The following is a 56473-nucleotide window of genomic DNA, read 5'->3' as shown; positions in this document are numbered from 1 at the left end:
TCAACGTCAACCAGTTTGACGGCAATGTAACCTTCAACGGGCAAATTCGGCCCGAGGCCAAAACGCTGGCCATGCCCACGCTCAATGGCCTCATCAACGTGCGAAACGCAGACTATAAAGACCCCAAAAGCGGCGTACCGCTCACCGACATTAAAGGCGTCTTGCGGCTGGCCGGAAACTGGATTCAAATTGAAAACTTCCGAGCCTTATTGGGAGGGTCTACTTTTCAGGCCAACGGCAAACTGGCCACCAACCTCCAAAATTATCAGGTACGGCTCACCGGCAAGCAGATTGATTTGCCTCGCCTGAAGCGGGAGGTGTTGAACAAACTGCCGGATTTTCAAGCCGTAGCCGCCCAAATTGATCCCTATCAGGGCTTGGCCAATCTGGATTTAACGGTCAGTACCGGCCTCAATCTGGCCGGTCGGCTGGATGTGAACGACCTGGCCCTGCGCACCGAAACGGCGGAAAACCCGTTACGCATCCCGCACCTGTCTTTATTGTTTGACCGGCAAACCATTACCTTGCCGGATGCCGCTGTTTTATACGGCCCTGTGGCTGCCACGGTGGGTGGAAACTTCACCACGCAGGGCGCTTATAACGTTCGGCTGGATTCTGGCACGGTACCCATGGACTTTGTGCGAGACAATCAGGACTTGCTGGCCTCTCTGGCCGGGGCCAAACTGCCGGAAATCTGGAATACGGCGGGTGATTTGAACCTGCGGGGAACCCTCAGCAATCAACGCACTGATATGACCATGGCCTTCAACCACGCGGGCCTGTCCTGGGCCGGTGGAGATTTCCCCCTGTATGACCTGAACGGCCAACTGCTTTATCAGCAGGCCAACCCCGGCCAGCCGGTGGTGCAAAGCCAAAACCTGACGCTGGTGTATGGGGACTCTCCCATGACCATCAACCTGCAACAAAATCAGGCCCTGCAAGGAGAGATTCAAGGCACCTTATCCGATTTAACGGTTAATCACTTTTTGGTGAGCCACCACAGCAACGCCACCCCTTACCGGGCCATTCCTTTCAAAACGGAATTGAGCGGCACGTTCGCCGCCCTGCCGGGCCAACCGGGTTTTGAAAAAAACGATTTAAACGCCGACTTGTTTTTCAGCCTGAATCAAAATTTCCGCCAAGCCTACAGCGATGTAGCCCCTGCCACCCAACCGCCAAAAAGCAATGAGCAACTGAAGACAGAAGCCATCTCTTCCGCCGATTTTTCAGCCGAGGCCCCCGATATTTTAGAGCCCAACGGCAAAAAAAACCGGGAAGTACTTAAAAACATTAACGCCATTAACGCCGCCAATACCGCTTTGGGAGCGGCCAACACCACGGTTGGCATTTTCAGGCAAACCGTTGGCAAAGGGCTGGGGCTGGGACTGGACACCCTGAAAAGACCCGGCCAGTTCATTGCCCAAAAGGTGCTGGACAAACCCCACGAATCCGTGGAAACCAAGGCCATCGATCCCAACGCGCTTCCCGACAAGCTGCAACTGGATAAACTGGCAGCAGACAAGGGACAAGCCTTTTTTCAGGCCAACCTGCATTTGCTGGGCAATGACCTGTTGCTGGAAAGGGCCAATCTGCACCTGTTTGGGGGCGGCGATATTGTGGCCGAAGGCAAGGCCAGCCATCTGGATGACCCGGAAAAACTGAGCTATCAAGCGCATGTGGTCACCGTGCCGGAACTCAATCTGGAAGCGCTGAATCAGGGGGCCGTGCAAAATACCTTTTTCAACGGGGCTACCGGCACCTTGGGGGCCGATGTGCAAATCGCTGGCACCAGTGCCAAACCGAATCAGTTAAACGGGTGGGTGGCCACCAACCGGCTGGCCATTCCCTATCTTACGTTGCAGGACATTACGGGCCGGGTGGACCTGAACGGGGAAACCGCCGTGGCGGACGTACCCAGCTTCAAGATTCCGGGGGTCACCGCGCGGGTCAGCGGGCGTTCCGACACCATTTTTGAAGTACCCATTCCCCTGGAAGACGTGGTGATTGACGCCAGCTTCGCCAGCATTGACAGCCTAGCCATTTTCAACAATGAAGTGGTGAAGCCCAAATTAATCGATCAGGTGGTGCATAACTACCTGCGCCCGTGGCAACAGGGCGATCCCACCTCTGCCGTGCAGTTCCGCAACGCCAAGCTGCATGCGGATGAAGTGATTTACCAAAACATTATTTTAAGCAACTTGCAAAGTCTGTTTTCGCTGAATGCCAACAGCTTTTTTGAATTAACCAACACCACCCTGCAAGCCGCCGGGGGCAACGTGAGTGGATATTTATCCATGAGCCCCAACCAGAACAGTTTTACCACCCTGGAATTAAACGCCAATGGGGTTAAGGCCAACGCCCTGACCAAGGCCCTGCTGGATGTCACCAACGAGATTTTTGGCGATCTGGATGGCACGGTGCGATTCACCACGTTTGGACAAAGCGATCAGGAACTGCAAAAAAACGCCAACGGCACGGTGAGCATGAAGATTACAGATGGCCGCCTGCCCGCCATTGCCAAGGTAGAAACCTTGCTGGCCACCGCCAATGTGTTTCGGGGCGGGGTTTTGGGCCTGAACCTGAACAACCTGTTTCGCTCCCTCACCATTTACGACACCAACTACTTTGCGGAACTATCGGGGGACATGCTGATTAATGATCAGATTTTGTACACCCAAAATCTGGTGAGCGACGGGGTGAATCTGGATTTACTCATTCAGGGCAGCCTACGCATGGATAACGGCAACGCCAACATGCTGATTAATGGCCGCATGAGCCAGGATATCACCGGCAAACTGGGCAAGCTGGGCAATTTAAGTTTAGGCAGACTGTTTCGATTCATTCCCGCTTTGGGAACTTTTGGGGAAAACCGGCCCGGATTGCTGGGCTATATTCCGGGGGTGGGCTATGTACCGGGGTTTGGTGGGCCTGCCGGGAAATACAACCGCTTTCAGGTGCGTTTGGTAGGTCAGCCCGATGACCCTGCCGCCATTCAGGACTTCCAGTGGGTGCGCCCTCAAAACCTGTAGACGGGTTTCAGCCATCGGCCCTTGCAAGCCCATTTGCCCCGCCTGTGAAATGTAACGTTTCTATAACCCATTGATCCAACCTTCTTCAGTTTTGCCTGAATCCGTCGAAGCATTTTTCAGAAAGATACTCGCAAGCGGCAGAGCGTGTTTGAGAGCAGGTAGCCAAACCCTTCTCATTCTCTGAACACCCATATCCTCCCGCCTCTTACCCCGCTGCTTGCCGGAGCCAGGAGTGCTTAATCATGTCAGGAAACAAAAAACCACACCCCCTCAAATCTCAACAGGCCAACCCGCAGCAGGCGGGAGCGGTGTTTCCGGGCAAAACCCATGCCAACCACCCGGCCGTTCAAAGTAATCTCGCCCTCAAACAATCTCTTGGCGAAATTTTCGACGAATTCACGGTGGTGATTTCGGGAGAATTAAAATCCATGAATCTGGAACAGTTTGAAGCGGAACACCCCCAGCGCCCCCTTTAACTGAAAGCGACCTGTATCACACGATGAAAATCCCCGACAAGCAACCCCGCCCATCCGCTGGCGCCAGAATTCCAGCGGCCCGCAGCGATCAAAAGGGCCTGTCTCTGGATAGTTTTAAACTGGAAACCGTTCGGCAAAGCGTGGAAAAAAATCCGCTGGCCGCTTTAAGCGCCTTGGGCCAATGGCGATCAAGCGAATCTAAAACCGAGGGGCAAGCCGTGCGATGGTCGCTGGCGCAAATGCCGCTTAAAATTTGGCTGGCGCCCTCTGGAGAAGCCGCCATGCCCAGCGAGCGCCTTTTATTCGCCACCCTTCGCCAATGGGAAGTGGCCAGTGAAGGACAGATCCGGTTTCGCCTCATGGACCCGGCCACCGAGCAGAGCGAGGACGGCGATATTGTGTTCCAGTGGAGCCGGGAAACCGTCAAAGGCAGAGACTATGAAGTGGGCCACGCCAACCGGGAGTTACAGGGCCAACGCATTCGCAAGGCCCACATTACCCTGATTCTGGAACCTGTCATTGACGGACATTTAACCCCGGAAAAGCGCCGGGATCGGCTCATGGCCACCGTGCTGCATGAAGTGGGCCATGCCTTGGGGCTGGAGCATTCCGAGCACAGCAAGGATGTGATGTATTACCGAGGCTGGCAGCAAACGGTTTTAAGCCCGCAAGACGCTCAACGATTGATGGCCTTGTATCGAGACGCCCAGCAATCGGCCTAGCCGCCGCGCGTGGCAGGCCAAGGCCCCACCCGGCTAGCGATAAATCCGGTGATGCGGATCGGGTTGGATAAAGGCCGGGGATTCTGGATCGCAAAACAGCTCAAACAGGGGGCTATCCGGCTCCAGCTCTTTCAGCGCCCAGCGGTTAAAACGGTACCGCTTGGGGGTCATGCCCACGGATTGAATGAGGTGGTGATCCTTCAGCACCCGCAGCTTTTTTTTAACCGTTTCCAGCCGGTAGTTTAGCTTGCGGGCCAAATCCGCCGCCGTGGGCAGCACGTCCTCAAAGGTTTCATCCGCCTGATACAGCGCTGTACCGGCCACAATTTCTGCGGCCAGTTTGCTCAGTATCTCGGGTTCGCTAGGACTTGGCATACCCCCATTATACCCACTCCCCTCAACGCCGCCTCACCCTCTATTCTGTTAATAAAAATAAAGAAAAGTACCGCCTATTAGTAGGGTATCGGAGGTTCATGACATAGTATGGAATAATATGAAAAAAATAATGGAAACTCTTTTCGGCATGCTAGGAATAGGCATCTTTGTGCAATTCGGGCTTCGGGTACTAGATTGGTTTGGGCGCTATCAAGATTTAACATCCCTTACCCAGTTATGGCAGGGGTGGATTAAAGAGCCAACAATTCCAAGTTGGATTTGGCTCATGTTTATTTTTATGGGAACACTTTTATTAGTTAATAATTTCTGGGGAATCAAATCCATTTGGGCAATTTTTTTTGAATCTAACAAGAGGATTTCGATACTAACAGCGAAAACAGAGGCATCGAAATACGGCTGGAATTTATGGGGTACTACAACAGCAAATCAAAACGAAGCCTTTGACTTTATTAATGCCCTCAAACAAGCAGCTGTAGACGGTGATATTAAATTTTTCGGGCGTAAATATATCTACGATTTTCCAGAAGCTGGGAAAGGGCAAGAACCACTAATTGAAATTTCACCAAAGTACCTTCAACAATATTTTATAGACTGTTTGGATTTTTCAAGGGTGTCTACCAACTACAATATTTTTATAAAAGAGTTCAACAAGCCTGCTGAAAAGGGTACAAGTTACAGGGATATTTATATGAACAGCGGAGAGTTTATTAAATGGTTAGCAAAGAACAAGAAGTAGTCTTTCAGAAAGTGATGGTAACCAACTAATCCAACGAGCTTCGCAGCCGCTGGAATCAGCACCGAAAAAAGACACTCTTGGGAATTCCGATGCTTATATCGGAACGCAAATTCATCCACATAGCGTTGAAGATACTGTAGAACTAACCGAGTGGCAAGCTCCATTTACAGAGCGCTTTAACTGGCTCCCAAAGCCATCAATTGTGTTTTTTTTGACGACTCTAGCCATGTATTCACCGGCTTCATATTGTACTGAAACCATTAAGTGAAACAGCGCCAATCACAGGGGTTTAATCGTCGTCGTCCGGGGTGCGGTGGTCGAAGATTTTGATGACTTTTAAATTCTCGGGGGCCGCTTCCGGGGCTGCTTCCGCTTTGGGGGGAAGGGCGGGTGGGGCGGTTTTTTCCAGCTTGGGGGATGTTTTTTCGGGCAAAGGCGATTGCTTTTGTTTATCCGTTTCCTGCTTCAGTATTTTTTCCAGCTTGCGCAGGTTGGCCGAAGGGGGCTTGGGGGCAGGGCGCTCGGTGGGGCGCTCAAATTTTCTCACGTTTTCCTGATCAGAAACCCGTGAAGGCCCCGTTTTACGCCGAGGCCGGGTGGGCTTGGTTTTAACAGTTTTAGGGCCACCCCACATGGTGGCTTTCACCTTACCCGTTTTGGGCGATGGCGTCCGCCCCGCTCCCCCACTGCTGGCGGGGGACGTCTTCCGGGAACGTCGGGCAGCCGATCCCGAGCCAGAGGGCTTAGAGAACCCGGCAAACGAAAACAGCTGATCCAGCCCGAACTGCTGACCCGCCTTGCCCCAGAACAGCACCAAAGAAATCAGGGTTAGCAACAGGCTCAAACCCAGAATCTCCGGGCTGGTATGCTGGGCGGCCAGCCAAAAATTGACACTCAACACAATGGCCACTGCCGCCCCCAAAGGCACCAGAAAGCCACTGACATAACTCACCCCCACCAAAATCTTCAGATCCGTTACCCAGTTGGCCACCTGATGGGCGTGAGGGAGCATGCCTTTTAGCATCCAGGCTTTGTAAAGCGGAAAGGGGTTACTAACCGCCCAAGCCTTCAACTGGCCCAACCATTGGGCTTCCCATCCGGGATCGGTTAGCCGGTGCTGGCCCTCCAGCAAAAAAAACAGGCCGGTGGCAATTCGCAACAAAGCCATGGCCTGCCGCTCTCGGGGGCCGCTGGAAATTCGTCGCCAAAATGCCTGAAAAATCGCAATCATGGGGAAGCGGAGGGAACTCATGATTAACTCAATGTGTCTATTATACCGTTGACGGCTCGCTTTCCCAAACCCATAGGCCAACGGCTCTAGCTGAGGCGTTTAGCGGGCAAGGCGGGCAATCGCCCTGAGACGAGAGGGAGCGTCTGTATTAGAATAGAGAGGTTCCTGTTTTGATGCGGCCCAACGGATCCCCCCTATGCCTTTTTCTCACAAACGTGTTTATCTCATCCCCCTGGACAGCCGCCCGGTGTGTTACGATATGCCCCGCCAACTGGCTGAAATCGCCGGGCTAGAACTGGGAATGCCTTCCCCCAACCTGCTGGGGCAGCTCAAAGCGCCCGCTAACTTTAAAACCCTGTCTCGCTGGATTAAAAACCATTTGTTTGAAAACGATCCGCTGATTGTGGCTCTGGATACCATTGCCTACGGCGGGCTGATTTCCTCTCGGGTGAATGAAGAACCGCTAGACACCTTGCAAGAGCGAGTGGCTGCGTTTTTTAAGCAAATCAAGGTGGTTTCCTGCTTTGGGTTTTCCTCCATTTTGCGCATTCCCAACTATAATTTTGATGAAGAAGAGCCCGAATACTGGAACCAGTACGGCCAAAAACTATACCAGTATTCCGCCGCATTGCACGAACACGGCCACGCTTCCGCCGAAGACATTCCCGATTGGGTGTTAAGCGATTTTATGACCCGCCGGGAAAAGAATTTTACGCTCAACACCCACTACTTAAGCTTGCTGGCTGTCCAGCAACTCAATTACCTCACCTACTGTCAGGATGACACCGGCCCGCATGGGCTGAACGTGCAGGAAGCCCAAACCCTGAGCGGGCAAATTAAAAAGCAAAAGCTGGAAAACGCCCATATTCAAACCGGGGCCGATGAAGTGGCCGCCTGCATGCTGGCCCGCTGGATGGTGCTACAACAGCCAGAGCCGGTTAAAGTCTACGCCTTTTACAGTTCAGATACCGGGCGCAAACTGATTGCCAAATTTGACGGGCTGCCCATTGAAACCGTGGTGGAAAAAGCCATCCGGGCCTGCGGGGCGCAGGTGGTTAAAAAATCCTCGGAGGCCGACTTGTGGCTGATGGTGCATACCCCCGACGATCGCCAGGGCGATCACTGTGGCAACGAGCAGGCCAGGGTCAACCCCGATCAGCTTGAGGAAGTGTTAAAGGTAATGGACAAGGCCCTGAAGCTGGGCAAGCCTTTGGCCATTACCGATGTGGCCTATGCCAACGGAGCGGATCCCCGCTTAATGGAAAAGCTGGTATCCCGCTTTGATGATTTAACCGGCTTATACGGATACGCCGCCTGGAACACCCCCGGAAACGCCATTGGCACCAGTATTTCCATGGGTTTAATTCGCCTGATGGCCGAGCGGCAACAGTGCTTTAACGCCCAGGCCTTTTGCAAGCTCATGCTGATTCGGCTGGCCGATGACTGGCTGTACCAAGCTGATGTGCGGCAAACGGTGCGACAAACCATGAACGGCGCGGCCAAAAACGGCCTTCCCGATGAACAGTTGCTGAATGTGCTGATGGCCGATGGGCTGTTTTTGCTCAAAAACCGGCTGGGGCTGGAGAAGCAGTCCGTGCATTGCCGCTACCCCTGCCAACGCACCTTTGAGATTGAAGTAGGCTTGAAATGACCCCCATCAACCCGCAACCCGTCAACCAGCAACTGATGAAAGACACCGCCGCCCTGAAGCAGAAAAAATTTAGGGATCAAAGCGGATTGATACTGGTGGAAGGCCGCCACCCCATTGAAGAGGCGTGGCGAGCGGGGCTGAAGCTGCATCACTGGTTTACGCTTGAAGACAGCTTCACCGACAGCTTACCCAACGCCAACTTGCAGCCGCAGGCCCTGCTTGTGGACGATGCCGCCATGGCCAAAATGGCCAGCACCCATTCCCCCCCGCCCTGCTTGGCCGTATTTGAAGCCCCACCGGTTCAAAGCCAACTCAGCGGCCATTTAGTGCTGGTGCTGGATGACCTTCAGGACCCCGGCAATCTGGGAACGCTGATTCGCTCCGCCATGGCCTTTGGGGTGGATACCGTGGCCCTGACCGCTGATAGCGTGGAAGTCTGGAACCCCAAGGTGATTCGGGCCTCCGCCGGGATGGTGTTCGCCCTCAAGCTGATCACCCTGAGCCGAGAGAGCTTGCACAACCAGCTTAGCGCCAACGGATACACCATTTACGCCACCACCGGCCAGCCCAACGCCCTGAACTACCGGCAGGCCAATTACAAAGGCCAATGCGCCATTGTGCTGGGCAACGAGGGGCGAGGCGTTTCCGCCGACCTGTTAAAGCACCCCCAGGCCCACGCCCTCACCATCCCCATGCAAGCTCAGGTGGAATCGTTGAACGTGGGCATTTCCGGCTCCATTATTCTGGCCGAAGCGGCGGCCCAAAGGGCTGGCTCCTGATGGATGATCCGGCCAATCGCCCCCAGTATTTTGAAAAATCCGGCACCGATCCCGGTACTCAAATTTCCGCCTCATTGCAGGCCAACCCCAAAGACCCTGCCTCCCCCGACTTTGTGACACTGGCCATGCCCATGGTGGATCACATTACGGAGCTGCGAAACCGGATTTTAATTTCAGTGGGAACCCTGGCCCTGGGCCTGACGCTGGGCTTTACCTACGCCTTGCCCTGTATTCAGGTACTGCAAGCCATGGCCCCCGGTAGCATTCAATTTGTGCAGCTGGCCCCCGGCGAAGTGCTGATTGCCAGCCTGCGGGTGGCTTTTTACATTGGGCTGGCCTTTTCATTGCCGGTGATTCTTTACCACCTGCTGCGCTTTGTGCTGCCCGGCCTGCTGGCACGGGAAAAAAACATGGTGACTGGCTCCGTGATTGGGGGCACCCTGCTGTTTTTAGCCGGGGTGGTGTTCGCCTATTTTTTTGTAGTGCCTTCCGCTCTGGTTTTTTTGGTGGATTACGGGCAAAGCGTTGCCCGCACCCAATTAAGCATTGAAAATTATATTGGCTTTTGTTCCGGGCTATTGCTAGTAACCGGCCTGATGTTTGAATTGCCCATGGTGCTGTTTCTGCTTTCATTTACCGGACTGGTCACCTCTCAAAAACTGATTCAGGAGTGGCGCTGGGCCATTGTGATTATTTTTATCGCCGCCGCCGTGGTCACCCCCACTCAGGACCCGTTCTCCCTCTCTCTGGTGGGCTTTGCCATGACCGCCCTCTACGCCCTGAGCATCATTCCCATTAAACTAGTAGGCCGATAAGTAGCCCTTCCCATCATCCTCATGCCCTGCACCACATCATGGCAACACCGATCCAATGCTTTCCTCCCTCAGCCCCAGCGCCTGATTTCAAACCCATTGAATCACCCCATTTAATAACCGGGAGATTACTCCACCAGCGCATCCCGGTTAATAGCCTCAGATGAGGACATTAGCCCTTCCGCTAATTGAGAACGGCTCAGATTTTATTTACTGTTGGGGCTATGGCAGATACATCGGTTATCCAACTTTAGAAGCCTTCCAGAGGAAGTGTTTTTAGAGTCAGCCCGTCTAAGGAGCAGCGTTTCAAAGCATTCTAGCCGCAACCAGCGGTGTATGCCCCGAAACGACACAGACCCCATATGACACATTTCATAAACAAAGGAGCACTACTATTATGATGAACCGTCCTTACAACTACGATCGTGAAAAAATTGAGCACGTCTCTGGTATTTTTAACGCCACCACCCAGCTGAATCAGGCCATGGACAGCCTGGATCGCCTCGGGATGGGAAACGATGTCAGCTTGCTGATGAGCGAGGAAACCCGCTCTTACTATGGCGATACCTGGCAGGATGAAATTCGGGGCACCGAAGGGTTTGAACATACCAACAAAATGCCGGAAGGCACCGCTACAGGCGGCTTGGCCGGGGGCATTCTGGGGGCCATTATCGGGGGGTTAACCCTGGTGGGCAGTATTATCATTCCCGGTTCCGGCTTGCTGGTAGCAGGGCCTTTGGTGGGCGCTATCACAGGCGGGGCCATTGGGGTGGCCACCGGCGGCTTGCTGGGCGCTCTGGTGGGGGCCGGTATTCCAGAAACCGAAGCCAAGTTCTATGAAGAATCTTTGAAAAAACAGGGCAACGCCTTGCTGGTGGCCCATGTCCCCAAGGACATGGTGAACGAAGTCAAAGAAGTCTTCAAACGCTGCGGCGCGGAATCGGTCAAAGTGGTTTAAGCGCCACGCATTACCCTAATATTCAGGCACTCTAAAACCTGACCAACGGCAACCGGGTGGAATTTAACGTTCCGCCCGGTTGTCATTTATAGTCATATCAATGACAACCCTGAATCACCCAGCTTCTTTTTCAGGGCAAATCTTAATTCCTGGGCCAGCAATTTTCGGTGCAAATCGTTTGACTGAATGGGCCCTAATAAATCACTCGGCATTTTGCCCTGATTGTTTTTGGCGGTGACATCCGCACCACGGGCCAATAACGTTCTGGCCGCAATTAAACGGTCAAAATCCTGGCAAACCCATTCAAATAACACGGGTTGCTTCTGGCGCAAATAGTCAGTGGCCTCCGTTGAATAAGGACTGCTGGGCAAATGATGGGCGATGGCACGATGCAAGGGGGTGTTTCCGCTTTTATCCGGCAAGTTCACATCAGCACCCTGATCAATGGCCTCGTTGATTAAAAAATTGACCGTATCGCTATCCATGGCCTGATAAAAGGCCTCCTCCTCATTCACCGGGCAATCAGCCAGTTGATGCAGCAGCGCTTTACCGCTTTTTTTGCTTTTCAAGTCAGGATCAACCCCTGCTTCCAATTGCTTCAAAACATGAGAGGCGTTTCCTTTTTTAACGGAGCGGTGCAAGTTGTGGGTGGTAATTCTTTGTTGAATACAGTCCAACATCAATCCTAGTCCTCGGTAAAATTCATCCCCTATATTGAATCATGCACGTTGATTGAAAACTTGCGTTTGGCTGGCCATCAAAAAAACTGTTACAGGGCTCCAAACCCAGCTTGCTAAAAGCAAGAAAGACTAATTCTGGTTAAAAGCTAAACTACCAGCTGAACCAAGGCGGATCGAGGGTCGGATTATCAATGCTAACGCCAATAGTGGTCAATCTTCCATTGTAAAAAAGGATAAATTGAACGGCTTTACCTGGCCCATTGGTAGTCCCATCTGTGACCTGACCATCGGGGTCCACATCAAACCAAACGCCGCCAGCTGTTGAGCCAAACGGGACACCATTATGTCTCATGATGGCGCCGTTATGTAAGCGAAGGCAGGTCCAGCCTCCACAAGAACGTGTTGTATTGGTTTGATAGGTATCTACAGCGCTGGTGGTGTCTACACTCAGGTAATTGATATATTGGCTCAAGCTCATCATGGTTGAGCCAGTGGTTAACCCGCCAGCTAGCTGATGCTGCTGATAAGCTGCGGAAACCATGGCGGCCACTTCTTTTGCTTTAGCATTATAAGTTTGATCCTGTTGCACGGAGAGAATTTTGGGAATGGTAAAGGTTACAATTACCCCTAAAATGGATAGAGCGATCAATAACTCTACCAAAGTAAAGCCTTTAAAAAACCTTATGGGGTTTCGGGGGGGGGGACATTAAACCCTTCCTTCGTCAAAAAACCTATTCCTATTATTATCGCCCAGATCCTGCAAAACTTTAGGTTTGGCTGGCCGTCAAAAAAATGGCTTCCTGCTCAACGGTTGGGAGCAATTTTAAACATTGGGAAGGTTTTATTTGTATATCAGTTTTATACCAACATGACGTCTTCCTGGACGTTCCCGGTTGAACCCAAAGAGGTGCTTTTTTATGCGCGGCAAGCAGTCTTGTTTTTTCGGATCTTATTCTTTCCTGTTAGGTCTATTGGGCTTATGGGTCGCTACCTGCCTCCCGGCGTTCTCTCAGCAAGCAGAAAGCGGATTTTTCTTTCCCCGGGACGAATTTACCCAAATCAACCCCACCTTGCCCAACGAACGCCTGAATTTTGAGGATGACAGTCAGGAATCTTGCTGCGCCAAGGATTACGGGGCCTCCGGCCAGCCAATAGGCAGTTCCAGCGATAGAGCCGCTGCCAGCGAAGCCTCCACCAACCGGATATTAGGGCGCTCCGAATTTGAGCGGGCCAACCCTCGCTATCTGCAAAACTCTACCCCGGCGCACATGGTTTCCTGTGAACGGCTTGCCGATTTTCCAGAACAAGCTGCCAACATGACCCCTTCCGCCAATTTTAACGATCGATCCGGCAAAAACACCTTGCCCATCGTTTCCTACAGCACCAATGTTTCCCAACGCAGGGGCGCCGATTACTTTTCGGACCCCAAAATGAAAAACACCAGTGATTTCCACGTGCAAACCATCGGCGGCGACAGCCAGGTACGGTTGCAGGACGTTCGCAGCTATTCCATTTGTATGGCCCGTGGCAATAACGTGGCCATGCTGGCCAACACCGAAGATGCCTCCATTATGACCTACAACGGCAGCGATCACCTGTACCTCTCTGGCAACAATATCAACATGTTCGTCCGCACCGGCTCCGGGGAAGATTTGATTGAACTGTATCAAGCCAGCCCTTCGGCAACCGGCGTAGGCTACACCGCTTTCAATATCTACAAAACGGCCATCAGCGGTGGCTCTGATACCGACACTCTGGTGATTAAAGGCACCCCCCAAGGAACCAAGTGGTGCCATATCGGCGGCTACCGGCTGCACGGTGAATATTTTTACGTGGTGGAGTTTGCCTTACCGCCCAGTGTCACCGAAGGGCCACGCCGCCAGCGGGTCAACATTGGTGAATCGATGGAAAACATTACCATTAAGGGTAAAACCTACCGCCTGAATGACTTTCTGGTACACGGAGAGCCGGTAGACACCGTGGCCTCAAGCATTCCCATTGGGGATGCGCTACCCAGAGTGGCCATCCGGTTCCCCAACCGCTAGCGCATCAAAAATCGTTAATTTCCATCGCTGGTGGCACACTTTCAATTTATGCTAAAAAGCTTGTAGATATCTTGCAAAAGATGGCTATGAGCTTTTTAGCATAAAGGCGTTTGATAAAACGGCGCACATACGGATAAAACCCTCTCCCCTCGTCCATCCCGCAGGGGATTTAGCCCCCACCGTGAGGCTCCAAAAATCCGAAGAGGAAGAAGAGAAAAATGACTCGGCTTAAAGGGTGTGAAGTCGGCTGCGAGCCTGAATGGCCCAGTCGGCGGCTTGCTCGGCAGTCTGGCCCAAGGCGGTAAGGTGGCCCATTTTTCGGGCGGGGCGGGCTTCCTTTTTGCCGTATAAATGCAAATAAATGCCCGAGCGCTCCAACGCACTGACCCAATCCGGCTCACCGGCCTCCCACAGGTCACCCAGCAGGTTTACCATGGCCGCTGGCTGGCGCAGGGTGGGATCGCCCAAGGGCAAGCCGCACACCACCCGCAGCTGTTGCTCAAACTGATCGCAAATGGCGGCCTCAATACTATAATGCCCGGAATTATGGGGCCGGGGGGCCAGCTCATTCACCAGCAGTTGGCCATTAGCGGTTATAAAAAACTCCACGCACAGCAGACCACGCATGTTGAAAGCATCCATAATGGTGCGGGTGTATTCAATGGCTTGGACTTCCAGCACCGCCGGTAAAGCAGCCGGGGCCAGCGTTACATCCAGAATATGATTTTGATGCCGGTTTTCCACCGGACGATAAGCCTGAAACTGGCCAGTATCCGAGCGGGCGGCAATTACTGAAATCTCACGCTGCAACTCAATAAAGCGCTCTAGCACACAGGGTTGGCCCGCAAACCCCTGATAAGCCTGCAACGCCTGGGCCTCAGAATCCACTCGGGTTTGCCCTTTGCCATCGTAGCCAAAGCCCGCTGTTTTTAAAACGGCAGGGCAACCAATGGTCTTCAGGGCCGCTTGCAAATCCTGCGGAGAGGTAATGGCATGAAACGGCACCACCGGAATGCCCAAGGCGGACAAAAACTGTTTTTCCCGCAAGCGGTGCTGGGTGGTTTCCAGCACGGCAGGCTGCGGATAAACCGGCACGTCCGCCTGTAAGGCACGTAAGGTTTCCACCGGGATATTCTCAAACTCAATGGTCACCACATCCACGCCCTGGGCAAAGCGTTTCAATGCCTCAAAATCGGTATAGGATGCGGTTATTTCCAGATCCGCCACTGGTCCGGCGGGGGTGTGTTGATCGGGCGAAAAAACATGCACCCTATAGCCCAGCCGCTTGGCGGTCAGGGCCAGCATTCGGCCCAGTTGGCCGCTGCCCAAAATGCCTAAGGTACTGCCGGGTAAATGGATCATACCGGCAAATGACGCCCCTGCAATACGGTTTCGGTTTGCTCTTGCCGGTAAAGCCTTAAGTTTTCCCGAACATCGGGCCGGGTATTGCCCAGAATGGCAACGGCCATGAGCGCCGCGTTGGTAGCGCCCGCCTTACCAATGGCCATGGTGCCTACCGGAATACCCGCTGGCATTTGCACAATGGATAACAAAGAATCCATGCCTTGCAGGGCCTTGCTTTCCACCGGCACCCCAAACACCGGCACCAGGGTTTGGGCGGCGGTCATTCCCGGCAAATGGGCGGCCCCGCCCGCACCGGCAATAATGGCCTGAATGTTCCGCTCCTCCGCCTGAGCCGCAAATTCGGCCAGCCACTGGGGAGTCCGATGGGCAGAAACCACCAGGCACTCATGCGGCACCTCAAAACGGTTTAAGGTTTCGTGGGCGTGACGCATGGTTTCCCAGTCGGATTGACTGCCCATAATAATGGACACCAACGGCTTGTCGTGATGCTTTTCACTGGAAGGAGCGGATTCATTCATGGCAATAGGCAACCTATTTTGCGGTTTGCAGCAACTTAGCGTTCAGCTTGATGGCAGGGCCAGCCAACGCCTTGGAAATAGGGCAGCCGACTTTGGCGGCTTCAGCTTGCTGGGCGAAAGCGGCTTCATCGATACCGGGGATTTCAGCTTCGGTTTCCAGCTCGATGGTGGTGATTTCAAAGCCTTCGCCTACTTTTTCCAGGTGGACGTTAGCCACAGTATGCACACGGGTGGGGTTGAACCCGGCTTTACTCAAACCAGCGGACAGAGCCATGGAATAGCAGCCAGCGTGAGCGGCGGCAATCAACTCTTCCGGGTTGGTTCCAGTACCGTCTTCAAAACGGGAAGGGAAGGAGTAGCTGCCTTTGAAAGCGCCACTGCCCAGTTCCACACTGCCTTTGCCTTCGCGTAAATTGCCTTGCCATTCGGCTTTAGAAGATCTCATAACCATCAGTTGTCTCTCCTCTCAACTTTGATAACGGCCTGATCTTATTACGAACCGGCTGACTTTAACAGGCCGCCCTCTTCAAACCCTGCTTTTTTCAACAATAAAAAGGCCCGCACAATGCGAGCCGGAACCCAATTACAATGATGAATAAAAAAGAGCGATGAATAAAGAGCGAATCAATAAAAGATGAGTCAATTAAATCCATAGCATCTGAAAAATCCTGAAGGAACTGATTGAATTCAATCGTTCAGGGCGCAGCGCCTGGTAAACTTTTTTAAACTCGCCTAGTGTTTCAATCCATACAGTGGGGGCGAATTGAGTTAATCTTAACAAAAACAATCATTTACCAGCCATTGCCAGGATGGACAGATTTTTCAAAGCCTCTTGTCCATCTGTTTAGCCTCACTCTACCCATATGGGGCATTGTCGCCGGATTCTCATATCCCCTTTATACATGGGGTTACGTTTTTCCCCTATTCGCAAACATCCATTGTGTAGTTGGGGACTGATTGGGTTTCTGTTATACTCAGCACATGACAAAAGCAGTAATTAGTGGCATTGGCCCAGACCAACCCGGCATTGTAGCCGCTATCGCAGACATCCTCTATCAACGGGGATGCAATATCATTGACTCTACCATGACCCGGCTTGCCCAGGAATTCGCGGTCATTCTGGTCATTTCAGCCCCCGAAGGCGTGGGCTTTCCCGAGCTTCAGAAAGAGTTCTCCCGGCTGGAAGAGAGCCATAACATGACTTTGGTCATCAAACCGGTTCCCGATAGCATCGAAATCGACTCTCATCGGCCCGAAAACCCCTACATGATTTCGGTGGCCGGACACGATCGGGTGGGCATCACCTTCCACATTTCCCGCAAGCTGGCCGAAATGGATATCAACATCACCGATTTGAACGCCCAGTGCATTCAGGGAGAAGATGGCCCGGTTTATATCATGATGGTTGAAATCGATATACCCGGCTCCATGGCCATTAGCACCGTACAAGATGAATTGCGAACCGTCGCCGAGCAAATTGACATGGAAATCCAGTTACGACCTCTGGAAGCGGTAGCCCTATAATCCGTCGGTGCCTATGAGCGTTTTGAAAGTATTAAAGTACCCTCATCCCATCCTGCGGGAAAAGTGTGAGCCGGTTACCTCCTGGGATAATCAGCTGCAAACGCTGATTGATAACATGACGGAAACCATGTACCACGCCTTTGGCTCGGTGGGTCTGGCCGCCTCACAGGTGGGGGAAACCACCCGGCTGATTGTGATGGACACCAGTAGCAAAACCACCCGAGCCGACTACAAGGTGCTGATTAACCCCACCATTGTGGAAGCCTCCCGCAATAAAACCATGCGAGAAGGCTGCTTGAGCTTTCCTGAGTATCTGGCCAATATTAAACGGGCCACCAAGCTTACCTTTACCGCCTTTGACCGGCATGGTGAACTGAAAACTTACACCGTACAAGGACTCGAGGCCATTGCCGTTCAACATGAAATTGATCACCTGGATGGGGTACTGATGATTGACCGCATTAACTCGCTGAAAACAGACTGGATTCGTCGGCAACCCAAGGGGGAAACCGCCGGAGAATTTACCGACAATGCCCCCACTGGCAATCTGTTTGAAGGGTTTCAGGAACCATCGGGAATACTGTCCCCGCCCATTGCGCCTGTCGCCTCGGGTGTGGCAGGGGCCTTAACCATTGAAACCCCCACGCCATGAGTGCTTCTTCTTTGATGATGCCCAACACCATGAATCTGGCCCACTGCATTTTTAAAGCCGCCCACATGGACCCCGACAAACCGGCCCTGATTTGCCGGGAAGGGGTCACCAGTTACGAAACCCTGATTGATAAGGTCACCCGGCTGGCGGGCGCCCTGGAGCAACTGGGCCTGGGTACAGGCGATCGGGTGGGCTTGCTGGCTTATAATACGCAGGCCTTTGTGGTTTCTTACTTTGCCCTGCTGGGGCTGGGGGTGGCTGTCATTCCGCTGAATACCCGGCTGACCGCCCCTGAAATTGACACTATTTTAGAAGATGCCCAAGCCAAGCTGCTAATTAGCTCGCTGGAGTTTTACGAAACCGTGACCCAACTGCAAGCCGATTGCCTGCGGGGCATTGTGCTGGATACCGATCTGCTGGCCTCAGAAAACGAGCTGGACCCCCTACTGGATGCCTTTCCGCTCAGTTGCGCCCTGTATCGCATGGATGAACTGCTGGATCGCGAGCTGGTGCCAGAGCATCCCTTGCCTTATCAACTGAGCCACGATACGCCAGCGGCGGTGATTTACACCTCTGGCACCACTGGCAAGCCCAAAGGCGTTATTTTAAGCCATAAAAACATTTACACCGACGCCATTGCCAACGTGCAGGTGATTGAAGCCGTCCCTCAGGATCGCTTTATTACCATTTCTCCGCTGTTTCACGTGTTTGGGCAAACCAACATTCTGGTTTCCGCCATGCTGGTGGGGGCCACCGTGGTGCTGGTTCGCAAGTTCAGCCCCAAAACGGTGCTGGATAGCATTGAACGCTATAAAGTGACCTTTATGGCCGCTGTACCCACCATGTATTTAATGATGCTCACCCATTTACGGGAAAAAACCTTTGATTTGTCCTCGTTGCGGGTTTGCCACTCCGGGGCAGCGCCCATGGCGGTGGAAACATTCCATGAAGTGGAGCAATACTTCGGCGCCCCGGTGCAGGAGGGTTACGGACTCTCGGAAGCGTCTTCTATTGTCTGCTCCAATCCCATGCAAGGGGTGCGGAAACCGGGGTCGGTGGGCTTGCCTTTACCCGGTGTGAAAGTGAAAATTTTGCTAGAAGACGGGCAAGAAGCGGCCCCCAATGAGATTGGCGAGCTGTATGTGCAAGGCGATATTGTAATGCTGGGCTATCACCAGCGGCCCGAGGAAACCGAAAAGACCCTGCTCAATTTTGCGGACGGGGTTTGGCTTAAAACCAGAGATTTGGGATTCAAGGACCCGGACGGCTATATTCACATTGTGGATCGCACGGATGACCTGATTAACATTGGTGGGGTCAAGGTGTATCCCCGTGAAATTGAAGAGGTGTTTTACAAACACCCCGCCGTTCAGGCGGTGGCGGTTACCGGGGTGCCTTCCACCTTGCACCATGAGGCCATTAAAGCCTTTGTGGTGGTGAAAGCCGGTTTAACTTGCAGCAAAGAGAGCCTGCTGGAATTTTGCCGCCCCTTACTGGCCGATTTTAAAATTCCCAAGTACTACGAGTTTGTGGACAGCATTCCTCAGGGCGCTACCGGCAAAATTTTGCGTAAAGACCTGCCCCGAGACATCTGTCAAGACATTTAAAATTAAAACAGGAGCCTCACCCCTATGGCCATTGCCCCCGCTTTATCCCCCGATTTTGGCCCTATGCAGGAGGAGCTGTTTCAGATCATCAAACGGCTGTCCATCAAGCGGGGAGATTTTGTGCTGGCTTCCGGTCAACGCTCTAACTACTATGTGGATTGCCGCCTGAGTACCCTGGATGGTCGGGGGGCTTATTTAATGGGGCATTTGCTGCATGAGCTGCTCGCCCCCTTGCACGTGGACGCGGTAGGCGGCATGACTCTGGGGGCAGACCCCATTGTCAGCAGCGTGATTTACCGCAGCGCTGAGGTGGGAAATCCAATGGCGGGCTTTATTGTACGCAAGGCAGCCAAAGGTCATGGCGCTGGCAACCAGATAGAAGGGCATTTGGCCCCCTGGATGCGGATTGCGCTGGTGGAAGATGTGGTCACCACCGGCGGATCGACCTTAAAAGCCATTGAAGCCATTCGCAAAGCACACCCCACGGTGGAAATCGCGCAAATATTCTCCATCATAGACCGCAACGCCGGTGGCAAGGAAGCCTTTAGTCGTCTTGGGATTCCGTTTCAGTCTCTGTACAACGTGCAAGCATTTCTTGAGGAATAAACCGCTGCCAGCCGCCATCCAGCTGGTTGATAAACTGATGAGCCGATAGCACGTCATCATCGGTGATGGGGTCAAACTCGGCCAGCCGGGTCAGTTCCTCTTCGGTGAGTTCAGGATCGGGGAATGGGTGCGCGTGTTGCGGCACTTCAACCCCTACCATGGCCACCCCGTTTTGCGTGTCGCACTGGTTGCAGTAGACATTAACGATATAGATACCCTCTTCCTGCCTTAAAAGTTGAATGTCATCGGGCGAGAAGGTATGCGAACAGAAGTTGCAGCGCATACGGGTAAAAAAGCTTTGGATCAGCTGGAATGCATCCATTATGCACCTCTCGATCTTCCATAGGACAAGTGCGGATTGTCTATTGATTATAGACCTTATTATGGGAATATAAAGGTGCTTTCACAAAAAAATAAGATTTGAGCCGATGTCCACCCCTACCGATTCTCCAAAACCCCTACAATTGCTGCATACGCTTGAACTGGATGTGAATATCTTTGACACGGACTGCTATGGCGTGATGTGGCATGGCGCTTACACCAAGTGGCTGGAGATGGGCCGGGTCAAACTGCTGGAAGCTCAGGGCTATCGGTTTTCCAAACCCGGTGAGGTGGATGGGTTTGTGTTTCCGGTGGTTGAACAGAACCTGAAGTACAAACGCCCCGCCCCCTATGGGGATAAACTGACCCTCACCACCCGTGTGGCCCTGCAAGGGTACAAACTGATTTTTCTGCAAAGCTTTCTCAGCCATCAAAGCGATCAGATTACCGTGGAAGCCACCACCACCGTAGTCACCGTGGATGCCCAGTGGAAGCTTCAGCGCCGTTTGCCGCAAAGCCTCAAAGAAATACTGGGCTTATAGTCTTACATTGAAGTGGTATCATTTTTTGGGGTTTTATAATGCCCTGGGCAAGGCGGGGAAATGCCTAGGCAAGCGCTCTGGCCAACTAAAGAGCCTGCTTAATGCCATGATTTAGCGCAAACAGGGTTTCGCCTTATTAAATTCAAGTGATATTTCAAGGACAAAAGGATATTGATATGCAAGTACAGCCCAATGGCCATGCTCCTGTGGCCAGACCACAACCCAATTTGGAAATATCCAAACGGATTTTAAATCTTTCCAAACACTTCAATTTCCCGGCGGATTATTTTGTAGACAACACAGACCATTTTTTTCGACAACCGCAAGCCCGACAACTTGAATTACTGACTGCCAGCCCTTTGGCCAGCAAACTGGTGGCCCTGCTCACCAAAATTGGCAATCAGCCCACCAGCGCCAACCCCAACCAGGAATTGGAGCGCAAAGCGTACCGAAGACAACCACAAAAGGCTGAGGCATTGGCAACGGCGTTGATCGAAGCAGGGGCTCCGCTCCAGATTTCTGATGCAGAAGCCTCCCCGGATTTAGACACCATCGACAAACGATTGCGTGAGGACATTGCCGAGCAATGCGAGCGAACAAAACTGAACCCAGACTACTTACAAGCTTTGCTCGTCTACAGTCCGTATCTGGTAGACCACCTGAGGCAACATAGGGGCACCAATATTCCGGCCCGTCTGCTTGAGACAGCGCCCAGTCATCTTCAACAAACAGCCATTGCCATGGCTGAAGTGGCGGACGAGGCCAATCGACGATCGATGGCTCGATTTAAAATCAGCGCCAAGGAAATTAGCAACCAAAAAGCAGAGCGGCTTTTATTGAACGCCGTTACGAAGAAGCATTTACAACAGTTTGACCCACTGCTGAAAGCCGGGGCCAAGCCCACCTTTAAAAACCCTCAGGGCTGGACCTTAGCCACCATTGCCGCCAGTGAGGCAGACAGCAAAACCCGCCAACAAATGGAAGCGCACGGCATTGTGAACCACTACCCCCAACTGGCCGCTCGGTTTGCCGAAGCTCAACTGGAACCAACGCAGAACTTTGAGCAGAAAAAAGAACGGTTCAAAGCATTAGGAATGCTACTGGGTTTCCATCACGCCGATAGTTAGTGGAGCACCCACCCTGTTTTTGCCTAACCGGTTAGCTTGGCCGTAATAGAGGGAGCGCCCTTGTGCTGGGTTTTGCCCCAGCGGGTGCGGCGCTCCTTTTGCCACAGCACTTTGATCATAGTGCCAAACACCAGCGGAATCCATTAAATGGTTAAATAAATGGCGGTGACAGCTGTCCACTTTAGGGCTATCGGTTTTCCAAGTCCGGTGAGTCGGATGGGTTTGTCTTTCCGGTAATTGACAAACGCCCCGCACCGTATGGGGATAAGCTGACCCTCACCACCCGTGTGGCCCTGCAAGGGTACAAACTGATTTTTCTGCAAAGCTTTCGCAGCCATCAAAGCGATCAGATCACCGTGGAAGCCACCACCACCGTAGTCACCGTGGATGCCCAGTGGAAACTATAGCGCCGCTTGCCGCAAAGCCTTCAAAACATCCTAAACGCTTGACCAAACCGCAATAAAAAGGGGCCTCCGGGTTTTGTTTCTAAGCAACCAGCAGCACTCAGCCAATGCTTTCTTGTGCTGCCTGCTCTCTGTCGCATTCTTAGCCGCCCCCTGACCCCCTTCATTCCCCTAACGCACAAGGAATGTTTTTTATTATGCAAGCACTACCCAATAATCGTAATATCCCTGCCCCTTTGGCCAGACAACACCAAAATCTGGAAATCCCCAGACGGATTCTAAATCTTTCAAACCACTTTAGTTTTCCCGACGATTATTTTACGCCAAACGAAGAACAGCTTTCTCAAGAACCGCAAGACAAACAAATTGAATTACTGGCTGCCAATCCCTTGGCCAGCAAACTGGTGGCCCTGCTCACCAAAATTGGCAACCAGCCCACCAGCGCCAACCCCAACCATGAGCGAGAGCTCACAGCCTACCGAAAACAGCCTCACAAGGCTGAAGCCTTGGTAACGGCGTTACTCCAGGCAGGAGCTCCCCTCGAAATCTCTGAAGCGGAAGCCTCCCCGGATCTGGACACCATCGACAGGCTACTGATTGAAGATATTGCCGAGCAACACGGGAATAGACCACTAAATCTACAGTATGCGCAAATCCTACGCACCCACAGTCCAGATTTGGTAGATTACCTGAGACAACACAGGGGCGAGCCCATTCCGGCTCATCTCACTGAGGAAATCCCTCCTCACCTTGTGCAAGCCGCCTCTGCCCTGGCCGAAATGGGGGAAGAGGTCAATCGCCAATCGATGGCTCGATTCAAAATCAGCGCCAACGAAATTAGCAACCAAAAAGCGGAGCAGCTTTTAGCAACTGCCGCCGAAGAGAAACACTTACACCAATTTGAGCCACTGCTGAAAGCCGGTGCCAATCCTGCCTTTAAAACCCAACAGGGCTGGAATTTGGCCGCCATTGCCGCCAGTGAGGGAGACCTCAAGACTACCCAACAGATGGAAGCACACGGTATTGTGAACCACTATCCCCAACTGGTGGACCGGTTTGCCAAAGCCCAACTGGCACCAGCGCATAACTTTGAACAGAAAAAAGATCGGTTCCACGCATTAGGAAGGCTACTGGGCTTCCATCACGTGGATAGTAGTAGGGAGCAGACCCCTCTTTTTTGACCTAATCGGTTAGTTTGGCATCGCCGAGCTTGGCCAAAACAGAAGGGGCGCCCTTGTGCTGGGTTTTGTCCCAGCGGGTGCGGCGCTCCTTTTGCCACAGCACTTTGATCATAATGCCAAACACCAGCGGAATCCATAAAATGGTTAAATAAATGGAAGTTACAGCCGTCCACTTGAGGGCCTCCCCCAAGGGCGGGCGGTTAAAGCGAATGATGGCCACAATAATGGCAGAACCAATGCCCAAACAAAAAATAGGCACCACCAGCAACGAGGAAATAATACGGGTGGAGGTGGGATCGGCCATGAGGATGCCCCAGCCCAGCTGAATGAGATCCATAGCCAGCCACAAGGGCAGTAAAAACTCTAAAAAGTAAGCCACCATATCCAGAGTGGTTCGCAAAGAGGCTTTGCGAGATTTCAGCAACGGCCCTGCATATTCCAGATAGCGGAACAAGGTGCCTTCCGTCCAGCGGCGGCGTTGTTTAAGCAGCCCGTTAAACTCCACAATGCCTTCCTCAAAAACCGGCACCTTGTGGGCAAAGCGAATATCCCAGCCTTCAATATGCAGGCGGGTGGATAAATCCAAATCATCGGTGAGGGTGTTGTTATTCCAGCCATTTACCTCTTGCAGGGCTTCCCGCTTTACCAGCTGTCCGTTGCCCCGCAGCTCCACTGCCCCCCGCACGCTGTCGCGTCCGTACTGAAAGTGGGCATCCAGCGAATATTCATAGTTCTGGCACTTAGTCAGCCAGTTTTCATTGCCGTTGGCGATAATTTTGCGGGCCTGCACCGCCCCCACGTTCTCATCGGCCAAAAATGGCACAATTCGCCGCAGGAAATCAGGCTCTACATAAGCATCCGCGTCAAACACGCAAATAATATCACCATCCGTCAGCCCTAAAGCCTCGTTGAGTACGGCGGGCTTACCCGGAATGGCATCGGCGGGGCGCAGGTGATAACGAAAGGGCAAGGGCAGGGTTTGCCCCAACCGGGTGAGGATAGCGGGGGTTTGATCGCTGCTGCGATCGTCCATCACCAACAGCTCGTAATCGGGGTAATCCAGCTTCAGCAAGTTCTGAATGGTGTTTTCAATCACCACCTCTTCATTGTGGGCGGAAATCACCACCGACACCTTGGGCAGATAATTCATATTCAGCGGCCGGGGGCGTTTGGATTCCATGCGCTTGTGATGCACCATGGCCAAGGTCATCAGCCAAGTGTACATAATCATGAACACCAGCAACAAAATCACCGATGAATAACGGGGCATGACCTTGCCGGTCAAAAAAACCACCAGCCAAATCACGGCAATCATACTCAGGAGTAGGATTTTTTCTTTCAACGGATGTTCCTGCCTGCTTCTCAATCTCGGATAACTTTAACCAGACCACTTAATATGCGGATAACCGATGCGCGAATTCTTTCAAATGATTCGCCGCCCGCTGCGCCCCATGAATTTCGGCGGCCATGGTCGCAAATTCCAGATTGCGGGCCTCAAATTGCCGGGAATCCAGCAGATGTTGAATATTATCTCGCAAAGCACGTTGGGACGGATCACCCAGCTCATGATATGCCATTTTAAGCGATACGCCTAGCTCACACATGCGGCGGGCATTATTTTCCTGCTCAATTTGCTGGCTATCCGGCACAATTAATGAGGGCTTGCCCAGGGTCAACAATTCCATGGCCGTGCTGTGACCGGCTTGGGTAATCACCAAATCCGCCGCCTTGAAATAAGGGGCCGCCTCTTTCACAAACGGGTGAATCCGAACGTTATCGGGGGCATACGAGGTGGTAAAGCTGGAAATAATGGTGAAATCCAGATGACGCATTTGCCGGGCTACTTCAATAATGGAATCAAACAGGGGACGGCGATACTCATGCCCGCCCAGAGAGGCCACAATCAGCGGGTTGTTGCTGGGCTTGGGAATGGCAATGACCTCATCGGCCTGCCAAGCCACCAAAGGCCCCACAAAACGGGTGCGTTTTTTAACCTGATAATTATCCGACAAATTGGGCAGGCACACCGTATTGGGCGGGCTGAAATCCGGAATTAAAATTTCCTCGGCGCTGGAAAGCCACAGTTTCATCACCCACTCAAACGAGCGTCCAAAAAGCTTAACCAAGGCCGAATCCCGCTCAAAAAAGGGATAAAAGGCGCTTTGATTGGTGAGTACAATACAGGGAATATCCAGACGCTCAGCGGCCAGCACCGGGGCAATACGCCCATCGGCCACCACCAGGGTGACCCCGTGCCGCTTAATAATATCCATTTCCTGCTGCACAATTTGATTGAGGCCCAAGGCCCTTGCCGGATTGCTGAGAATGGTCTTTCCTACATCAAAATGGCCTTCAGAGCCCACAAACTTGACCTCTTGAGAGACTTCCACGCAGGGGTACTCATAAGATCGAATGCGTTCCAGGGCGTAACTGTAGGAGGCCAACAGAATTTCACTGGGCTTGAAGTGCCGGGCAATGGCCAGCGCACGACTGGAATGGCCATAGCCTTCGCTGCTGACTGAAAAGTAAACTTTGTCCCTCAACTGGGGAATGGTTTTTTTTCGTTTACCAATTTGCAGCAAAGACATGATTTTTATCGGCTCTTAATCGGTTATAAAGGCCCAATAGCCCCAATAATAGCATTGGTATGCCAATCAGCAAAAACATGGCGCTAACGCCCACCTGCTCCACCGCCAAACCGGCAATGAGAACCGGCAGGGTTGAAGAGGTACTTAGAATGGTGAACTGTACCCCAAACACCTTGCCCCGCTTGTCTTCCGGAATCAGCTCCTGCAGCAGGGCCTGCAACGGAATGGCGATAAAGGCGGCGCCCACCCCCATTAAAATGGACAGGGCGTAGGTATACAGCATTCGCACTGTAAAGCGGATGGGGGCCAAATCCACAAACCCGCTGACCACCCGAGGCATATTGAACACATGATCCGCCGGGGAAAACTGGCCCACCAGAGTAAGCAAGGCCAAACACAGCCCCACGCAGATAAAACCGCCAAACACCATCACCCCTCGGCGGGCATGATGGAAGGAATGCCCCACCCAAAAAGCGCCTAAAGCCATGCCCACACCGCTAAAGGCGATAATGTAGGCAAACTTCTGGGCAGCCACCTGAGGATCTTCGTACAGGTAGGTTTTGGCAAAGCTGATAAACAAAATACACAGGGCCACCATGGCCGAAAACAGGGTGGCCAGCTTGAGCATGGCGTTACGAACCATGGGGTTATCGCCAATGTATTTCAAGCCGTCCTGAATTTCTTCCCCAAAGCGGGCAAAGGCTTCCCATAGGGTGGCGGCAGGCGGGCGGCTGTCATCGGCCAGCATACAAAGGGGCGGGGTTTTGACAAAAGAGAGAGACAGACTGGCCGCCAGAAACAGGCCGGTAATGGCCCAATGCACATGATTGAGCGAAAACAGGTTAATCAGCGGATCGCCCAGCGCAAAGCCGAAGATGACCGCCACCATCATGGTGGTGGTAAACAGGGAATTGGCCGTCAGCAAGGAGGAACGGCTGACAATGGTGGGAATGGTGGCCGCTTCGGCAGGCACAAAAAACTGGGTGGCCGCCGAAATTAAAAAGGCCACGTAATAAATGGCCCATCCGCCGGTGGCTTTGGCCGCCCAGGGAATTAAAGCCACCAAGGCAGCCCGCATCAGGTTGGTGGTTACCAACACCGCCCGTCGGGGCCAGCGATCCACAAAAACACCGGCAATGGCGGTGAGCATAATGGCCGGGATGGTAAAGGCAATGTAGAGAAAACTGCTATAGCGATCGCTGGGGCCAAAGTGGCTGACAATCAGGCTGATAAACACCACAAAAATAATGCGATCCGCAATTTGAGAGAAAATTTGCCCAATCCACAGGGCCAGAAAATTGGGATTGGTGAGTACCACCCGGTAGCCTTCCCGAGGGGAAAGCGCCATATCAACCAGATGGGGCGGAATATCTTCGGTGGACGGTGTTTGTAAGGGCATGCCAACATTTCCTGTACAGGGTGCGCTTGAATGTCAACGCGCAGGGCCAGTTTGCTTTTCTATTGTACTTCAAGCCTAGTAGGAGACAAGCAGGAAGCGGGAAGGGAGCGAATGAGACAATTCCAGTTGCTAACCCGGCTCCTCCGGCAAGCCCGGTTCTGGCGGAGCGGCGGCCAGAGACATTTCTAACAGATTCAACACCAAATCATAAGCGTTCAGGTTCTTTTCCACCACTTTTTGAAAGTAGTAACGCACAAACTTTTGGGCTTTATAAAAGTGAGCGGTGGTCCAGCCCGGATGGTGTGGGTTTTGCAGCAGCTTAAGCGTCGTGGTGGAAACATTCACCCATTCCTCTTGCCTCACGCCTCCGGTTTCAGCGGTGCCAGCGGCTTCAGACTGATACCGGCGTTTCAGCTCAGAGGTAGTAACCCCGCCCAGCTGGGCCGAAAAACTGTAGAACGGGGCGTCCCAATCCAAAGGCTGATCGGTAAAAATACAGGCGTTCAACACCGGGTGATACCCTTCCGCCTGCAACAGATCCATTTGAAAGGCCATGCCCAGCGGCACGATGTGAGGCTCATCCGCTTGATCCAGACCGTGCAGGGCGTTTTTAAAGTCGGCGTAAATCAGGTGGCTGTCGGCCTCGCCGGCGGTCAGGTTCACCAGCTCGGCAAACAACAGGGCGTAGGCCAGCTTGAACAAGTCTGAGCGAATGCCGGAAAAACTTTCCCGAGGCTGATACTGCACCAGCAGATCCAGATTTTTGCCCTTGGAGAGCTGCACTTCACTGAGGTTCAGCAGTTCACAAGCCCCAGCCAGTTTGCTTTTGGGCTTTTTAACCCCCTTGGCAATGGCCGAAATCCGGCCATGTTCGGAGGAATACAGGTGCAAAATTTTATCCGCCTCCCCAAAATCGTAGGTGCGAAGGCAAATTACATCGGTGGTATAGGTTTTGGCGGCAATGGGCGACAAGGGCAAGCCTTTACGTTGGCAATGGTGTTTATTGCCATTTTAGCACCATTAGCCAGCCAGCAAGTGGCCTGAGGATTCAGCTCAAAAGCCCCGAACCGATCGGGGCTTTTAAAGCTTGAAAAAAGATTTGAAAAAGGAATCGGGCTAGGCGTTAAACACCTTGGAAAGATGCAAATCGGTTAGACGTTTGTACTCATACTGGCCCACAAAGCCATCACCGGTGACATCCATCTGATTAAACATGCTGCGGGAAAAGCCAGCCTCTTTAGAGCCTTTAAACCACTTCTCCGCTTCATCAAATGAAAGCTTGCCATCGCCTTTTTTGTTTTGGCCGCCTTGTTTCAGTTTACCGGCACCATACGCTTTATTTTCAGCTTCGGCAATGGTTTTGCGATGTTTGGCTAAACTAATTTGCCCCGGCTTGCTGTATTGGATGGGTCGATTTTTCTGATCCTGGGCATTCAGGTTCAAGCCACCCTGAATTTCAGAGGTATTCAGTTTGCCATCTCTGTTTTTATCCAAAATATCAAACGAAGCTCGGGTATCGTTCAGGGCTTTGCTGTTGACACCCTTTTTGTTTAAACGGCCTTGCGCTTTCTCAAGATCGGCCTTGGTCAAGTCTTTGTCTTTATGAACGCCTGCGTTTCTTTTCCAGTTTTTGGCAATATCTTTGGTTTGAGACAAAGAATAATTGCTGCGGTTTAGGCCATAGCTGGTCATAGGGTCAAGGCTCCTTATAGGTTCGTGCGATAGGTTGGCATCAGGGTGATTCAGCCGGATGATTGGAGGAAAATCATCCAGCGGATTTTTGATGGTTCCAGACTTCTCTCATAAAAATATAAAAACAATAAACAGAATGAAATTGTCTTTTTACCCAACCACCGGGCAAACCGCAGTCAAAACCACCCAAACCCCAACCCCGTGTTTTACAAACGCGCCAGCCACTCTGTAAGCAGCTTGGGCAAAGAAAGCAAACGATAAAACCCCACACGCTTTGCACCCCGCAACATCAGGGAGGAATCAAGCAATTAAACCACCCTCCCGCAGACATGTAGCCCCATCTAAGCGGCAAACCAAAGCAACGGGCTGTAGCCATCGCCTCCCGCAGGTGGATGATGGCCCCGCTTTTACCCTTCTTTTTAAACCCGTGTTAAAACCCGGTAAACCAAGGGGGGTCGGGGTAACTGGGATAAATAGCACCCCCAGTGTTAACAGACCCTGATATCTGCCCCCAGGATTTCAGCCGCCCATCGTAATATACCCAACCCACTATGCTTTTGCCGGGTCCATTGGTGGTGCTGTCGGTTTGTCGCCCATCGGGATCGACATAAAAGAATATAGCGTTGGTGGTTCCCGTCCCCCCAAAAGGCTGGAGATGATTGTAAAGCAAGATGGCCCCATTGTGCAATTTCAAACACCGGTATGTGGCACAACTATGAGCGGTAGCCCCATGCCGACTATCTATCACAGTGGTTGCATCGGTGGTTACATAATTCATGTACGGGGTTAAATTCCCAATCGTAGTGTCTGTGGTAACGCTTGGGTTGGCCAGCCGGTACTGCTCGTAAGCGCTGGATACCATAAAGGCGGTATCCCGTGCTATGGCGGTGTACTTGGCGCTTAAAGTGCCGTTGGGCGGGTTTATCAGCTTAGGAATGGTAAAGGTGGCAATAATGGCCAAAATGCCCAGGGTAATCAGCAGCTCCGCCAAGGTAAAGCCTGTTTGGCGCTTTTGGGGCGGTAAAAAAACACGCATACACCCATTTTTCCTATTCGTTCAATACCATCTCCTTCCATTATCGACCACAATCCCCAAAACTGAAGATACCGCAGCGCAAAAATTTTAAACGCCTTCCTCCACACTCAAAAGGCGGGGCGAGGGGTTCAGCCATGATTCGATTCGCCCGCACAGGCCATGCCGCTGGCATCTGGCCGGGGAAGGCCTCAACCCGTTTCCGCCGGATGACCCGCCAAGTTTATAAAAAATAGTGGCAAGTTTGGGGGCTTTGTGGTTTTCTTATAGGCATCATGTTGAACTTTGCCTTACATCATCAGCCCGTCCATTTCCATCATCATATGATGGTGGTTTACGGCATGATTGACGGCAGCGATTAGAAAATCTCACAGGCTTAGCCCACAAACGATTTTCAATCCGCACCCAAAATTACAAGAACCGTAAGCCACCGAGTTTACGGTTCTTTTTTCGATGGCATCAAATTTTATTCCAGAGGTTTTAACCACTACCATGCAACCCATTGCACAAACCCCAAAACCCTTAAAAGCTCCTGTCCGCTTCGGTTCCACCGGCGGTAGCGGCGGCATTGGCGGTGTTACCGGCGCACTGGACACCGCTTTCCAGCTTTTCCAAAACAGCCGGGGCAAAGAGATGATTATTGAGGACGTGGTGGGCTTTGGCGCGCTGCGAACCGGCATGGACCTGCACCGCAACAAAATGTACGGGGATGATTCCTGGAACGTTCCCGCCGCCGCAGAGCGCTTTGGCCGTGAAATCAGCTCCATTATTACCGATAGCGTGCTAGGCGGGGTGATGGCCTGGGGGATGAGCAAGGCCATTTTTGATCGCAAAAATCAGGCTTTCAGCAAGGAATTCATTCAATACCCCTCGCTGGAGCTGTTTCAGGATATCGTCAACGCTGAAACCTTAAAAAGCGCCAAAAACCCGGAGGCGGCCCAAAAAGCGTTTATTCAGGAACTAAGCAAACGCCTGCCAAGCAGCGGAGACTCCCAAGCCCGTCAAAACGTGCTGAAAGTGCTAAAAGCAGCGTGGCAATTCAAACCGGCAAAGCGCAGCGCTTTTGAAAAAGGCACTAGTTGGCTGCGGGCCAACCCCAACGCCGAAACATTCAATCAAAAAGCCAAAACGCTGGTGGAATCCTTCCAAAACGGCAGCAAAAACTTTGATTTGAACATCAACACAAACCTCAACCCCGCCATCAACGCCAAAGCAAAGGCAGGCGGCCTGCCCCAAGCCTTTCAGGCCAACGACTTGCTGGATGACGTGAACCGCTTTGGGCGTTTTATGGAAAAAGCAGGGGCCAACAAAGCCACAGACGCCCCACTATGGCAAGAAGTGGCCCACAAAGCCATCACCAGAACCCGCACCGCCAAAAACTGGAGCATTCCCATTGGGCTGGCCGCCGGAATGGGAACCACCTTTGTGATGCCCTTTGTCAGCAACTACATCACTAAAAAATGGTTTAACATCGATTACTTTCCCGGTGAAACCAGCCTGCGGAAAAACCAGCCCCAAATGGCCCCCACCGCCAACACCGAACCCAAAAGCAGGCTGGAGCGCTATTTTCCGTATGTGAAACAGGCCACCCAAAATGGCAATCCGCTGCCGCTGGCCTTGGCTTTAGCCCCACTGCTGGCCGCCTTTGGCTGTGTGGATACTTACAAGCTTAGCAGCAGCCCGCTGAACAGCTTGATTAACCCCATTAAAGGTTTAAAAAACGGCACTTTAAAAAAGTTATTTGATTTCAGCAAGGCCGCTCCTTTTACCTCTCAACAGCAAATGGCCGCCATGTTCGCCTTGCTGATTACCTCCCGTTTGCTCTCGTCCCGCAGTGACAACGAGTATAAAGAGCGGGTTCTGGATTCTGCCGTGGGCTGGGTCGCCTGGATTGTGGGCACCCCCCTCCTGAAAAAGGGCCTCTCCAAGCTCTCTCAGCACAAAGAACTGTTCAACGCCAACGGCAGCCTGCAAAGCAGAGAAGCCCTTCAGGCTTTTAGCAGCAAGGCCCTGCCTGCCCAAATTCGCATTGGCATGACCAGTACCGTGGCAACCATGGGCATTTTGGGGCTGGGCGCCCCTTATGCAGGCATTAAACTAACCCAGTGGAACGAAAAACGAAAACAGCTCAAAGCCGCAAACCTACCCCCCATGGCCGCCCCCCTGCAACGCAAAGGCCCCACCGCTTTTCCCACCCAAAGCCCTGCGGGTTTATTTACCCCTCCCAGCCCGTTGCCGGTTGCGCCCTTCGTGTTTGGTAGCCCCCAAGCGGCCACCTGGAGCAATTACAGCTGGCAGCAACCCCAAAGCCGTCCATAAAGGTCGCCCCTAAGAAAGAGGATCTTCTGCCTTCCTGCACACCCTCCATACTCTCTGCCCCAAACCGTTAAGCTGATTGACTTTGTCTCTCAAAATCTGTATCTGAAAAAAAGATGAACGCTATACGCTAAAAAGCCCCTCATTGCTGAGAGGCTTCTTAAATTTTGGAGAGAAAAGTGATGAGACGCCTTTGTTAGATGGCAGCTTTCACTTTGTCGGCCAGCAAGGCAAAGCCTTGGGCGTCACGGGCGGCCAAATCAGCCAAGAACTTACGGTTCAGGTTGATGCCCGCTTTTTGAACGCCGTTGATAAATTTACTGTAGGACATGCCATGCTGACGGGCAGCGGCATTGATCCGGGCGATCCACAAGCGGCGCAAATCACGCTTTTTGTTACGACGATCGCGGTAAGCATACTTCAGGGACTTCATGACCGCCTGATTAGCGACCTTGAAGAGCTTGCTCCGGGTGCCCCGGAAACCTTTGGCCAGCTTCAGAATTTTCTTATGGCGCTGGCGGGATACAAATCCTCTTTTAACACGCATGATTGAGCTTCCTTACGGTGTATGTGCTTTGATGAAAAGAACAGAGACTGGATAAGGGGCTGTTCGGGTCCCCCTGCCTCTCAACCAGAGAGACGGAATGGAATGAAACTAGCGAGAGTACTTGGGGTACGGCAGTTCCAAACGGATTTTCTTTTCGTTGGCGGTGCTGATCACCACGTCCGAATTGAGGCGACGCTTGCGCTTGGAGGATTTGGTCACGTTTAAGTGGCCTCGAAACGCTTGAGCCCGCATCACTTTACCGGTAGCGGTCACGCGGTAGCGCTTGGCACCCGATTTGTGGGTTTTCATTTTGGGCATGACTAACTGATCTCCTAATGGGTAAAACCAATTTCAGTAAGTGGGCTTCGATTGACTGGGAGGTGAAGTATCAAGAAACAGGCAAACTGGCGAAAGCCAGCGGACTCATTCTTGCTTACTTCTTTTTGGCAGGCCCGATAATGATGGTAATCGTACGGCCTTCCATGCGGATATCCCCTTCGGGAGAACCGAATTCTTGCAAGTCTACTACAAACTTTCGGCCCAGCGCAAATGCCAGATTGGCATGCTGCGTTTCCCGTCCCTTCAGACGGATGGTGCATTTCACCTTGTTTCCGGCTTCCAGAAACTTGGTGGCATGATCTTTTTTGGTGGCGTAATCGTGATCATCAATCCGCACGCTCATCTTGATCTCTTTGACCTCGACGACATGCTGCTTTTTCTTGGCTTCACGGGCTTTTTTGTCGTTTTCGAACTTGAACTTGCCAAAGTCCACCAGCCGAACCACCAATGGGGCTGAATCAAAGCTCATTACAACCAAATCGAGGCCACGTTCTCTCGCAAGGGCTTCAGCGTCTCTGCGGGGGATGACCTCGTTAATTTCGCCGTCAATTAAACGGACTTCCATAGCCCGAATATCGGGAGTGAGAATTTGCGGCCCTTTATTAACCTGCCGCTGGGGCGGAAACTTGGAAATGGAAAGTTCCTCCAACTTATAAGAATCGACTGACTTAAATGGTAAAAATATTTAGAAACCATTATAACGCCGAGCAAAAAAATTAGCGAATATGCGGAAGGGGGGACTTGAACCCCCACAGCTTGCGCCACATGCTCCTGAAACATGCGTGTCTACCATTCCACCACTTCCGCAAGGAGTAGATGACGGGGATGAGAAAAGTAATGTAGCCTAACGGAGCCTTCAGATCAAGGGGGCAAGGGCAGTTCAAAGCAATATTCATAAAATTGTTTATATTGGCTCATGTAAAAACCGCTCACCCGTAGCCATGCATAACATTAATCCATCGGTCTATGCGGGCTGGCCGATTCCTGAAGTTCCAGAATGAGGGATAACTAGATTGGATTTTACGAAGGGTATACCACCATTGTGTGGCCATAAAAAAACAAACAAAGGCCGCCCAGTAGGGTACAAAGTGGCTGAGGGAAAGCCCAGTGGCACAAAATTGGCCGCCATCGGTTTTATACCAATGCGGGGATCAAACCAAAATAGCAAACACACCCCATGGCCCGCCCCCCCCCTTTAAGAAATATGAAGACCGCATTTGATGAGCCTATTGAGCAAATCTTCAAAAACAGCAGCCGCAGCGCTCGCCCCTGAGGCGATGCAAGTGGCCGTGCGCGCCTCCAACCTGAGCGCCACGTTTCCCAGCCAATGCGCGGCGCCGTTGCTGGCCGAAATTCTGGGCGTTAATCAGGATGCCGCCAAGGGGCAAAGCATTGTAAGCGGCGATTGGGCCTTACAGGACAAGCACTGCAAGGCCGCCTTCGATTTTGAGCTAGCCGAAAGCCTGCCGGAAAGCGTGGATCAGGTTTACAGGGCCGTGCATCAGCTAACCGGCACCACCCAATGCGTTATTTTACTGGCCGATGAGCAAACCGGCCTGTATGCCTTGCTGGAAGACTTACAAACACCGGGTGGCAAGGTTCACGAGCTTTCCGGGGCCGATGACGAACTGCTGGCAGAGCGTTTGAATGGATCTCCTGTTTCACAGGCTTACTTTTTGCTGGAAAATGGGCAGGCAGGGCTGGTGGCCATAGGCGGCCCCCGTTTTTCCGCCCAGCAACAAACCCTGCTGGATTTGCTTTGCCCGCAACTGGCCGCCAAGTTAAGTCGCTTTATGCGATTGAGGCAGTCTCAGGCCCTGCCCTTTGTGCAGGGGGTGGTTTTGGAACTGGCCTCCAGGCTGGTGACTGCCGCCGATCGGGATGCCATTGTGACCGCCGTACTGGATATTTTAGCCCGCAGACTAGGCTTTGACGCATGCCAGTATGTGGGCTTCAACCCAGAAACAGGCTTGGGAGAAGTGCTTTATGACGCCCGGAACACCGGAAGCGCCTGTAAAGTAACCAGCTACAGCCATGCGGGGCTGGAAGGCAAGCGGCGTAAAATTAAAGAGTTTTCCAATCTGGTGGGGCTGCTGTCTTCGATGGCCCGCAACCGGTTTTACTTGCACCTGAACGGCAAGAAGCTGGGGGACAGAACCCTGGGCGATATTTTTGGCATTCGCAACATTCAATCGGCCCTACTGTTGCCGGTGGTGGACTTGGCCACCGGGGAAATTCAGGGCACCTTCAACCTGTTTCATACCAGCGATGCCCTGATTGGCAACGAAAGCCGGGAAGCCTCTCAGGAGGCGGCTCAGTTGGCCTCTCAAGCCATTAGCAGGGCCTTGGTGCTGGAAAAAGCCTTGGCCATGGCCTCCAGTGATGAACTGACCGGGCTGATCAACCGCCGGGGTTACTACCAGCGTTTTGAATCTGAAATAGAGCGGGCCAGACGCCATCAAACCCCCTTGTGCGTGGCATTGATGGATGTGGATCACTTTAAGCATTTTAACGATACCTACGGCCATTTAAGCGGCGATTTGGTGTTGAGGGCGCTGGCCGAACTGTTCACCCAGAATTTGCGACGCAGCGATGTGATTTGCCGCTTTGGCGGTGAGGAATTCGCCATTTTGCTGCCGGATACCAGCCTGAAATCGGCGGTGGAGTTAATGGATCGACTACGCCAGAACGTAGAAGCTTTAGAATTAAACGGTTTCAACGGGGAGCCTTTGAAAGTGACCATCAGCGTGGGGGTGGCCGCCGTTAACACCTTGCCCAAAGCCAGCCCACACCGCTCAGAAATTTCGGATACGCTGGCCTTGGCCGATGAACAGCTTTATGCCGCCAAAAACAACGGTCGTAACCGGGTTTGCTTTGTGTCAGAGCAACAGGAAGAACACGAAGCCAGCATGTCCCAAGCCGGGTAATCACAGCGCCTGACTGATTTCAGTTTTGAGCGCCTAGCTGATTCCGGTTTTAAGAATATCGTGCATATGCACCGCGCCAATGGGCTGCCCTTGGGGAGAACAGCTAATAAGGGCGGTAATTTTATGTTCTTCCATCAGGCGCAAGGCGGTCACTGCCAGTTCATCCGGCTCAATTTGCTTGGGGGCACGGGTCATCACCTCTGCAAGCGCAATGCTGCGGGGATCGCTGAAGCGGGTTAAGGCTCGCCGCACGTCTCCATCGGTCAACACCCCCTGCATCACGCCCTGTTCATCAAGCACAATGGCCATGCCCATTTGCTTGCGGCTGGCTTCCATCAAGGCTTCCAGAAACGGGGTTTGCAAGGAAACCAGTGGCAGGCGATCGCCGGTATGCATCACATCGGACACCCTTAACAACAACCGCTTGCCCAAATTGCCCGCGGGGTGGAACATGGCAAAGTCCTCTTCCGAGAAGCCACGGCGCTCCAGAAGCACCACGGCCAGAGTATCGCCCAAAGCCAAGGTGGCGGTGGTACTGGCGGTGGGGGCAAGGCCCAAGGGGCAAGCTTCCTGACGCACCGCAATGTTCAGGGTCACATCGCTTTGCTGGGCTAACGTGGACTGGAGATTGCCGGTCATGCCAATTAAAGGCACCCCAAAGCGCTTCACCAAGGGTAAAATCCCTAAAATTTCGGGTGTTTCCCCACTGTTGGAAATGGCAATGACCACATCCTGTTTCATCAACATGCCCAAATCGCCGTGGCTGCCTTCCGCCGGGTGCAGAAAATAGCTGGGGGTGCCGGTGCTGGACAGAGTGGCCGCGATTTTTTTACCAATCAGGCCGGATTTGCCCATGCCGGTAATGATTACCCGGCCCTGGCAGGCTTCCATCAGGGTAATGGCTTTTACAAACTGTTCATCCATCTGGGCTTTCAGGTCTTCCAGCGCCTGAATTTCAATATCCACAATGCCACGGGCTCTGGACAGCAATAAATCCCGCCCGGATGGCGGCAGCGGTTCAGCGCCTTGGGAGGCATCCAGCATTTCAGAAGATTCGGAAAGCGATGAAGCGGAAATATGAGACATGCAAGCGGCATCCTGTTGATGTACGGTAATTAAACCCAGTGTGATTCTATCATTGACCGGTGCAGTGGCCCAAGTCCATTTATTGGCCCTGAAAAATTGATTGGCCCTGAAAAAAAGAGGCGATCAACGCCTCTTTTTTAAAACATCAGCACCGAACCCGAATTCTAGAATTCCAAATCCCGTTTGCGTTCGTGCTTGTCTGTTTTTTGCAGAATTTTAATATGCTCAACATCTACCCAAGGCTCATCCAGGGCGGTGCTAAACTGGGTGCCTACCATCTGAATCTTGTCGCCCGTCTCCAACTCCATCACTTCGTTGCTTCTCTTGCGGGGGAAGAAGAGTTTTAACTCCGACAGCGGGATGGTGTGCTGGGTCACATCGGGGCGCAGAATGAAAAAGCTGACGTAATCCCGAGAATCCCGAAACGCTTTTTTGTAATCCAGACCGGTATCGGCAAAACGGTTAAAGGTGCCTGTAAAGGTCACTTTCTGGTTCAAATGCTTACCGGGGGTTTTCAGCAAATCCAGGGTTTCTACCTTGGTTGCGGTGGCCAAACTGGCTTCAATTTCTTTATCCAGAGCCGCCTTTTCTTTGGCCGCCTTGGCCTTGTCTTCTGCTTTAACAGCCTCATCCTTTTTAGCGGGGGCCGGTTTAGCAGGGGCGGACTTGGGGGCTTCTTTGGTTTGCGGAGTGGCTGCGGGTTTTGCAGCGGGCGCGGCCGCCATGGCCATGGTTGCCGAAAGCGCCAACAAGGCGGACAGCATCATGGGGAAAACTTTTTTGGTTATTAGGCTTTGCGTGAAATACGGTTTCTGCATTGGGGTTCCCATCCTATTTGGCTCTACGAACGAATGACGGTTTACGGCCCTGCGGCAACCGGACATTGAAAACCTACCTCCCGGTTGTGGACATGGCCCTATTCTACCTCTTATTCAACTGGATTGGTACAGCGGCCGGTAACTCCGTTTCCGGGTAAAGCACCTGCCGGGTGGGGGCGGTTGGAAAGGCCTGCGCCGGTGCTTGCGACTGAGGCTGAGCAGGTTGCACAGCAGAGGGATTTTGAATAATAGTACCCTGCACCTTCGTTTCCACTGCCAAGGCTTGATTCAGGCTATTGGCCAGTTCAGCGGCGGTGTTGGCGGTGTAAAACTGCCCCTTGGTGGCCAACGCCACGCATCGCAATTGCTTGACGGCGGCATAATCCTGAAGACCCAGCCCAATCACGTTAATTTTAACGTGAACGCCCATTTGCTGCATTTTTACAGCCACATCACAGGGATCTTCCCCGCAGGTTTCAATCCCATCGCTAATTAAAATAATGGATTGGTTGCCATTGACCGCATTAAAATCCTCGTGCAAGGATCGCAAAACCGCATAACTAATGGGGGTGGCCCCGGTGGGTTTGAGGGCAATCATTTTGCTGGCGATTAAATTGCGGTTATTTTCGCCCAAAGGCACCAGCAAACTGGTGGCCTTGCAAGCCGTAAACTGATTGGCCGAATTGCCATAAACACGCAACCCCACACGGGTAGAAGGCGCGATATTTCTAAGCACCTCCAGCACGGTTCGTTTGGCGGCCATCATTTTATCTTCGCCCCGCTGCTCAATGGGTTCCGACATGGAGTAGGAGGCATCCAGAATGATCATGACATTTTCAGGCCCCCCTTGCTGAGAGGCCCCTTGCCGGTTTTGTTGCACGTTGCCGGTAATGGGGGCTTGCTGAGCCTGAGCCGAAGCGTTGAACAGTTCTCCCAGGGCGGAAACGCAAAACCCGGCAGCCAAAACCAGCAACAGGCCATACAGCCCCGCTTTGTGTTGACGATGTCTGGTTTCTGATTGTTTCACTTGCAGTGTCACTCTGGCCCCAGCGCTTGGTAATGGATCACTATCATCCTGATTTTCCATGACGCAATTCTCCCCCTACAGGTTCCGGTTAGCCTCAAGCACAACAGTCCTGAGCCGTGGAACTCACACAATCACAATCCCGATTCTCCAACATCATCATAGCAGGCCGGGAAGCCCAGGGGTTTTAGCTCGGGCAAAAATAAGCAAAAAAAAATCTCTTGCTGTGAGGGGAAAAAAATCGCAAGAGATTGGATAGAGAGAGGCAGTATTATTGAATGAGATTAGGTTGTTTTGGTGTGTTTTTCTTTGCACTTTCATAAATCCTCCTGAACCTGAGAGATTGCCTAAACCTCAAAACATGTTACATAAATTTACTTTTATATGAACTAAAATATGAATCAACAAAATACAACCCGCCCCACAGCCGGTTATCCCCGCTTTTATCCGGTTTTTTATTTATTTTTTGAAGCCAAAGCTTCTCGAATGCGGATTACATCCTGAGAATTAGCCTCGCCCGGTCGGGCCAGCAAATAGGCATCCAGCGAGCTTCTGGCTTCCGCAAGGCGATTGAGCCTGGCCAGATACCAGGATTGCAGCATCAGGTATTCCGGCTCTTTTCGATCGTAAGTAATGGACTTTTGAATGTCCTGCAAGGCGGCATTGTAGTTTTCCAGTTCCTGATAGACCAAACTGCGCTTGTGGTAAGCCCGAGGGTCCTTGGGCTCCATTTTTACGGCCTGACTAACCGCCTGTAGCGCTTTATCAAACCAAACCCCGGCATTGCCGCCTTCCGCCTGTACCTGCTTTCCCTTTTGATAATAAGAAACGCTCAGGTTGAGATAACTTAAAGCCATGCCATCTTTTTTAGCCTGAGCTTCCAGCCGCCGCAAGCTTTCCGCTGCCGCTTTGGCCAGCAATTTATTCCGATTGGGATCTGTGGGCCGACTGTCAAGATCCAGATTGTTAATATCGGCAGGCAGGGTGTACAGCTTACGCAAGGTGTTCATGTCTCTTTTAGAAGGCTGCACCACCTGCTGGTTGCGGGCGAACATAATGTCACCGGGCTTCTCGCTATGGCCCAAAAGCCCCAAACTGTGGCCCAGTTCGTGAATGGCCACCGCATAAATAATATCTGCGGTTTGGGCTTTGCCCTGAATATCAAAGGTGGCAATTTGCACATCCATAAATTCAATGCGATCATCCCGAAGCTTGGGAATCATTAAGCCTGCGGTGTAAGCCGTGCCGCCATCACCGCTGTGTCCCTGGGTATCAATGGCATTGGTCCAGCTAACCCGTATATCGGCTTCTTCCTTGCGGTTTACCAGCACATAATTTAACTGATGCCCCAGTACCCCCACCCACACATCCAGCCCTTTGCGGACCTGACTAACAAAGGCCGGTTGAAAATTGCGAATGCCAATAGGGGTTTGCTCAATGTAGACCTTCAAGGGCATTTTAGAGAGCGCCCAGCGCACTCGCCGCCCGTTTTCGGTAATGGCATCCAGATAATCCTCGCCTTGAATCAATTCCCCCTGGTACTGATCCTTCACCGCCCCCAGGCCAGAACCGCCCGTTCTGCGCCAGCCATTGTGGTTCTGGCTATCCAGATACCCTCGCAAATTAGTCAAGCCGGTTCGGGACAGCCTTGCGGCCTGAGAGTTGGGGGCCATGACCATAATTTTCTGATATTCCGCCTGCGCCTCAGCCAGCCGGTTCAGTTTCAGGTAGGAATCGGCCAGATAGTAATGAGCGTTGGGGTTTTCCTCATCCTGAGCCGCCGCTTCCAAAAAGTAGCGAGAGGCCGTGAGATAGTCTCCCTGAGAATAAAAAGTGAGCCCCAACTGGTAAGAATCCGCATAGCACAGCAAAGAACCGCACCATGAAAAACACCAGGCCAAAAACAGCCCTACTAACAAGCCCGCAAGCTTGTTACGAAACAACGGCAAAAGGGCAAATTTTTTCATTAAAAATTGTTTAATCCCATAGCAAGCATTTCATAGATCCAAACCCTGTTTCGTCCGTGGCCTTCAAAACTGTAATGACATTTTGGGAGCCAGCACGGCAAACACCCTCCCATTTTCTCACCGCTGCCCCCAGCGGGGAAGTCTGCCCCTTTTAAACACAGGCCCAAACGCAGGCCAGTTCAGCCAAACCCCACTTTAAAGCCAGGAGGCGCATTGAATGCTGACATCACTTTCCGGTAGAATGCCGTTAGCGCTTCCAGTGGAACCGCCCGCCAAACCGCCATCCAAACAAAGGGCCACCGCCATGTTTAAACGCAGCTTTTTAATGGTGCTTATGATTGTATCTCTGGTGTTTGCCTCCGCATTCGCTTCCCAGTTGTGGATCACCCGCACCTTGCCCTCCTCCCACGATCCGGGACTGAGCATTGACCAAGCCTTTAAAACCTCCAAGGTGCCTTTGCTGGTTGAGTTTTATAGCGACACTTGCGGCACCTGCCAAACGCTGACTCCGGTTATCCACGAGTTGCAGGCAGGCCCTTACAAAGACCGGCTGACCTTGGTCATGCTGGACGTGAGCGAGCCATCCAATCAGGAAATTGCCAAACTGTTCGGGGTAGACGCCTTACCCGGCGTGTTCATTTTTGACCATCACCATATGAAAAAATACCCCATCAAGCCTGAGAACTTTGTGTCTAAAGGCACCTTGCAACAGGCCATTGATGCGGCCTTATCAGAAACCATGAAACAGGCCAGCGGTCGATCCGCCACCTCTCAAAAAGTAGCCTTGCGCTTGGGCCAGTAAGCCACTGGCAATTCAGGGCTACCCTTTTCAGGTCAGCGGGACGCATTGCGCCATCCAGAAACCAGCCAGCCGCTTTCTGCTCCACCCCTGTTGAGAGGCAAAAAGGGGCTAGCAATATGACGTCATGGTTCAGTCAAAAAAATCAGTTTAAAAATAAACAGATTTTCAACCTCAGCCTTATCCGTTGTCTGGAGGAGCCAAAAGCCCTGAAAATCCAAAAAAAGCGGGCTTATTGTTCGCATTTCAAAAATAGACGGGCGACAAGCTTCACTTTTGAGCCATTAGGTCGGTAATAATCATGGAAAGGCGTTCAAACCAAAACCATGAGATCGATCCTGAACCCTGATCGTAAACTTTGTTAAACCCATCCGTTCCATCAAGCACAAGCATCCAAAGCCACCACTACCCATGGCCGACAGAAGGCCAAGCGCCCCAACGAGAACTGAAAATGGGGCTAAAAACAAACTCAACCTTAAGCGTCTAATGCCCAAAAGCCCTTCCTATGTGTACAATAGACAAACGAAGGATCAATGATTCCAACATAATTATTTTTTAATTTAATACTATATATAAAGAGTCGGCTCATCAACCAGCCAGGAGGGAACAATGAGTAAAAATGCCGTGATGACCCATGAGGTTGGCCTCGGGAACTCTGTGTTCACAGAGATTTCAAAGGACTTTCGCTGCACCCTCAAGGCCGTAAAACATGTGTTAGGCGACAAGCATATGATGACCACCATGCTATTGCATGCCTGCGTTTTCCCCACCGATCGCATGAGCCTTAAGATGGTGTGGGATCAATTTGGCTCCCTGCCCGTGGCCCAACGCGCCGATATTTTGCAACAACTACGCAATCGGGCTTTATAACGCACGACGGCAACAAAATAGCGCCCAACGCGTCATTGTCCCTATTAAAAGGGGGGCAACCATATGGCTCAAAATTCACGCACCCAAAACAGTTTGGGCGGATTGATTTTAGGGGTATGCCTACAGGTGGCATTCATCACGTCGTGGCTAATGCCCCACAGCGCATCAACAGGGCCTGCCTCAGCCAGCCACGTGATCGCTCAAGCCACTAGTGGAAACATCCCATCCGCAGGCACCATACTGGGCTGGGAACTCAACATGAATCGCCAGTACACCGAGCGCCTGAACGAGAAAACCCTTCTTCAGCAGCAAACACCCGCTGAAGAACCGCCCGTAATTTACTATGACAATCAGGGGCAACAGCCGTCTCCCAACCAGCCACCCTATTTGCTCAACCTGCCCAGAAACTTGCGCAATTAAGCGCTATTGCAGGTTGTACAATTTTTGAATGGTCTTCACATCCCGGTTCGATAATTCAGACACAATGGGATGGGTGTACATAATATCGCCGGGATCCTTGCTGTGGCCCCAAATGCCAAGGGCATGCCCCAGTTCGTGCAAAACCAGTTTACGCACCTGCTCGCGGCGGTTATCCAGCGTAATGTCAGTATTCGGCTCCCCGGTATTTACCACAATGGAAACCCGCAGGTTTTTCATGGGATCTTCGCTACTCAAGGTTTGACTGTTAAAACTGGCATGTCCAATGCTGGCATTGGCGTCCATGAGCGGGCCTTGTTTCAGGGTAATCACAATGCGGGCGTCATTCGGGTAGCCTACCTCCCGAAACCGCAGTCGCCCCTGACTGGCTTGGGTCCAGGTGTCAAAATTTCTGTAGATTTCAGGCGTAAAGAGGGTTTGGCTCTGATCAGACATGGCCACAAACACCGGAATGGGCATTTGCCAATCTCGCCACACCAAACGCTCGCCTCTGGATTCCTGGGTGGTCAAGGCGTAATAATCCGGCTCCTTGTTGGCTGATAAGCGCCGTGCGTCAAAATTGCGAATTAACTCCACAATTTGCGGATCGGGGTTGGATGACAATTTAACGTATTCCCGGTAATGCTGATAAGCCTCTACAATTTTGCCCTGTTTCTCCTGAATGACCGCCAGATTAAAGTGCAAAAGCGGCTCCTCGGGGGCCATTTGAATGGCCTTGCCGTAGGTATCAATGGCATCCGTCAACAAGCCCTTTTTTTCCTGCAAATTGGCCAGATTGTTATAAGCCGGAATCAAGAAAGGATCGATGGCCAACGCCTGTTTGTAGTCGGCAATGGCCTCGGTTAGCTTATTTTGATGGGTGTGATCAATGCCGTTGTTATAGGCCTGAACCGCTTGCTGGCGCTGAGCCTCACTAATTTTTTGCTGCTGCGCCCGAATTAACTGGTTGACCCGATACTGTTGGCTAGCCTTGGGGGGCGGGTTGGTGTTCAGCTGCTTTTCCAATTGATTCAGCCGTCTCTCCTGAGACAAGCTTTGGTATTTTCGCCCCAGTAAATTCATTTCCACCGTATCCAGGGTTTTATCGTGATCCGCGTCCTGTCCAAAGGCAGCCGCAGCGCCTAAAATCAGGCAGCACCCCGCCAAGCGTTTCAGGCACGGTAAGGCACGAAAAAAACCGCTTACAATCATTGTAATTTGGACACCACTTTAGGGTTTGACGGAAACAAAACCACATACTTCAGTGGATTCTTTTCCCCGGCGGCACCTTGCGGGGCTGGTTCGGCAGCTTTATTGGGAGCCGCTTCAATTTCAGCGTAGCTGATTTCCATGTAAGTTTTCAGCGTGTCGTTGGCATCTTTGGGGCGATTCATTTTTTTATACAACAGCGCTAAATTGTAGTAAGAATCCTTATTCCGGGGATCGGCCTGAATGGCTTTTTTGTAAGCGGACAAAGCGGGTCGAGATTTATACTGCAACTCGTACACAAACCCCAGTCGGTTCCACAATTCAACGTTTTGAGGGTGATTCTTCAAAATTTGCTGGCACTGGGCAATGGCCGCATCGTACTCCTGATTGGCCTGCAACACGAACGCCAGATTTTTTCGGGCGGTCAGCAACCGGGGATCCAAATCCAGGGCATGCTGATAGGCGAATTTGGCATCCGTGCGCTTGCCGCTCATTTCCAGAATAAAGCCCATATTATTGTAGAGTTCCGCTTTTAGCTGATCGGTGGGGGCTTCCTGAATGGCGTCCAGAATTTCCTGTTTGGCTTCAGCCATTTTGCCCACACTCAGAGAAGCGATGGAGGCATTGGAATTCACCTCGGAAAAACCCATTTTATTTTTGGTGCGTAGCAGCGCAAACTGCTGGTGGGCCTCGTTATACTGACCGGCCAGCAATAAAATAATGCCATAATCGTTGACCAGCCCCACCGTTTTCAACTGAGCGGCGGCTACTTCATAATAGCGGGCGGCATCGGTATATTGGGCTTTTTCTAAAGCCTGATTGCCTTTGGTTTTTGCCATTTGGGCAATTTTTAATAAAACGGTTTCAATCGCCTTTCGATCAGGGGCGCTTAGCTTGGGTTCCAAGGCTTTCAGCTCCAGAAAAGCGTTGGCCTGATAAGGATCTTTTTTCAAAATTTCAATATAAACGTTGCGGCTCTTTAAAAAATCACCATTGACGGTATAGGTGCGGGCCAAGCCCAAAGAGGCCACCAGAGGGCGCTTCTGCTCAGGGATGCTTTCCAGAATTGAGATGGACTCATTATAAAAACTGGTGTTGAACAAAGATTGGGCCAAGCCCACTTTGGCTTCCAAATGATCGGGAACCGCCAACAACACCTGACGCCATTCGTAATTGGCGCTAGACCAGTCTTTCAGCCGCATGGCATCCCGTGCGCTGTTTAAGCTGGTTGCGGCATCGGCAAAAACAAGCGGCGAGGTTATGTTGAGAGAAACCAAAATGAAAAGCAGCGCCAGTGCTAAAACACCGTATTTCTTCAGCATTAGTAGGAATTTCCTCTCATGCCGTACAGCGGGAAGAAGGGAAAGTAACTTTGATAGCCACCCGCATAGGGCAGGTTAAGCTGGCGATCCCCGTTGTTTTGCAAGAAATAACTCACATCCACATACTGATTATCGGGCGATTTATACTGCATGCCCACCAAAAGCCCATTTTCGAAAACAAACACCGTGGCCGCCCCACTCTTGTTTTCATCGAAATAATAAAAGTTCACCACCGGCGGGTACATTTGCTCAGAGCGCACAATTTCATCCGGCGAACGCCCCAGAGACATGGTGACATCGTTAAATGAAGATGAACCATAAACCAGATTTTGAACACTGCGCTCCGCAGACCAGGGGGTGGCGTTTTGCAACGCCCAGGCTGGCACAATCAACAAAAAACCCAAAGACAGCACAAGGGCTGCCAGTGAGAAAAATAGTTTTATTTGCGTCAACGGTTGCTTGATCAAGCGAGTAAACCTCTATTGCTTGTGAGGAGATGAAGCGGAAGCACTGGTAGCTATTTTACCGCTACGAGAGGAAGAGGCAGTGGCCGTTTTAACGGTGCTGGCAGGATTGGCCAAAGTCACCGTATCAATTTCAGTATAATCGTTTTTCAGATATTCAAATTGACCTTTAACCCAGCCTTCCCGGCCGTTGGACATAATAATTTTGACCCAACCGGAATTGGTGTGTCCCACATAGCGGTACTCTTCACCCATGGCGGTGGTGCCTACTTTATCGCCTTTGCCCAGCGGTTTGGAATAAACCAGCGCATCGGCCAAAGCCAGCACTTTGGGGGTGGCCAAACTGGCCTTGTCAGCCTCAATCTGGTGCAGGCCATCCTTCAAACCTTCCAGCTTGGGAGAGGCAGAGGTCGCGTAGTTGTAAGCGTTCAGGCGAACCACTTTGCCTTGCACATTGGCCCGTGCGTTTTGCTGATTTTGAATGCTGCCAAATACTTGGCGCTCGTCCATCATGCGCTGCTGACGAATATCATCCAGCTGATTGTTGCGGGGGTTGGCAATGATATCAGGAATTTTACCAAAAGGAATGGTCAAGCCACCTTGCATAAACCAGCTCATGGCATCGGTTTTGCCGTTGACGCTATTCAGGTTTCCCAAAATAGGGTTGTTGTTCAAGCCAAACTGCAAACCGAAGTTAGAGCGGCCCAAATTGGCGTTGTTCAGGTTTAAGGGGTTACGGGGCAACACCAGGGCGGAAGTACCGCCGGTGGACACAGATTGGTTAGGGGTGTTGACGTAAGTCTGGTTGGCGTTCTGGTTTTGGTTGCTCAGGCTGTTTTGGTTTGCGTTTTGATTGCCGCTCACGTTACTGCCATTGGTACAAATCCCGACCCCATCACACACAGTGTTGTTCAGGGTATTACCGTTATTGGCAGGAACAGTCTGAGCCCAACTGGGAACCGTGATACTCAGCGATAAAGCGCTGACCAGAATCAGCAATTTGGATAAACCCAAAAAGGCTTTGGCTTGATTTTGAAAAACCGGGGTGGTCATTGGCTTGGATGCTCCTGGGCTGATCACAGACTGACTCTGGCAAAACGTGAACAAGTGAATGAAAGGGGTGAAACCCAGACTCCGGGCCAAAGCCCAGAGTCTGGAGTTTCAAGGTTTCAACTAGAAGTTGAAAACGTTTTGGGTAGCGTTCATATCACCGGTTACATTGGAACCATTTTGGCCAATGGCGGTGGTGTAGAAGCTAGCGTTGTTCATGGTGCCGCCAGCAGCGCCGTCGAAGCCATCAGCGTTCACGAAGATGGAGTTGGTCATGTTGCCAACTACGCCGAAGGAATCGTTAGCCAAGCCGTTGTTGGTGCCCAGGTAAGAACCGGAACCAATTACGCCATTGCCGTTCAACTGATCGCCGTTCACCAGGTTGCTGTTGTCTTGCACGGAAGCGTTAGCAGCGTTCAAGCCATCGCCAATCACGTTGTTCTGGAAAGCCAGATCAAGGTTGGTGCTGCTGTCGTTGTTGCTGTTGTTGGTGGACAGATCTTTGAAAGAGTCTTCGATAGCAACATCGGTGTTAACGCTGTTGTCGCTGTTGTCGCTGTTGTCAGACAAATCTTTGAAAGAATCTTCAATAGCGACGTTGGTGTTGCCTTGGTTGCTATTGTTGTTCTGGCTGTTGTTTTTGAAGGAATCTTCAATAGCAACATCAGTGTTCACGCTGCTGTCGTTGTTGCTGTTGGTGGTGTTTTGGCTGTTGTTCTTGAAGGAATCTTCAATAGCGACATCAGTGTTGTTGCTGTCGTTGGTGCTGTTGTTAGACAGATCTTTGAAAGAATCTTCAACGGCAACGTTGGTGTTACCCTGGTTGCTGTTGTTGCTGTTGTCGCTGTTGTTGGACAGATCTTTGAAAGAATCTTCAACGGCAACGTCAACATTGGTGTTGCCTTGGTTGCTGTTGTTGCTGTTATTGGACAGATCTTTGAAAGAATCTTCAACGGCAACGTTGGTGTTACCCTGGTTGCTGTTGTTGGTGTTATCAGTCAACGCATTGTTGGAGAACAAGTCGTTGTTGTTAACTTGATCGTTGTCCTGGCTGTTGTCTTGAGCGCTGTTATCGGTCAAGGCGTTGTTGGACAAGATGTCGTTGTTGGACAGAAAGTCAACGTTGTTATCGTTGACCTGGGTGTTGGGGGAATTGTTCATGGAGGCTTGATCATCGGCGAAAACACCAGCGGTGCTTACAACAGCCAAGGACAAAGCCAAAGCAAATAATTTATTTTTCATGAAGAAGTACTTCCTTCCAAAAGAATGACTTTAACTAAAATTTGACTTTAACAATTTGGTACTAACCTTTTCCATAATGACCCCTGAAACCCAGCTGTCAACCGCACTTTGAAAGGGTATAACTTATATATAGAGTCAAATCCAGAGAGTTTGAACGGTTATATTTTAAAAAAAACCAACCCCCAAAAACCCTCACAAAAAAAATTTAAATCCCAGCTATTAACCAAGCAATTAAAGGGTTTTCAGTATGTTAAAAAAATAAAATAAAAAATTAACCTAACTTTTAAATTCCTGACGTAAGCATGTAAATAAGACTTGTAAACTCAAAATTGAATTTGGCTTTTAAGTTAAAAACCAGGTTTTTGTAAAAATGAAAAAATGGCTTAATCGCTTGGATGATGACAAATTGAAGACAAAAGGGACCAATATACATTTAAGAGCGCGAAACGAAACCGAACGGCCCATACCCAAATTACCCGAAAACGCCCTGAAAAAAAGATTGCCCGGCCATCACTCAAGCCCAACCACAGATGCGTTTCATTCAGAAAAACCGATGATACGCATGAGATTAAATAAAAATAAGCTACAAAACTTCGGTTTTCCGCTGAATCAGCACACAGCCAATCACAGTCATGATCGTAACCGGCATCCAGGCCAACAGGGTCAGGTAAGCCGGGAGGGGCATGGTGCTAATCAAGTCGAACCCACTGGTTTTACCGATGTTTTGAAACGTGTTATGCAACATATAAAACAGAAACAGCACGATAATGGCGTACACAAAGCCTCGGTTACTGCCTTGACGGGGCGGCGTAATGGACAACGGCACCGCACTGAGAATAATGACCAGACAGCTCAATGGCCAGGTGAGCTTGGCCCACAACTGCAGGTAGTTGCCACGAGGCACCTTGTCATTTTGAGCTTCCCGCGTTTTAATAGCGGCCAGCATTTGAGAAAAATTTTGTTGCTCAGAGCTGATCCAGGTGCCATCCTGACGCTCTCTCTCAATTTCGGCCAGTTTGTTATCCTTGCTTTTGTTTTTAATTAAATCGCCCAGCCGCAAGCTGCCCAAGTGGCCGCTACTAAACTTTTGCTCGTCAATTGAGCCATCCTGCTCCCGGATAATGGTGTAATGATTGACGTTTTCCAGGCTCCAGCCATCGTAAGCATCTAGCGTACCCGAGCGGGCCTGATAAATTTGCATGGCGTTGGGCTTGGACAAGTCCAAAATGGTGGTGTCTTCCAGATGCTGCCCCTGATAGTTGCTCACATAAATCATCTGAGTCAGGTTATGGCCTTCATCAAAGGTGTTGTAGGTAAAACTGTTGCCGTTGGCGGGCAAAGTGGTCTGGCTAATGGCCATCCGCTTCATTTGGTCAGTTCTCTGGTTGCACCATGGCACCACGTAATCACTCAGCCAGTAGGCCATGCCACTGCACATGAACCCCAGCAGCAAGGCGGGGGCCATAATGCGCCACAGGCTAATGCCGTTCATGCGCAAGGCCACGATTTCAAACTGGTTGTTCAGCTGGTTAAACACCATGAGCACGGCCAAAAAGGCGCTGGCGGGCATTACCAGGGCGATGGATCGGGGCAATTGCAGCCCCACCATGGTAAGCAGGGTGGTAAAGGGAATGCCGTATTTCTGAACCTCACGGATAAACTTGAGCAAGGTGTCCGAGAAAAAAGCGACCAGGGTAAACACCACGATTCCCAAAAGAAAGTAATCCAGCAGTTGGCGAAAAATGTAGCGATCAAGCAGTTTGGGGGCCATTAAAAACCTTTACCTTTGTGTAAAACGCGATGCGCGGAACCGAAAATGAGCGTGTGGGAGAGGGTTTAGCCTGCTTTTTATAAAACGGAAACCCGTTCAGCGCACCCTGCTCCAACTGCCTTTATGATAAAATCAAACGCATCGAAAAGCAAAGATCCAGTGGCCTTGCTGCCTGGTTTCGTTAAATAGAAGGAGTCCCCATTATGGGAAATGTTTTAAATGTAACCGATGAGAGCTTTGAGCAAGAAGTCAAAAAATCCAGCGTGCCTGTGCTGGTAGACTTCTGGGCGCCTTGGTGCGGACCTTGCCGCGCGTTGGCCCCGGTCATCGAAGAGCTGGCCACCGAATATGACGGCAAAGTGAAAGTGGTAAAAGTGAACACCGATGATTCACTGCAAACCGCCCAAAACTACCATATCAGCGGCATCCCCACCTTAATCATCTTCAAGGATGGCGAGCCGGTGGAGCAAATGGTCGGCAACCACAAAAAATCCACGTTGGCCGAAGTGCTGAACAAGCACCTGAGCAACTAGTTTTTTTATTTCCAAGCAAAAAGCACGGCCTACGGGTCGTGCTTTTTGGCTTCAGCCTGAAATCCAGCCCCTATGAAAAAGGAAAGCCTATGCCTGGGCTTTCCCTGATGAATCACACGAAATTGGAGAATAAATGAATAAAGAAGTCTGGTGGCTCTAACAACTTGTTTTGAGTCCACACAGTTGTAATACCAATGTCCGGGATTGGCCAAACCCCGGATTAAGGAATATTAAGTCTGATTTTTTACCCTTAGACGTTAGGCCGAGGTGGGCCAGACTGCGGGGCAGCCTGTGAAGCGCTTGTGGGCTGTTGCATGCGCTGAACGTCCATCATGGCTTTAAACCCGATGTAAACCAGTGAACATTTTTTGGCAGCAGGCAGATACAGGGCGCAGTCGTTGGTCAGGCACAACTCATCCACCGAAGGATTGCGGATACTGAGGATGGGACATATAGGCGTGGTAGCGGACATGGAAAAGGCCCTTCTGCTTGCGACTCTTCTTAATTATGAGAAGCGGAGCAACGGGAGGCATCCCTTAAACGCATGAGGCGCTTTATTTACCGCCTTCACCCAACAGCCGGTGAATCCAGGAGAACAGGCTAGACAGCTCAAAGGGGCGAGGCAGGTATAAATCGACCCCCGCTTGCAGCACCCGCTGGCGGTTATGCAAACTAGAGGCACAAATAATAATAATTGCGGGATAACGCTGCCGGATTTCTTCGGCCAGCCGCAAGCCGGTTTCCGCTTCATTCACCAGCGCATCCAAAATCACCAGCCGAAACCCCTGATGGTCCGGCCTTTCTGACAGTCGCACACGGGCATCCTCGGGATTGCTGGCCAAGTCCACGGTGTAACCTTCCATTTCCAGCGTGGTTTTTAACAGATAAGCCAAGGCCGCATCGGTTTCCATCACCAAAATACCGGGCTTAACACTAAGAGAAACCGCCTCCTGACTGCCAGCCAGTCGCAGCCGGTCGCTTTGCCAGCCGGAACCGGGCCTCATGCGGGCCAGTGTCTTCATTTGCTGACTGGCGTTAAACAGAGACATAAAGGAATCAAAGGGTTGCGTCTCGGTGGAAGCAATGCCAATGCTCAAACTGAGCAACGGCACCCGACGGCTGATGTTATCGGCGATCACGGATACCATATACCCTTGCTTGCGGTCTTTTTCAGAATAAAAATTGGGGGCCACGGTTTCAAACTGACGGCAGGCCAAAGCCGCTATTTTATCGGCTTTATCCGGGTGGGTGGCGATTACAAAATGGTTTTCATCGCTGTGGCTAATGAAATCCGGCATAATGACAATGCGGCTGAGCATGGCCGCCACGCTTTTCAGTACTTGCCGAGCAGGTAAGTCGCCGTACACTTCGCTGTACACCTCAAAATAATCCAGCTCAATGGTCAGCAAGGCCACCGGCTTATGCTGATTGAGGCGCCGCTGCACAATTTTATTGGTAAACTGCAGGCCGGGAAGCTGGCTGATTTCATTGGCCGTAAAATCCAGATTCCGCCGCAAATGCACCAGCAGGCGAATGCGAAATTCTTCTGCCGATAAATGCGGCCCAAAAATATCATCGGCCCCCTGAATCAGGTATTGAATGCGCTGCTGCTCGTCGCCCTCGCTTTGCACCACCAAAATGGGGCGATACTTTAAGCCCTGCTCTCGCAACTGAGCGCAAAAGGCCAACACCGGCTGGCCGTGCGCTTCCAACTCATCGGCAAACACACAAATCAAATCCGGCATTACAGTTTCCAGCAAGGGTTGAATGGCCGCCCCATCCTCCCCCAGCGTATCGCTTTGCAGCAGGGTCAGCATGTTTTCATGCCCAAAGTCCTGCATCATGGCCTGCGCGTCATGTTGCGGCGGCTTGCCCACGAACAGGATGACCTGAAAATCGCTCATCCCTCATCCTCCGGGGCATGCAGCCGGTGCCGGTGAACGGCCTGGCGCTCCGGGGTAGCCGCTGGAAAAACCACGGTAAAGGCGCTGCCTTTGCCCGGTGTACTTTCGGCCCAAATTTGCCCGCCCATGGCCCCCGTAATTGATTTGGCGATGTACAGGCCCAGCCCGGTGCCTTCCACCTCTTGCTTCAAGGGGTTTTCCACCCGGTAAAACTGGGTAAAAATTCGAGGCAGTAAGTCCGCCGGAATACCCGCCCCCTGATCCTGCACCACCACCCGCACCAAGCCGTCATCCTCCGGCAAATACTCGGCCTTTACGCTCACTGGCTTGTCCGCCGGGGAGTATTTGGCGGCGTTGTCCATCAGGTTAATGAACACCTGCTCCAGCTTATCGGCATCTGCCCACAGCTCAATGGATTCCGGGTTGACACTCAATTCAAAAACCCGCTGGACTTTGGTTTTGGAAAGCGCTTTGGCCTGAATGCTTTGGGCCACTTTTTCCAGTAGTTTTTTAAGCGGAATGGGCCGGTAGCTTAAATCCATGCGGCTGGCCCCCAGCCGGGAAGCGGCCAGCAGGTTCTCTACCAGCCGAATCAGGCGATCGGCCTGATCTTTAATAATGGTGATAAAGCGGCGCTTTTCCTCATCCGGCAACTGAGCGCCGTAATGCAGCAGGGTATCGGCAAAGCCTTTAATGCTGGTTAAGGGGGTCCTAAATTCGTGGCTGACCGTACTCACAAAGTCGGTATGGGCCTGCGTGAGGATGGTGTCTTCCGAAAAGGGATCGATCAGGGACAAAACCCCCTCTTCGCCCAGACGACTGTGCTTGATTTTGACCTTAAGTTCCTCCACCGCCCCATTTTGGGTGAATACTTTCAAAAAACCACTGTGAACCTCGGAAATATCCCCGCTTTGCAGCCCCAAACACAAGGCGCAATCCACTTTAACGGGCGGCTGAACGATTTCGGTAAACACATTGCCTGCCAATTGTTCAGCAGCGGCCCCAATTAAGCGCCCCAAGGCGGGATTGGCGTAAACAATGCGGCCATCCAGCCCGCACACCAAGGCCCCAGAGGTTAATGCCTGTAATAAATCCACACCCGTTCTTTTTTTCAGCATGGCCTCAACCACAATCGCTCACCTCAAGCCCAACGCCCTGTTTAAAAGCACTCAGTAGCGTCTGTAGAATTTCTCCGGCCGGGCCTTGCAAAAAATAGTCCACCACAAACGGGGTTAGGGCGCTCAGTTCCGGGTTCACCTCAATCACCGTGGCTCCGGCCTCTTTGGCCACCTGAGGGATACTGGCCGCCGGATGCACCACCCCAGAAGTTCCCGCAATCAGCATTACATCCGCTTGCTGGGCATCGGCAAAGGCCTGATTCAGAATAGTTTCTGGCAACATTTCGCCAAACCACACCACATCGGGGCGCACCCAGGCGTTGCAAACCGGGCAATGGGGCGGCGAAGCATTCGCATCGGCCAATAAGTCCAAACTAACCGGATGGTTTCGATCCAGGCACTTATAGCGAAAAATATTGCCATGCAGCTCCAGTACCCGCTGGCTACCCGCCCGCTGGTGCAGGTTATCAATGTTTTGGGTAATCAGCGTAAAGCGCTCAAAGTGGTTTTCCAGCTCAGCCAAGGCAAAATGGCCCGCGTTGGGTTGAGCGTCCCACACCGTATTGCGCCGAAAATCGTACCAGTCCCACACCATGGAGGGATTGCTCAAAAAGCCCTCGCGGGTGGCCAGATCCTCGGCCCGGTAGTTGGCCCACAGGCCGGTTTGGGCGTCTCGAAAGGTGGGAATGCCACTTTCTCGGGAAACGCCCGCCCCCGTAAACACCACCAGCCGACCTTGAGACTGGTGGCACGCTTGCAAGGCTTCTACCGCTTTTTGCAACATGGCTAAATCCGCCAAAACATTCGCCAAAGGAAAACTCCGTTTGGCATTATTTTACGATAGAGGGCCCCGATCGGAACCGCCTTTTTCCGCCTGAGTTTGAACCGCCCGCACCGAACCGGCCAAGGCCCCCATAAAGGCCACCGATTCATAAGGCAGGAACAAGGTATTGGCTTTCCCCTGAGAGACTTTCTCCAGCGCTTCCAGATACTTGACCTGCAGCACTTCCTTGGAAGGGTTGGCATCCTTGATGGAGGTGAACATTTTGTACACCATTTCCGCTTGGGCGGTCTGCACACTGCGAATGGCCAGCGCTTCCCCTTCCGCTTTTTTAATATAAGACTGCTTGTAGCCTTCCGCTTCCAGGGTCATGGCCTGTTGAACGCCCTCGGCATTACGAATGGCGGCTTCCCGCTCCCCTTCCGAACGCAAAATGGCGGATTGCTTTTCCCCTTCGGCGGTGAGGATCATGGCCCGTTTTTCCCGCTCGGCCCGCATTTCCTTTTGCATGGAATCCACAATATCGCGGGGGGGATCGATGTCCTTCACTTCCACCCGGTTTACCTTCAGGCCCCATTTGCCGGTGGCTTCATCCAGCACATGCTGCAGCTTGGAGTTAATCACATCCCGGCTGGCCAGCGTGGCATCCAGGGTCATTTCCCCAATAATGTTCCGCATGGTGGTCAGGGCCAGCTTTTCCACGGCGGTAATCAAGTCCACCACTTCATAGGTAGCCCGTACCGGATCGGTTACCTGAAAATAAATGATGGCGTCAATGTTCATGGTTACGTTTTCTTTGGTAATTACCGGCTGAGAAGGCAGGTTATACACCTGCTCCCGCATATCCACGGTGCGCATGGTATCCAGAAAAGGAACCAGCAAACGAAGACCCGCATCCTGAGTGGCCAAATACTGACCCAGTCGCTCCACCACCCCTACCGTGGACTGTCGCACAACTCTGACCGAGGTGCCAGCCACAATGAGCGCGAAAATAAACAGAATAATGACTAAAAAACCGCCCAATATTTCCATGATCTCAACTCCCTATGCCTTTTTTAAATTTTAATTTTTAAATTTTAATTTTAAAATAATTTTAAAGGGTTACTCAAAAATCAGCGGATGCTTTATTGGGCCTGGAGAGGCCCCACCGCCAATTTAGCGCCATCCACTTTCAAAATAATGGCCTCTTGGCCTGCGGGGATGGTGGCCCCGTTTCCATCCGCCAAATAAGCGCTCCACAGTTCACCCGTGTGGGTCACTTTTACTCTGCCCTGATACTTATCCACAGCCTCCAGCACGTACACCGTGGTATTTAGCAACGCGGATACATTGGAATTCATGGCGGGTCGACTGCGAACATTAAACATTTTTTTCAGCAAAGGGCGGGCCATCCAAACCAGCAGCAAGGAAACCAGCACAAAAATGACCGTTTGTGGTACCACGCCCGTCACAAACAGGGTAGCCACCGCTGTAACCAGCGCCCCAACGGCAAAAAAGCAGAAAAAGAAGCCCACCGTAAACACTTCAATAATGCCTAATAGCAGCGCAATGACCATCCAGGTCAACATGTCTTGTGACAAACCCAATTCCATAAAAACCGCCTTCACCCGGAAGCATCCAACAACTTGTTTTATTGTAGCCGATGAGCCCCGGCCTTAATTACTTCAACTGGGGAGCCTGCGTTTTTAGCAACGGAAAGCCCAGCGCTTCTCGCTGTTGTACGTACAGTTTGGCCACTTGTTCGGCCAAGCGGCGAATCCGCAAAATGTAGTTGGTACGCTCATCCTTGCTAATCACCCCTCGGGCATCCAGCAGGTTAAAGGCGTGAGAACATTTCAGCACATAATCGTAAGCGGGCAGCACCAAATCGTGCGCCAGGGCGTTTTCCACTTCAC

The 56473-nt window shown here is 51.8% G+C and carries 56 protein-coding genes and 1 tRNA gene (2 of these 57 cut by a window edge); 22 read left to right on the top strand and 35 right to left on the bottom strand.

Features of this window, described 5'->3' with window-relative positions:
* The 3 genes from ACEW81_RS09925 to ACEW81_RS09915 all read left to right on the top strand — a co-directional run.
* Positions 1–3029 carry the 3' portion of an AsmA family protein gene (locus ACEW81_RS09925; RefSeq protein WP_373532824.1) on the top strand. It extends 1525 nt beyond the left edge of the window, so 3029 of the gene's 4554 nt are visible here — the last part of the coding sequence; its start codon lies off the left edge, out of view; it ends in the stop codon at positions 3027–3029.
* Positions 3030–3271: 242 nt separating this feature from the next.
* Entirely contained in the window at positions 3272–3505 is a 234-nt protein-coding gene (locus ACEW81_RS09920; RefSeq protein ID WP_373532823.1) for a hypothetical protein, read from the top strand.
* A 23-nt stretch (positions 3506–3528) separates the two neighbouring features.
* Positions 3529–4227, top strand: coding sequence for a matrixin family metalloprotease (locus tag ACEW81_RS09915; RefSeq protein ID WP_373532822.1), 699 nt, complete (start codon positions 3529–3531; stop codon positions 4225–4227).
* A 33-nt stretch (positions 4228–4260) separates the two neighbouring features.
* Here ACEW81_RS09915 and ACEW81_RS09910 read toward each other — a convergent pair whose 3' ends face one another.
* A complete protein-coding gene (locus ACEW81_RS09910; protein WP_373532821.1) occupies positions 4261–4602 on the bottom strand; it encodes a hypothetical protein in 342 nt (113 codons plus the stop codon).
* Positions 4603–4720: 118 nt separating this feature from the next.
* Between ACEW81_RS09910 and ACEW81_RS09905 the strand changes: the two genes are divergently transcribed.
* Complete coding sequence (locus ACEW81_RS09905; protein WP_373532820.1) at positions 4721–5359, top strand: hypothetical protein; 639 nt, start codon at positions 4721–4723, stop codon at positions 5357–5359.
* Positions 5360–5648: 289 nt separating this feature from the next.
* Here the strand turns inward: ACEW81_RS09905 and ACEW81_RS09900 are convergent, their stop codons facing one another.
* Positions 5649–6611 (bottom strand): hypothetical protein, encoded by a 963-nt coding sequence (locus ACEW81_RS09900; RefSeq protein WP_373532819.1) that lies wholly within the window; start codon positions 6609–6611, stop codon positions 5649–5651.
* A 175-nt stretch (positions 6612–6786) separates the two neighbouring features.
* Between ACEW81_RS09900 and ACEW81_RS09895 the strand changes: the two genes are divergently transcribed.
* The 4 genes from ACEW81_RS09895 (at position 6787) to ACEW81_RS09880 (ending at position 10790) form a co-directional block, all read left to right on the top strand.
* Positions 6787–8241 (top strand): DUF4127 family protein, encoded by a 1455-nt coding sequence (locus ACEW81_RS09895; protein ID WP_373532818.1) that lies wholly within the window; start codon positions 6787–6789, stop codon positions 8239–8241.
* Positions 8238–9020: a TrmH family RNA methyltransferase gene (locus ACEW81_RS09890; RefSeq protein WP_373532817.1), complete on the top strand. Its 783-nt coding sequence runs from the start codon at positions 8238–8240 to the stop codon at positions 9018–9020. Before ACEW81_RS09895 ends, ACEW81_RS09890 begins: the two co-directional genes overlap by 4 nt.
* Positions 9020–9835, top strand: a complete 816-nt coding sequence (gene tatC, locus ACEW81_RS09885; protein ID WP_373532816.1) for a twin-arginine translocase subunit TatC — start codon at positions 9020–9022, stop codon at positions 9833–9835. The genes ACEW81_RS09890 and tatC overlap by 1 nt, the downstream gene beginning before the upstream one ends.
* Before the next feature lie 394 nt (positions 9836–10229).
* Entirely contained in the window at positions 10230–10790 is a 561-nt protein-coding gene (locus ACEW81_RS09880) for a hypothetical protein (RefSeq protein ID WP_373532815.1), read from the top strand.
* A 92-nt stretch (positions 10791–10882) separates the two neighbouring features.
* Here ACEW81_RS09880 and ACEW81_RS09875 read toward each other — a convergent pair whose 3' ends face one another.
* Positions 10883–11470 (bottom strand): ankyrin repeat domain-containing protein, encoded by a 588-nt coding sequence (locus ACEW81_RS09875; RefSeq protein WP_373532814.1) that lies wholly within the window; start codon positions 11468–11470, stop codon positions 10883–10885.
* A gap of 151 nt (positions 11471–11621) precedes the next feature.
* Positions 11622–12155, bottom strand: a complete 534-nt coding sequence (locus ACEW81_RS09870; RefSeq protein ID WP_373532862.1) for a pilus assembly FimT family protein — start codon at positions 12153–12155, stop codon at positions 11622–11624.
* Between the two features lie 232 nt (positions 12156–12387).
* Here ACEW81_RS09870 and ACEW81_RS09865 point away from each other — a divergent pair, with 232 nt between their 5' ends.
* Entirely contained in the window at positions 12388–13515 is a 1128-nt protein-coding gene (locus ACEW81_RS09865; protein ID WP_373532813.1) for a hypothetical protein, read from the top strand.
* Positions 13516–13743: 228 nt separating this feature from the next.
* Here ACEW81_RS09865 and ACEW81_RS09860 read toward each other — a convergent pair whose 3' ends face one another.
* From ACEW81_RS09860 to ACEW81_RS09850, 3 genes are read right to left on the bottom strand one after another with little or no spacing between them, the layout of a single operon-like run.
* Positions 13744–14877, bottom strand: a complete 1134-nt coding sequence (locus ACEW81_RS09860; RefSeq protein WP_373532812.1) for a 5-(carboxyamino)imidazole ribonucleotide synthase — start codon at positions 14875–14877, stop codon at positions 13744–13746.
* On the bottom strand, positions 14874–15398 hold the full coding sequence (purE, locus tag ACEW81_RS09855) for a 5-(carboxyamino)imidazole ribonucleotide mutase (protein WP_373532811.1): 525 nt from the start codon (positions 15396–15398) through the stop codon (positions 14874–14876). Before purE ends, ACEW81_RS09860 begins: the two co-directional genes overlap by 4 nt.
* A gap of 13 nt (positions 15399–15411) precedes the next feature.
* Positions 15412–15849: an OsmC family protein gene (locus ACEW81_RS09850; RefSeq protein WP_373532810.1), complete on the bottom strand. Its 438-nt coding sequence runs from the start codon at positions 15847–15849 to the stop codon at positions 15412–15414.
* Positions 15850–16379: 530 nt separating this feature from the next.
* Between ACEW81_RS09850 and ACEW81_RS09845 the strand changes: the two genes are divergently transcribed.
* The 4 genes from ACEW81_RS09845 to pyrE are packed head-to-tail and all read left to right on the top strand — an operon-like array spanning position 16380 to position 19787.
* Positions 16380–16922 (top strand): glycine cleavage system transcriptional repressor, encoded by a 543-nt coding sequence (locus tag ACEW81_RS09845; protein WP_373532809.1) that lies wholly within the window; start codon positions 16380–16382, stop codon positions 16920–16922.
* Between the two features lie 13 nt (positions 16923–16935).
* A complete protein-coding gene (def, locus tag ACEW81_RS09840) occupies positions 16936–17574 on the top strand; it encodes a peptide deformylase (RefSeq protein ID WP_373532808.1) in 639 nt (212 codons plus the stop codon).
* The gene (locus ACEW81_RS09835) at positions 17571–19181 is read left to right on the top strand and encodes a class I adenylate-forming enzyme family protein (protein ID WP_373532807.1); all 1611 of its coding nucleotides are present in this window, start codon (positions 17571–17573) and stop codon (positions 19179–19181) included. Before def ends, ACEW81_RS09835 begins: the two co-directional genes overlap by 4 nt.
* Positions 19182–19205: 24 nt before the next feature.
* A complete protein-coding gene (gene pyrE, locus ACEW81_RS09830) occupies positions 19206–19787 on the top strand; it encodes an orotate phosphoribosyltransferase (RefSeq protein WP_373532806.1) in 582 nt (193 codons plus the stop codon).
* Here pyrE and ACEW81_RS09825 read toward each other — a convergent pair.
* On the bottom strand, positions 19726–20109 hold the full coding sequence (locus tag ACEW81_RS09825; protein ID WP_373532805.1) for a hypothetical protein: 384 nt from the start codon (positions 20107–20109) through the stop codon (positions 19726–19728). The two genes, pyrE and ACEW81_RS09825, sit on opposite strands and share 62 nt — an antisense overlap.
* 106 nt (positions 20110–20215) lie before the next feature.
* Between ACEW81_RS09825 and ACEW81_RS09820 the strand changes: the two genes are divergently transcribed.
* The 3 genes from ACEW81_RS09820 to ACEW81_RS09810 all read left to right on the top strand — a co-directional run bounded on the left by ACEW81_RS09820 (position 20216) and on the right by ACEW81_RS09810 (position 23362).
* Positions 20216–20650 (top strand): acyl-CoA thioesterase, encoded by a 435-nt coding sequence (locus tag ACEW81_RS09820; RefSeq protein WP_373532804.1) that lies wholly within the window; start codon positions 20216–20218, stop codon positions 20648–20650.
* Positions 20651–20826: 176 nt separating this feature from the next.
* Complete coding sequence (locus ACEW81_RS09815) at positions 20827–21777, top strand: hypothetical protein (protein WP_373532803.1); 951 nt, start codon at positions 20827–20829, stop codon at positions 21775–21777.
* 601 nt (positions 21778–22378) lie between these two features.
* On the top strand, positions 22379–23362 hold the full coding sequence (locus ACEW81_RS09810) for a hypothetical protein (RefSeq protein WP_373532802.1): 984 nt from the start codon (positions 22379–22381) through the stop codon (positions 23360–23362).
* A gap of 1 nt (position 23363) precedes the next feature.
* Here the strand turns inward: ACEW81_RS09810 and ACEW81_RS09805 are convergent, their stop codons facing one another.
* The 6 genes from ACEW81_RS09805 to ACEW81_RS09780 all read right to left on the bottom strand — a co-directional run bounded on the left by ACEW81_RS09805 (position 23364) and on the right by ACEW81_RS09780 (position 30077).
* The gene (locus ACEW81_RS09805; RefSeq protein ID WP_373532801.1) at positions 23364–24704 is read right to left on the bottom strand and encodes a glycosyltransferase family 2 protein; all 1341 of its coding nucleotides are present in this window, start codon (positions 24702–24704) and stop codon (positions 23364–23366) included.
* 49 nt (positions 24705–24753) lie between these two features.
* Positions 24754–25950, bottom strand: a complete 1197-nt coding sequence (locus ACEW81_RS09800) for a glycosyltransferase (RefSeq protein WP_373532800.1) — start codon at positions 25948–25950, stop codon at positions 24754–24756.
* Positions 25928–27349 carry an MFS transporter gene (locus tag ACEW81_RS09795; protein WP_373532799.1) on the bottom strand — a complete coding sequence of 474 codons (1422 nt, stop codon included), beginning with the start codon at positions 27347–27349 and terminating at the stop codon, positions 25928–25930. The genes ACEW81_RS09800 and ACEW81_RS09795 overlap by 23 nt, the downstream gene beginning before the upstream one ends.
* A 129-nt stretch (positions 27350–27478) precedes the next feature.
* Positions 27479–28321, bottom strand: coding sequence for a DNA repair protein RecO (recO, locus tag ACEW81_RS09790; RefSeq protein ID WP_373532798.1), 843 nt, complete (start codon positions 28319–28321; stop codon positions 27479–27481).
* A 144-nt stretch (positions 28322–28465) separates the two neighbouring features.
* Positions 28466–29041 carry an EF-hand domain-containing protein gene (locus ACEW81_RS09785; protein ID WP_373532797.1) on the bottom strand — a complete coding sequence of 192 codons (576 nt, stop codon included), beginning with the start codon at positions 29039–29041 and terminating at the stop codon, positions 28466–28468.
* 430 nt (positions 29042–29471) lie between these two features.
* Entirely contained in the window at positions 29472–30077 is a 606-nt protein-coding gene (locus ACEW81_RS09780) for a type II secretion system protein (RefSeq protein WP_373532796.1), read from the bottom strand.
* Between the two features lie 450 nt (positions 30078–30527).
* Here ACEW81_RS09780 and ACEW81_RS09775 point away from each other — a divergent pair, with 450 nt between their 5' ends.
* Positions 30528–32393: a hypothetical protein gene (locus tag ACEW81_RS09775; RefSeq protein WP_373532795.1), complete on the top strand. Its 1866-nt coding sequence runs from the start codon at positions 30528–30530 to the stop codon at positions 32391–32393.
* Between the two features lie 193 nt (positions 32394–32586).
* Here ACEW81_RS09775 and rplT read toward each other — a convergent pair whose 3' ends face one another.
* The 4 genes from rplT to ACEW81_RS09755 form a co-directional block, all read right to left on the bottom strand.
* Complete coding sequence (gene rplT, locus ACEW81_RS09770) at positions 32587–32940, bottom strand: 50S ribosomal protein L20 (RefSeq protein WP_373532861.1); 354 nt, start codon at positions 32938–32940, stop codon at positions 32587–32589.
* Positions 32941–33045: 105 nt separating this feature from the next.
* A complete protein-coding gene (gene rpmI / locus ACEW81_RS09765) occupies positions 33046–33255 on the bottom strand; it encodes a 50S ribosomal protein L35 (RefSeq protein WP_373532794.1) in 210 nt (69 codons plus the stop codon).
* A gap of 115 nt (positions 33256–33370) precedes the next feature.
* The gene (gene infC / locus ACEW81_RS09760) at positions 33371–33925 is read right to left on the bottom strand and encodes a translation initiation factor IF-3 (protein WP_373532793.1); all 555 of its coding nucleotides are present in this window, start codon (positions 33923–33925) and stop codon (positions 33371–33373) included.
* 77 nt (positions 33926–34002) lie between these two features.
* Positions 34003–34083: transfer RNA gene (locus ACEW81_RS09755), tRNA-Leu, on the bottom strand.
* Positions 34084–34496: 413 nt separating this feature from the next.
* Between ACEW81_RS09755 and ACEW81_RS09750 the strand changes: the two genes are divergently transcribed.
* Positions 34497–36203, top strand: a complete 1707-nt coding sequence (locus ACEW81_RS09750; protein WP_373532792.1) for a GGDEF domain-containing protein — start codon at positions 34497–34499, stop codon at positions 36201–36203.
* Between the two features lie 33 nt (positions 36204–36236).
* On the opposite strand, the gene ACEW81_RS09745 is transcribed toward ACEW81_RS09750, so the two are convergent.
* From ACEW81_RS09745 to ACEW81_RS09730, 4 genes are all read right to left on the bottom strand, one after another.
* Positions 36237–37247: a KpsF/GutQ family sugar-phosphate isomerase gene (locus ACEW81_RS09745; RefSeq protein WP_373532860.1), complete on the bottom strand. Its 1011-nt coding sequence runs from the start codon at positions 37245–37247 to the stop codon at positions 36237–36239.
* Positions 37248–37453: 206 nt separating this feature from the next.
* Positions 37454–38056 carry a hypothetical protein gene (locus tag ACEW81_RS09740; protein WP_373532791.1) on the bottom strand — a complete coding sequence of 201 codons (603 nt, stop codon included), beginning with the start codon at positions 38054–38056 and terminating at the stop codon, positions 37454–37456.
* 154 nt (positions 38057–38210) lie between these two features.
* Entirely contained in the window at positions 38211–39194 is a 984-nt protein-coding gene (locus ACEW81_RS09735; protein ID WP_373532790.1) for a vWA domain-containing protein, read from the bottom strand.
* A gap of 392 nt (positions 39195–39586) precedes the next feature.
* Positions 39587–41098 (bottom strand): matrixin family metalloprotease, encoded by a 1512-nt coding sequence (locus ACEW81_RS09730; RefSeq protein ID WP_373532789.1) that lies wholly within the window; start codon positions 41096–41098, stop codon positions 39587–39589.
* Between the two features lie 217 nt (positions 41099–41315).
* On the opposite strand from ACEW81_RS09730, the gene ACEW81_RS09725 reads away from it, so the two are divergent.
* The 3 genes from ACEW81_RS09725 to ACEW81_RS09715 all read left to right on the top strand — a co-directional run bounded on the left by ACEW81_RS09725 (position 41316) and on the right by ACEW81_RS09715 (position 43187).
* Entirely contained in the window at positions 41316–41900 is a 585-nt protein-coding gene (locus ACEW81_RS09725) for a thioredoxin family protein (protein WP_373532788.1), read from the top strand.
* 606 nt (positions 41901–42506) lie between these two features.
* Complete coding sequence (locus tag ACEW81_RS09720; RefSeq protein WP_373532787.1) at positions 42507–42767, top strand: hypothetical protein; 261 nt, start codon at positions 42507–42509, stop codon at positions 42765–42767.
* 63 nt (positions 42768–42830) lie between these two features.
* On the top strand, positions 42831–43187 hold the full coding sequence (locus ACEW81_RS09715; protein ID WP_373532786.1) for a hypothetical protein: 357 nt from the start codon (positions 42831–42833) through the stop codon (positions 43185–43187).
* A gap of 3 nt (positions 43188–43190) precedes the next feature.
* Here ACEW81_RS09715 and ACEW81_RS09710 read toward each other — a convergent pair whose 3' ends face one another.
* The 6 genes from ACEW81_RS09710 to ACEW81_RS09685 all read right to left on the bottom strand — a co-directional run bounded on the left by ACEW81_RS09710 (position 43191) and on the right by ACEW81_RS09685 (position 50242).
* The gene (locus ACEW81_RS09710; RefSeq protein ID WP_373532785.1) at positions 43191–44396 is read right to left on the bottom strand and encodes a tetratricopeptide repeat protein; all 1206 of its coding nucleotides are present in this window, start codon (positions 44394–44396) and stop codon (positions 43191–43193) included.
* Complete coding sequence (locus ACEW81_RS09705; protein ID WP_373532784.1) at positions 44393–45715, bottom strand: tetratricopeptide repeat protein; 1323 nt, start codon at positions 45713–45715, stop codon at positions 44393–44395. Before ACEW81_RS09705 ends, ACEW81_RS09710 begins: the two co-directional genes overlap by 4 nt.
* Positions 45715–46128: a hypothetical protein gene (locus tag ACEW81_RS09700; protein ID WP_373532783.1), complete on the bottom strand. Its 414-nt coding sequence runs from the start codon at positions 46126–46128 to the stop codon at positions 45715–45717. The genes ACEW81_RS09705 and ACEW81_RS09700 overlap by 1 nt, the downstream gene beginning before the upstream one ends.
* Positions 46129–46194: 66 nt before the next feature.
* On the bottom strand, positions 46195–47232 hold the full coding sequence (locus ACEW81_RS09695; RefSeq protein ID WP_373532782.1) for an SH3 domain-containing protein: 1038 nt from the start codon (positions 47230–47232) through the stop codon (positions 46195–46197).
* 120 nt (positions 47233–47352) lie between these two features.
* Positions 47353–48471, bottom strand: coding sequence for a hypothetical protein (locus ACEW81_RS09690; protein ID WP_373532781.1), 1119 nt, complete (start codon positions 48469–48471; stop codon positions 47353–47355).
* Between the two features lie 583 nt (positions 48472–49054).
* Complete coding sequence (locus ACEW81_RS09685; RefSeq protein WP_373532780.1) at positions 49055–50242, bottom strand: LptF/LptG family permease; 1188 nt, start codon at positions 50240–50242, stop codon at positions 49055–49057.
* A 203-nt stretch (positions 50243–50445) separates the two neighbouring features.
* On the opposite strand from ACEW81_RS09685, the gene trxA reads away from it, so the two are divergent.
* Positions 50446–50775 (top strand): thioredoxin, encoded by a 330-nt coding sequence (trxA, locus tag ACEW81_RS09680; RefSeq protein ID WP_373532779.1) that lies wholly within the window; start codon positions 50446–50448, stop codon positions 50773–50775.
* 250 nt (positions 50776–51025) lie between these two features.
* On the opposite strand, the gene ACEW81_RS09675 is transcribed toward trxA, so the two are convergent.
* The 7 genes from ACEW81_RS09675 to glyQ all read right to left on the bottom strand — a co-directional run.
* Positions 51026–51247: a hypothetical protein gene (locus tag ACEW81_RS09675; protein WP_373532778.1), complete on the bottom strand. Its 222-nt coding sequence runs from the start codon at positions 51245–51247 to the stop codon at positions 51026–51028.
* Between the two features lie 82 nt (positions 51248–51329).
* Positions 51330–52679 (bottom strand): response regulator, encoded by a 1350-nt coding sequence (locus ACEW81_RS09670; protein WP_373532777.1) that lies wholly within the window; start codon positions 52677–52679, stop codon positions 51330–51332.
* A complete protein-coding gene (locus tag ACEW81_RS09665) occupies positions 52676–53797 on the bottom strand; it encodes an ATP-binding protein (RefSeq protein ID WP_373532776.1) in 1122 nt (373 codons plus the stop codon). Before ACEW81_RS09665 ends, ACEW81_RS09670 begins: the two co-directional genes overlap by 4 nt.
* Positions 53798–53801: 4 nt before the next feature.
* Positions 53802–54608, bottom strand: a complete 807-nt coding sequence (locus tag ACEW81_RS09660) for an SIR2 family NAD-dependent protein deacylase (RefSeq protein ID WP_373532775.1) — start codon at positions 54606–54608, stop codon at positions 53802–53804.
* Between the two features lie 24 nt (positions 54609–54632).
* Positions 54633–55610 (bottom strand): SPFH domain-containing protein, encoded by a 978-nt coding sequence (locus tag ACEW81_RS09655; RefSeq protein ID WP_373532774.1) that lies wholly within the window; start codon positions 55608–55610, stop codon positions 54633–54635.
* A gap of 92 nt (positions 55611–55702) precedes the next feature.
* The gene (locus ACEW81_RS09650) at positions 55703–56170 is read right to left on the bottom strand and encodes an NfeD family protein (RefSeq protein ID WP_373532773.1); all 468 of its coding nucleotides are present in this window, start codon (positions 56168–56170) and stop codon (positions 55703–55705) included.
* Between the two features lie 67 nt (positions 56171–56237).
* On the bottom strand, positions 56238–56473 hold the final stretch of the coding sequence (gene glyQ / locus ACEW81_RS09645; RefSeq protein WP_373532772.1) for a glycine--tRNA ligase subunit alpha. Its footprint extends 658 nt past the window's final position; 236 of the gene's 894 nt are visible here — the last part of the coding sequence; its start codon lies beyond the right edge, outside the window; it ends in the stop codon at positions 56238–56240.

The sequence above is a fragment of the Vampirovibrio sp. genome, assembly GCF_041737375.1.
Taxonomy (GTDB): domain Bacteria; phylum Cyanobacteriota; class Vampirovibrionia; order Vampirovibrionales; family Vampirovibrionaceae; genus Vampirovibrio.
This window is presented reverse-complemented; position numbering and strand designations above follow the sequence as displayed.

Excerpts from the sequence above, each read along its gene's own strand:
- ACEW81_RS09865 (WP_373532813.1), top strand. The coding sequence starts at position 12,388 with ATGCGCGGCAAGCAGTCTTGTTTTTTCGGATCTTATTCTTTCCTGTTA.
- rpmI (WP_373532794.1), bottom strand. The coding sequence starts at position 33,255 with ATGCCCAAAATGAAAACCCACAAATCGGGTGCCAAGCGCTACCGCGTG.
- trxA (WP_373532779.1), top strand. The coding sequence starts at position 50,446 with ATGGGAAATGTTTTAAATGTAACCGATGAGAGCTTTGAGCAAGAAGTC.
- ACEW81_RS09900 (WP_373532819.1), bottom strand. The coding sequence starts at position 6,611 with ATGAGTTCCCTCCGCTTCCCCATGATTGCGATTTTTCAGGCATTTTGG.
- ACEW81_RS09750 (WP_373532792.1), top strand. The coding sequence starts at position 34,497 with ATGAGCCTATTGAGCAAATCTTCAAAAACAGCAGCCGCAGCGCTCGCC.
- purE (WP_373532811.1), bottom strand. The coding sequence starts at position 15,398 with ATGAATGAATCCGCTCCTTCCAGTGAAAAGCATCACGACAAGCCGTTG.
- ACEW81_RS09725 (WP_373532788.1), top strand. The coding sequence starts at position 41,316 with ATGCTGACATCACTTTCCGGTAGAATGCCGTTAGCGCTTCCAGTGGAA.
- ACEW81_RS09650 (WP_373532773.1), bottom strand. The coding sequence starts at position 56,170 with ATGGAATTGGGTTTGTCACAAGACATGTTGACCTGGATGGTCATTGCG.
- ACEW81_RS09675 (WP_373532778.1), bottom strand. The coding sequence starts at position 51,247 with ATGTCCGCTACCACGCCTATATGTCCCATCCTCAGTATCCGCAATCCT.
- ACEW81_RS09820 (WP_373532804.1), top strand. The coding sequence starts at position 20,216 with ATGTCCACCCCTACCGATTCTCCAAAACCCCTACAATTGCTGCATACG.
- ACEW81_RS09655 (WP_373532774.1), bottom strand. The coding sequence starts at position 55,610 with ATGGAAATATTGGGCGGTTTTTTAGTCATTATTCTGTTTATTTTCGCG.
- ACEW81_RS09895 (WP_373532818.1), top strand. The coding sequence starts at position 6,787 with ATGCCTTTTTCTCACAAACGTGTTTATCTCATCCCCCTGGACAGCCGC.
- ACEW81_RS09920 (WP_373532823.1), top strand. The coding sequence starts at position 3,272 with ATGTCAGGAAACAAAAAACCACACCCCCTCAAATCTCAACAGGCCAAC.
- ACEW81_RS09690 (WP_373532781.1), bottom strand. The coding sequence starts at position 48,471 with ATGAAAAATAAATTATTTGCTTTGGCTTTGTCCTTGGCTGTTGTAAGC.
- ACEW81_RS09815 (WP_373532803.1), top strand. The coding sequence starts at position 20,827 with ATGCAAGTACAGCCCAATGGCCATGCTCCTGTGGCCAGACCACAACCC.
- ACEW81_RS09670 (WP_373532777.1), bottom strand. The coding sequence starts at position 52,679 with ATGAGCGATTTTCAGGTCATCCTGTTCGTGGGCAAGCCGCCGCAACAT.
- ACEW81_RS09880 (WP_373532815.1), top strand. The coding sequence starts at position 10,230 with ATGATGAACCGTCCTTACAACTACGATCGTGAAAAAATTGAGCACGTC.
- ACEW81_RS09910 (WP_373532821.1), bottom strand. The coding sequence starts at position 4,602 with ATGCCAAGTCCTAGCGAACCCGAGATACTGAGCAAACTGGCCGCAGAA.
- ACEW81_RS09740 (WP_373532791.1), bottom strand. The coding sequence starts at position 38,056 with ATGATGCTGTCCGCCTTGTTGGCGCTTTCGGCAACCATGGCCATGGCG.
- ACEW81_RS09715 (WP_373532786.1), top strand. The coding sequence starts at position 42,831 with ATGGCTCAAAATTCACGCACCCAAAACAGTTTGGGCGGATTGATTTTA.
- ACEW81_RS09710 (WP_373532785.1), bottom strand. The coding sequence starts at position 44,396 with ATGATTGTAAGCGGTTTTTTTCGTGCCTTACCGTGCCTGAAACGCTTG.
- ACEW81_RS09810 (WP_373532802.1), top strand. The coding sequence starts at position 22,379 with ATGCAAGCACTACCCAATAATCGTAATATCCCTGCCCCTTTGGCCAGA.
- ACEW81_RS09845 (WP_373532809.1), top strand. The coding sequence starts at position 16,380 with ATGACAAAAGCAGTAATTAGTGGCATTGGCCCAGACCAACCCGGCATT.
- ACEW81_RS09665 (WP_373532776.1), bottom strand. The coding sequence starts at position 53,797 with ATGCTGAAAAAAAGAACGGGTGTGGATTTATTACAGGCATTAACCTCT.
- ACEW81_RS09695 (WP_373532782.1), bottom strand. The coding sequence starts at position 47,232 with ATGACCACCCCGGTTTTTCAAAATCAAGCCAAAGCCTTTTTGGGTTTA.
- def (WP_373532808.1), top strand. The coding sequence starts at position 16,936 with ATGAGCGTTTTGAAAGTATTAAAGTACCCTCATCCCATCCTGCGGGAA.
- ACEW81_RS09800 (WP_373532800.1), bottom strand. The coding sequence starts at position 25,950 with ATGTCTTTGCTGCAAATTGGTAAACGAAAAAAAACCATTCCCCAGTTG.
- ACEW81_RS09915 (WP_373532822.1), top strand. The coding sequence starts at position 3,529 with ATGAAAATCCCCGACAAGCAACCCCGCCCATCCGCTGGCGCCAGAATT.
- ACEW81_RS09850 (WP_373532810.1), bottom strand. The coding sequence starts at position 15,849 with ATGGTTATGAGATCTTCTAAAGCCGAATGGCAAGGCAATTTACGCGAA.
- ACEW81_RS09780 (WP_373532796.1), bottom strand. The coding sequence starts at position 30,077 with ATGCGTGTTTTTTTACCGCCCCAAAAGCGCCAAACAGGCTTTACCTTG.
- ACEW81_RS09875 (WP_373532814.1), bottom strand. The coding sequence starts at position 11,470 with ATGTTGGACTGTATTCAACAAAGAATTACCACCCACAACTTGCACCGC.
- tatC (WP_373532816.1), top strand. The coding sequence starts at position 9,020 with ATGGATGATCCGGCCAATCGCCCCCAGTATTTTGAAAAATCCGGCACC.
- ACEW81_RS09775 (WP_373532795.1), top strand. The coding sequence starts at position 30,528 with ATGGCATCAAATTTTATTCCAGAGGTTTTAACCACTACCATGCAACCC.
- ACEW81_RS09745 (WP_373532860.1), bottom strand. The coding sequence starts at position 37,247 with ATGCTGGATGCCTCCCAAGGCGCTGAACCGCTGCCGCCATCCGGGCGG.
- ACEW81_RS09785 (WP_373532797.1), bottom strand. The coding sequence starts at position 29,041 with ATGACCAGCTATGGCCTAAACCGCAGCAATTATTCTTTGTCTCAAACC.
- ACEW81_RS09735 (WP_373532790.1), bottom strand. The coding sequence starts at position 39,194 with ATGGAAAATCAGGATGATAGTGATCCATTACCAAGCGCTGGGGCCAGA.
- ACEW81_RS09795 (WP_373532799.1), bottom strand. The coding sequence starts at position 27,349 with ATGCCCTTACAAACACCGTCCACCGAAGATATTCCGCCCCATCTGGTT.
- ACEW81_RS09730 (WP_373532789.1), bottom strand. The coding sequence starts at position 41,098 with ATGAAAAAATTTGCCCTTTTGCCGTTGTTTCGTAACAAGCTTGCGGGC.
- ACEW81_RS09705 (WP_373532784.1), bottom strand. The coding sequence starts at position 45,715 with ATGCTGAAGAAATACGGTGTTTTAGCACTGGCGCTGCTTTTCATTTTG.
- ACEW81_RS09860 (WP_373532812.1), bottom strand. The coding sequence starts at position 14,877 with ATGATCCATTTACCCGGCAGTACCTTAGGCATTTTGGGCAGCGGCCAA.
- ACEW81_RS09835 (WP_373532807.1), top strand. The coding sequence starts at position 17,571 with ATGAGTGCTTCTTCTTTGATGATGCCCAACACCATGAATCTGGCCCAC.
- ACEW81_RS09905 (WP_373532820.1), top strand. The coding sequence starts at position 4,721 with ATGAAAAAAATAATGGAAACTCTTTTCGGCATGCTAGGAATAGGCATC.
- pyrE (WP_373532806.1), top strand. The coding sequence starts at position 19,206 with ATGGCCATTGCCCCCGCTTTATCCCCCGATTTTGGCCCTATGCAGGAG.
- ACEW81_RS09685 (WP_373532780.1), bottom strand. The coding sequence starts at position 50,242 with ATGGCCCCCAAACTGCTTGATCGCTACATTTTTCGCCAACTGCTGGAT.
- ACEW81_RS09890 (WP_373532817.1), top strand. The coding sequence starts at position 8,238 with ATGACCCCCATCAACCCGCAACCCGTCAACCAGCAACTGATGAAAGAC.
- ACEW81_RS09720 (WP_373532787.1), top strand. The coding sequence starts at position 42,507 with ATGAGTAAAAATGCCGTGATGACCCATGAGGTTGGCCTCGGGAACTCT.
- ACEW81_RS09825 (WP_373532805.1), bottom strand. The coding sequence starts at position 20,109 with ATGGATGCATTCCAGCTGATCCAAAGCTTTTTTACCCGTATGCGCTGC.